Here is a 57671-nt window from a genome sequence, read left to right as displayed (position 1 = left end):
GTTATCAAGATGTATTTCCATAACGTGAATGATTTAGTAGGTGCTTACAATCTGCAAGGAATTTCACGGATTCAGCGCCGACAAGTTAGCGATTATCCAAATCCCAGCCAATTATCATTCCATGTTTAGAAGCATAAAAAAGCCCCCGTCTCTCTCATCCTCCCTAAGGGAAAGAAAGACGGGGGCATAATTATAATTGTTCAGTAGTAGAAGTTTTTCCTGATCCATTAGGACCAGCAACAATACAAAGTGTAGGGCGTTTCTCTTTCATTACAAATCACTATTTAGATTCGTTCGATCTATATATCTTCAGTTTTTCTCTCACTTCCTGCATTCTTCGTTTCAGTTCCATCTCCGCTCTAAGTGAACTTTCTCGAGCGGCAATAGCTACTTGCTCCATTATATCTTTCCTATCATGAAGTAACTTTAATTAAATGAATAGATTATCAATTAAATCTTCGCTCTATCAATCCAATTCTCTATTTTAAGATGAGGAATACGTTCTAGGTGCTTTACATTTTCTGTAACTAAAATCAAATCATTTGCTACGGCAGAAGCTCCAATCAACAAATCAAAATCATCTATTAAAAGTCCTTGAGATCGCAATGTGCTTTTTAGTTCAGCGAACATAAGCAAAGAACCGTAAATTGGTAAAACTGTAAACTGCGAGATAAAAGACTCTACCTCTTTCAACATTTTATCCTTTCGATTTGAGCAAGTAGCTCCATATAGAAGTTCGGCAATAGTAATTTCAGAAATAAAGCAATATCGCTTCATTTTATCATCAATCTTCTCATTTAAATGAAATTTCCCTTTCATATAGAAGATACATATGTTGGTATCTAAAAGATAACGCCTCATTCGTCAAAAGATTCAATAGATCGCGTTCCCAAAACACGTGCTTTATTAATTTCAGCAATAATCTCTTCTGCACTTTTGTCATCATCCCAAGCGCCAAACGAATCTTGTATGGATGTCTCTTTCTTTTTACCCCTCAAAAGGCTCTCTGAAAGCTTACGAATGACACGCAACTTTATCTCATCGCTAAACGATGACAATAAATTTATATAACTATCCGCTATTTTCACCGTTGTATCCATAATCTTTTTCTTTTACAGAAACAAATATAATCATTATTGATTATAATACAGTATTTAGTCTACTTTTTTTGCAAGCGTGAACCACCAATACAGCGTACCCAGTATTTATCAACAGGTTAACCATACCAGTTTTTCTGAACAAAATTCAGATTTCTTATTCTTTAACAATTAAGCGGCTGTTTGAGACGGCTTTGTTATCTCAGCATCCTTGCCGTCTCCATAACGACGAACATAGTCACATGGCAAGAACAAAGCGTCCACATTGTTCAACTTGCAACTTTCTACCAAACACAAAAAAAGGTGCATCAAAATGACACACCCTCCTCGTAACAAAAATAAAATCTTTATGATTAGCCTCTACTTAGGCCTACACAGTAAAACGAATTTAACTCATGGAATAGCTGTTAAAATCAACGCTCAATCAAGCCCCTTATACCTCCAACGATATACTCAATATCCCGATCCGTTACATACGGGCCGGAAGGCAGGCACAACCCAACCTTAAACAAAGATTCGCTCACCCCATTCACATAAGCCGGGCAATCTTTATAGACAGGTTGCTTATGCATCGGTTTCCACAAAGGACGGGATTCTATACCCATCGCGTCAAGTCCCACACGCATCGCCTCAACATTGGCATTCGGCTCGCAATCCGTATGTGCGTTAACCGCTACGTGAGTCACACCGCCCGCACCACCAACAGCACCTTGTACCGTTGCTTGATAAGCATCCTCCTGCCCTTTCACCCTCAATAAAGGATCCAAGACAATCGTATTCAACCAATAGTTACTATCAAAACGACCGGAAGGATTCTCATGCAAGGTGATCCCTCTCATATCCTTCAACAGTTCCCGGTATAAATCACACGTATGCTTATGATGAGCTACATGAGCATCAGCCACCGTCATCTGACCACGCCCGATACCCGCACAAATATTCGACATCCGGTAATTATACCCGATCCGCTCATGCTGGTAATACGGATAAGCCTCCCGAGCCTGCGTAGCGTAGAACATGATCTCCCGCTTAGCCTCCCCGTCCGGACAAATCAACGCACCACCACCACTGGTCGTAATCATCTTATTCCCATTGAACGACAGCACCCCATATTTTCCAAACGTACCCAACATACGTCCATCATAACGAGAGCCAAAACCCTCCGCCGCATCCTCTATGACCGGAATCCCATACCGATCAGCGACAGCCATAATCTCATCCACCTTATAAGGCATCCCATATAAGGCCACCGGGACAATCGCTTTCGGTGTTTTTCCCGTCTTCTCGATACGATCTTTAATAGCCTCTTCCAACAACACAGGATCCATATTCCAAGTATCCACCTCCGAATCCACGAATACAGGCGTAGCCCCCAAATAAGTGATCGGATGCGAGGAAGCACAGAAGGTAAAGCTCTGTACCAGCACCTCATCCCCCGGCTTCACGCCACAGGCAAGCAACGCCAAATGCACCGCGGCAGTACCGGCAGACAGAGCCACCACATGTTTACCTTCACCCACGAATTCCTCCAAATCTTTCTCAAATCCATTCACGTTCGGACCTAGAGGCACGACCCAGTTCGTATCAAAGGCTTCTTTGATATACATTTGTTCTTTGCCGCTCATGTGAGCAAGGCAAAGATAAATTCGTTTATTCATTATTATTGTGATTTTAGAAAATACTTCGGATCAGCATAAAAGCCTCAGCTCTTTCTACGCTAATTGTAGCACCTCTATATTTCGCCAAAGCTTCCAAAGCCTCTAAAGAACGAGAACTAGGGAACCGCCTTAGTTGAGATTGATAACACTCCATCGCTCTCAATTTCATTTTTATTCCATCTTGACTACAAGGAATGAATACCGTGGGAATAAAAGCATCATCCGCATAAGGAGCAGCCCATTCCGTTTCAGATAACGTTTCATAGGTATAAACTCGCTTAACCGTATAATCTCCAACAGGACGACAAGCGACTAATACACTGTCAAAGACCATCCGATGATCTTTATGAATATCTCCTCTATGGGGAATAAACACAGTATCTATTTGATTTTCGGATATACATTTTGAAACTTCACGAGACATGATATAACCTGGATATTGATCTAATGCAGGAGCCGGAAAATCAAAGAAAAAGGTCTGTTTTACACCTAGTAAACGATGAGCCTCCAGTGCCTCTGTTCTAACACGCTGAATACCTTTTTCGGAAAAAATATTTGGATCAGATTTACTGGCATTTGTCATAATCAGCACATACACATTATGACCTTCTTGTACCATTTTATAAATAGTTGCCCCACAGCCCAATATTTCATCATCCGCATGAGGTGCTACAACCAATATATTCTTAAACACGACTACTTAGTTAAATATTTGTTAATAATATTATAAACATATTCAATCTCATTCTTCCCATAACGTTGATCAATCGGTATAGGGATCATATAAGAGGATAGATAATACTCAAAAGATGTAGAATCAGTTTCCTTAAGCAAATAATTCCACCAACGTCCGGTATAAATCTTCTCTTTACTTAAAAGATCCACCATATCAGATTTCTCTACAACTAATGGATAAACAAATGGAACACAATTATCATCAAAATATATATGAGGATTGATTTTATTCATAGAAGAATATAAATCAGATGCTAAATTAAAATTCTCAAATCTTTTATTTTTAATATAATCATAAGGAGCATTTTTAAGTATAGCACGAGAAAGAATAGACATTCTAGAAATATTAGACATATCTATACGCTTCTCATTTAATTGTCTATATTGATAAGCAGAATTGCAACCCACTTCTATTCTTTGTAATAAGAAGCCTGCTGTCTCAGAAGATAAATCTTGATCATATTCATCACTAAACCTTACAGCATCTGGGCCTACCACATAACAGCCATCAGGAACGCCTACAAACTTTCTGGGAGAATAGACATTATAGACTCCATTTATAGGTTTTGCGAATAGAGATTGGGCATTGTCTATGATAACATTTTTATACCCCTCAATCAATGATAACATGTGCTCTATAGACATAAGGCCAAAATAATTCACAAACACTATTGCGGTATCATCATCTTGAGAAATATCAAGAGGCATAAAATCCTTATCTATATGATAATAATCAACTTTAAAACCTTTTCCAAGAAGAAAATCACGAACCGTAAAGCACTCATAATAAGGCAAAAGGACTTTATTTACATTTAGAAGTCTACAACAATGATAAATACCAGCTCTATTAAGATTTAACCTACAAACTTCAGAGCCATCAAACAACTCACCAGTATCACGTAAGTCTAATTCCAAAAAACTACCTATTTCCATTTATAGCATCAACCTTATCAACTACATACTCAAAATCAAATCCACAATTAAAAATATAATCAAGAACAGACATATTCTCTATAAAATCGCCCCATAACTGAGGATACTCAATAGGAGAATAATCCATATACTCTAATTTTAATCCTCTTTCATTAAAATGGGATTCATCTTGATACACTCTAGCACCATTGCCCGAAATATATGCAGTAGCTCCAACTTCCAATGACAAATCAATTACACGTTCCTCTTTTTTAGCATGAGAAAGTAATTCAGAGGATCTAAATATTTTAGGTTTAATACCAAATTGATTGGAGATAAATGTATTTAATGCTATATTCAAATCTGCCACATTGGAATAATCATTTAGATATACCTCTTTTAAAGATGGATAAATATCAGAAAAGAAAGGAGCTTTCTTATAATTCATCTCTATTGTCTTAAGATGCCTTTCCTTCCATTTCAATTCATCTTTCGGTCTCACATGATTAATAGGATCACCAAATTTCATTTCTACGGGAAACTTTACACGCAAGACACCTTGAGGAGTCTTGATCTTATTAAAATTGTGAGCCGCCTCATTCGAGAACTGAGCATCATCCAAGTATATAAACAAATCAGATTTATACATCTTGTAAAAGAATCCCAAATATGGAATATAATCAGGTTGATGTATTGCTACTTTCATAAGCATTATTTTTTTCTGTTCTTTCTTCAGATAAAGACTTTCTTACATATTCGCCATAATTATCATTTTTCCTATGGATTAAAAGTCTAAACGTTCTAAACAATATTTTTAAATCAATAAAGAAGGAGCAATCTTCACCATACTCCGCTTCCCACTGTAGTTGTTCATTCCAAGTTGGAGTAGGATTATCCTTTAAAACTTCAGGAGGTAACAAACCTCCTCTCACTTTAAATCTTTTTTTCTCATAATCAGAAAAATATATATTGTATTTAGAAGGCATTGGTCTTGGCCCTATGATAGCCATGTCTCCTTTCAAAATGTTTAATAACTCTGGTAACTCATCTAAACTGGTATTTCGTAACCAACTGCCAAATGAAGTTTTTCTCAGTTCATCCGGCAATAGATTCCCATCTGAATCAGTTTTATTAGTCATTGTCCTAAATTTCAATAAACTAAAAGAACGCCCATTCAAAGTTGAACGCTCTTGTATAAAGAAAATTGGAGATCCTAATTTAAACCGAATCACTACTATTAGAACTAAATATATGGGAATCAAAGATACAATGCCAAACAATGATAAAACAAAATCTATTATCCTTTTTATATATCTATACATCATACCACTATATATAAAAACATACTCAGATTATTTTTTTTCACTTTCCTTATTTTTCACCAAAGTTCCAAAATTAACAATCTGGCTTTTCTCACTTATCTCTATTCCTGTCCTAATAATTCGAGCTGGATTTCCCGCAATAAGACAATGACTAGGAAAACTTTTCGTAACTACACTACCAGCTCCCACAAACACATGATCCCCTAATGTTACGCCTGGAGTAATTATTGCTCTTCCACCAATGACACATCTCTTTCCTATATATGTATCAACTTTATTTTTACCCCTAAAATAATCATGAGCCAATAACATAACCCCAACCGACACCCTTGTCTCATCTCCAATATGAATACCCCTAGGATTTACTTTGTCCATATCTATCCTCTGAGAAATAGAGACGCCTTTTCCTATATCAACTTTTTTGACATATTTCAAATAATTGGTATATATACCACGAACTACCTTACTAACTCTTTGCCGAAATGTTTTCTTTTCCATATAACTTCAATATTAAATCTTAGAATATTAATTATTATCACTTATCAACTTAATCTTAAAATGCTTACTAGCGTTGGCACAACCATCGGTTTCGTCTTCACCCACATCGTCCCCCAACTCAATCCCAGTCCAAATGAAGATAGTAACAGTGTCGTTTCTTTAGTCCTAAGTTGGTTTGCGATCCTTATTACCATCAATGACGGAATCGAAGCACCTCCTAAGTTTCCAAACTCTCCCAAATTATAAGGTTCTCTTCAGGCAACTCCAGTTTTTCACAATACGATCCACGATCATCTTGTTCGCTTGATGAATCAAGAAATAATCTATATCTGTTTCACGATTGATATTATAATCTACTAAGAACATTTCGATAACTTGAGAGGATGGGATATAGCAAATGAGAAGACATTTATATGTTTATAAATAAAAATTCAGAACAAGATTATAATAAAGTATATCCACCATCTATCGCTAAACTAGAACCAGTTGTAAAAGTACTCGCATTAGAAAGCAGATAAATCGCATAGTAAGCGATTTCTTCTGGCTTCGCATAGCGCTTCAAAGGATAAGACAATTGATTTTTACTTACCTGTTCTTCAGAAATATTATCTCTATGAATAAAGGGAGTTTCTACCCTTGCAGGAAGTATACAATTCACACGAATTCGTTGAGCAGCTAATTCTACCGCTTGAACTTTCGCTATTCCCTGTATCGCAGACTTTGACGCTGCATAAATAGAGTTCCCGATATGTCCTGTAATCGGTCCATCGATAGAAGATAGATACACAATAGAAGCTCCTTTATTTATTCGTTTATATTTCAACAGTTTCTGAGTTAATAATACGGGAGCCTCAAAATTCAAACTCATCATCTTCCTCAAAATCTCATACGTTGTAAACTTAAACGGCAATGTCAATCCCATACCTGCGGAATGCACTAAGCCATCAATCACACCGACATGACTACACAAGTCCTCTATGGACTGAGAATCCGCTATATCACAGCTAAAATAGGAATGATCTCCATCCTCTAACTCTGCAAAAGCCCGAATTAAGCGTTCTTCATTTCTTGCGACTAATATCAAGTCCGCTCCCATCCGACTGCATTCTAAGGCTATACTTTTTCCAATACCGGAAGAAGCTCCGGTTACCAAAATTCTTTTTCCTTTAAGAGAAAAAGGATTATAGTTTTCCCTCATACTCTATCAAAGATAAATAACGTAAATCTGTTGAAAAATAAATGCTACCCCATGATAATCCTACTCCAAAAGCTGTCGCAATTACTTTTTGTTTTTTCTTAAGCATATCATTACACGAAGTGGTTAATGTCAATGGAATTGTAGCACAACTTGTATTTCCATAATCTCGTAACGAATAAGGAACCCTTTCCTCCGGAATTTTCAATTTCTTACGAATCTTCTCATTCATAAATAAATTGGCCTGATGAAATATAAAATAGTCTATCTCATTCACCTCTAAAGAAGCAAAGCTAAGAATATCCAAAACCGACTCCGGTGCTCTTTTTAACCCAAATGCAAAAACAGACATTCCATCCATTTCACTATCTAATGGTCGCCGAGCAATGCCTTCCCCATAAACCACTTCTTTCAATGAATTTTCAGTTACAGGATTCCGTGCTCCACCATCTTTAACAATAATTGAACGGTAAGATTTCCCTTCTGTCGCAAACGTAAAAAACATATCATCCGATTCTTCCGAATACTCTAAGGCCGTTGCTGTTCCCGCATCTCCAAATAAAGGCCAAGCGGTCTTATCATTCCTTGATTTGAATTTCGTAGGCGTATCACCAACCAGCAACAAAGCCTTCTTCATATACCCAGATGATAAAAGAGAAGCAACAACACTCATTCCATAAACCCAACCCGGACAACCATAAGATATATCTAATGTATAACATTCCGTTTTTAGGCCTAAACGTCCTTGCATAATACAAGCATTTGAGGGTAATATATAATCCGGAGTTTGGGTCACGAATATCAGGCAATCAATCTCATCCCGTCTCCAGTTCAGCCCCATGAGCAAATCTTCAGCTGCGTCATAACATAAATCCGCAGAAGTCGTATCCACATCCGCAATACGTCTACGCTCAATGCCTGTAGAAGCTATCACTTTTTCAGCCTCACCCTTTTTAAAAAAAGACAATTCCTTATTTTCCTCAATCATTTTAGGAACACATGACGTAATTCCCGCAATCTTTACATTTGAGATTTTTAAATGACTCATTTTCCCTATTAGATAATTGATAAATCAGAATAGATAATCTTACCCGAATCAGTCCTTGGTATCTTGCCAATAAATCGAACCTCATAAGCTGAAGGATTTATTAATACTCGGTTTGACAAAACCGATTTTATAGAATCAATTTTATCCAAATCTGTAACATAAACAATTAGTTTATCATCGCTACCAACACAAGCACATTCTTGGCAATGATCTTTCACGATAGATTCGACAAAATCTAAACTTATTCGGTTTCCATATAATTTCAAGAAACGTTTCTTTCTCCCTGATATATAATAAAATCCCTCCGAGTCAACATAAGCTAAATCGCCAGTATAAAGTATCCCTTTATTCTCATCACCTTTAAACAGATCATCTAATGATTCGGCATATCCCCAAAAAACATTAGAGCCTTCATATACTAATTCGCCTTCCACATTAGGAGACACTATCCGCATACCATCCTCGTCAATCAAAGAAAAATGCCCACCCGGTATTGCGACCCCTACACTCCCTACTTTATTCAAAGTATACTCAGCAGGTAAGTAGCTCATTCTTGCGGTGGCCTCTGTCTGCCCATACATTACATAAAAACGTATATCGTGCAAACGTGCATATTCCGAAAAATACTTAATTAAAGAAGAATTCAATTTACCACCAGCTTGCGTCATAACCTTAACAGATGAAGGCAAGAATTTCTCAAAACGCATTTTCTTAAGAATTTCATACGTGAAGGGAACACCTGCAAAAGATGTCGCCTTCTCTTCTAAAGCGAATTTCCAAAACTCTCGCTGCACATACGATTTATCAGTCAGCAACAAGGTAGCACCTGCCAATAAATGGCTATTCAGTACTGATAAACCATAAGAATAATACATCGGTAAAGATGTGATCGCTTTCTCGGAAGAGGTTATTTTCAAATATTCAATGATAGAACATGCGTTACTTTTTAAATTGTCATGTGATAAGCGAACAAGTTTAGGAGATCCTGTACTACCCGATGTAGTCAATAGCAAAGCTAACCCCTCAGGTAAAACCAAAGAATCTCCTTCATATTGAATCAAAGAATATCCTCCCAACGAATATTTTTCCTTCCCCTTAACAAGCAGATCTCTTCTACTAGGGAACCAACAATATCGAGGGTGATAAATAGCCTCTAAATGATACAAGGTCTCATCCGGAACATCCCGACTCAACAGCAAAGGAACCACCCCCGATCGCAAACATGAGACATAAGCCACAATTGATTCCAATGAGTTCTCGCAGCCAATAAAAATCAATGAGCGTGGCACTAAATACTCAGAAAATCGTTCAGACAATCCCAGCAAATCAGCATACGTATACACATGATGATCCTCTGTAATAAAAGCCTTATTCGATAGAAAAGAGGAGAAATCAAACATTAGAATCGTTGATTATATTTACTTTCTAAGACCTTAATGGCCGAGTCAAACGTATCGATCTCAAACATATCATCCGCTTCCAAATTTAAGTCAAAAGCATCCTCTATTTCTGAAATAAGCGTAATATGTCCAACAGAATCCCAATTCGGAGATTCTTTTAACTTAAGAGCAGGAAGTTGGTCTATAGAAGACAGATTTAAACCCTTGAAGAAAGCGGTTTGTAATTTTTCAAAATTAGTCGCCATCTGTCACTTTTTTATACATTCAAACAATTCTTGTATAGTATCTGACTTTAGCAAGTCATCCCCTTTTAAAGAAATATCATATTCCTCATCAATCATAGCAATTACTGATAAAGCAACTAACGATGACCAGTCTTCCAACTCCTTAAAATGAGTATCAGGCTTAAATACAGATGACTCTGTATCATCAAATTGTTCAGAAAACTTGTTGATAAAATCTTGTAATTCCATATATTATTATATTTAAATAAAATCAAACTTTTTTGCGGGATTACCCACGTAAACACTATTATCCTTTGTTTTTCGCATTATAACACTATTCGCACCAATAGTCGTACCTGTTCCTATCTTGACACCTTGTAAAACTACAGAAGATACACCAAAAAAATTCAATGTTCCAATTTGAGTATCTCCACTAATTCTAGCAGCTGTCATAAAAGAATTGAAATCTCCAACTTTAACATCATGTCCTAAAGAAACCCTGTTATTGAAAACATTAAAGTTTCCTAATCTAACATTACAACTCATTGAAGCGAAACTACAGATAATATTACCCTTTCCCATCGAAAAATTATCCCAATCTAAAACATAAGCTTCGGGCGCAACAATGTTAGGAAAATCAATTAAAGGATTATTTATATTCAAATAAGCCCTATACGATATTTTAGGATTTCCAAAAGCAAGAATCAAGGATAAATTTGACGGATAAGTATTCAAATCATCAATACCACCCAATAAAGATCCATATTCATTTGAACTTCCTTTTGGTTTATTCCTAAAATCGTCATCAAAAAAACCAACAAAATTCCATTGATTTTCTATACGATTTATTCGTTTTATCAATGAGGCTACTTCACGACCAAAACCACCAGCCCCATAAATAGCAATATTCTTCATTATTTACACATTACTTTTTGAAATACGTTGGTTAGTTGAGAAGCTATTACATTTGGAGAAAATCGGGCACGACTATCAGATGCGATTTTCTCTCGATCATATCTATTATGACATTCATATATCTCTTTAATTACCTCTACTAAGGAATCAATATCATCAACAGGAAAAAGCATACCATTAGAAACATTTATACATTCTCTAATTCCTCCACATATAGAAGCAACTACAGGCAAACCTTCGCACAAAGCCTCTAAAACTGCCACTGAAAAATTCTCAGATCGCGATGGCAAAACAAAAACATCACTATTACATAGTACAGAACTAATCTCTGTCTTTCCTTTCCTTCCTAATAAATGAATATTATTCTTCAATCTAGCCTGATCAATCTGCCGCTCCAAATTTACACGCTCCTCTCCCTCACCTATAATAGTTAATTCCCATTTGTCTAAAGGTAATTTAATCCGGTCAAAAGCAGCAATTAACAAGTCATATCCTTTACCATAAAGTAAGCTCCCCGTTGAGACAAAACGAACCTTACCATCCGAACTACTTTTAGAGTAGCGTCCACAAAATTCCGCCCCTACCATATTATGAATCACAATACTATTTGTCTGAAAATGTTGAAGTAAACGTTGCTTCAAAGATTCTGAGACAGAAATAATCGCATCACATTTAGAATACGTTGATTGCCCCAACCAGACAACATAATTAGACAAAACATCCTTATTAAGCTGGCTCCAATGCTCAATTGCTACCAAAGGAAGATTATATTTCTTCTTCAAGTCAAGTGCAGCATAAGAGTTTGTCAAATAATGAGAATAAAGGATATCCGGTCGACCATACTTTTGAATTACTCGATTAAACACTCCCTTTAGCTGCATCCTTTTGAGAAAAAACTCTACTCTTTTTCCAAATAATCTACAGGCGATCGCCCCTAGAATTAAAAAAGAATCATAATAATCAATACCATTCAAGCGATAATGAGAAATACCAGATTTCCGCCAATAGAGTCGAAAACGACTATCCACACTAATCACGACAACCTTATGCCCGACTGCCACAAGAGCTTCCGCTTGGTCTTTTTCGAAACACCCCCATTGAGGATCACGTTTAGAAGGAACACCACGAGATATTAATACAATAAACATGAACTTATTTATATCCTATAAAACATTTTTTAGACATTCAATTTAAGACATTTTTTTGCACAGAGGTAGTTTCTCTATACCCTATTCGAATTATTATAATAAAATCAACTTTATTAACATCCTATAATCGTAAACCTTATATTTATAACTATACGTTTTTCCTACGCAATAATAATGCATAAAACTCCATCACAAGATATAAAAATATAGAACTAGTTAAACCTGATACAATTGAACCTCTTGGAGCAAAAAATATTGTTGAAAAATAACTAAAAGACAAAACGACTAGAAACAAATTAAATCTTTTGTGCCTATCCTGAAAGATTGTATCTAATTTACGAAACAAAAGGCCAAATAAGAAAAACAACAATAACGTAGCAAGGAAACCAACATCACACAACAATTCACCAACACATGAAGATCCCAAGCCAAAATCCGCATTATCATATTCCGTTACAATTTTTGCCAAGTAATAAAAATTCAAATCAACACCAATTATCTGAGATATCAAAGGTGTTAAAAATGGAATAGACCCAAGTAAAGAAAGTAATAAAAATAATCCACCATAAATATGCCCTATAGTCCACCAATAATAATAGACATTATAAGTATATATACTAAAAGCTAATTCACGTGTCGGAGAAAACAAAGTTACATTTTCACTATAAGACTGATACAAAGTATACCCATGCGAAATGGCATCAAATACATCCACTCCTTCATAATGACTGAGAGACAGTCCTCCTAAAATTTTAAAGAGACTAAAAAAGACTCCTCCTATAATAATCAATACAAAAGCATATAACAATGAAAGATCTTTTTTAGATAATAGTATATAGCCACAATACAAGAACAAGAACAAAGTTACAGAAACAGCTCTTCCACCGGCAGTAAACCATAACAGTATAATTGACAAATATAACAACATAAAAGGGGAAGGAAATAACTTTAAATAGTTTAGCACACCATTCACATTCTCCTTGCTGTTATATACATTCCATACAACCATCACCACTACAGCTTTTAGAAAAAGCTGCATATAATTAAAAAAACGTGCAGCTCCCCCATCTCCAATAATGGAACCATCTCCTTCAGCCCCATATCCACCGATAAAAAATGAAAAGCCCATTCTTTGCACAAAAAGTAAAAAGCAAAGCCACGCCAAAATAACAAATGGCCATACGTAGGGGAAACGTATATGACTACTTGATTCTGATACCTTTTTAGGAACTTGTAACACTGAATAACCTAACAAAAACAAAGAAAGACACAAAGCCGAAAAATTCAACGCCCCGCAAAATATGCTATCCTTATAAAACCAATTCATCCTCACATCATACCCCAAAACATAGTCCAGTGGCAACTGAAAATATACAATCACAAAAAACAGCACAAACATATTGCGAATAGAAACAACACGTCTATCATAACGAGTGATATAGCATGTATAATAATGTATAATTAACATTGCAAATACGCCTATTAAAACACTTATTATATACCCTTTATCTAATGTGTTAGGTGCAAGCCAATGAAGCAATAAAAAATAAAGGGGAAAACAAACTTGTATATATAAAGAAAAACAACGGATCATACTAACTATCAATTTGAGAAATTATCTAAAACACTTTTATATAATTCTTTTTATCCATTTTCCACTTTCAGTTTGCATATAGTAGCAAACAAAAAACGCAAACAAGATTGTGATTAACCATACCACTCCCCAAACTTCGTAGACATTCCACATAATCCAGCCTTTCTTCAAACATAACCCCATAAAAGCAATCACATACATGTGAAAAAAGTACATTAAAATACTCATGGAACGTAATGTTTGACAGAAAGTTATATTATTCTCTAAAAATGCCACTGCAATATTACTTCCCAAAATGAAAAGTCCCATACTTAACAATAATAAAGAAAAGGGATAATCGTGAATAAACATCACTCCTCCAAGAACAACGAAGAAGAAAGCAAATAGTTTATTTCTTAATTTCCATGTTGATATAACCATTCCTGCCGCAATATAAGCTAGCCCTTGACAAAATCCATTACGTGTATTTACAAAGACTAAATCATATGCCTTATATACAAAGGCGGAAAAACCATTCAACATACTTGGATTCGTATGTTCATATTTCCAACCTAAAAACATAAGTAGCAAACCAATCAGAAACCACCCTCTCGTTTTCAAACGAATTTTAACAAATAAATATATTAAACAAGCAGCAATTAGAGAAGCAAGCAAATACCACAACGGCCAAGAATAATTATGTTCACCTAAAAATAAAAAACCACGTACAAACAACAAACAATCCGCACGCCAAGATAAATGATTCTGATAATACCCGCAAATAGTCAAAGGCAAATATAAGATAGTCCAACACACATACAAAAATAAAATTTTCTTCATCCACCTATATAACCCTTGCAAAACTGATTGCTTGGTAGCATTTGACAATACAACATGTTCCGCAAACAAAAAACCAGAAGTTACAAAGAAAAACGGTACTGCTGTTTGCATCAAGCAAGATAAAAACATTGGGTATGATTCACCCGTTATGGATTTACTATGGATTCCTATAATCAATGAAGCCATTATGAACTTCAAAACATCAATCAAGACATATTGCTTTCTTTGAATAGTTTTTTCCTCCATACCATCCAGCTATTCATGTTTACACAATTTCTCAAAAAGGGCTTCCCACTGTTTTGCGATATTTTCCGCTTCAAAGCGCTTTATAGATTTTAAAGCATTGCATCCTAATTGAATACGAATCTCTTCATTGACTAACACCCTCTCCAATGAAAGTGATAACATTTCAATATCTCCATCGGGAACAACTAGTCCGTCTTTTCCATGAGAAATAATCTCATTAACGACTCCTTGAATGGCAAATGCTACACAAGTACACCCTTGCGACATAGCTTCTAACAATGACATCGGGAATCCTTCAATTCTTGAAGACAGTACAAATACTGCTGATTCTTGTAATAAATCCTGCACATTATTTACAAATCCCAAGAAACGTACAGAATCAAGAATTCCTTTATCCTCAATTTGCTTTTTCAATATATCCACAGATTCGTCAGAACCGGTTCCTGCAATCTGCAATATCCAATCCGGATGTTTTGACGCAATCATAGCCCAGACCTCAATCAGCAGATCAAATCCTTTGACATACCAAGCATCAAGTCGTCCCATGGCTGTTACAACTTTTTTACGCTCACCAATCTGATGCAAGACATCAAATGTTAAAGGATTATACATTATAATTTTCTTGGGATATTTATTACCTAATAACTGAAAATCCTTTTTTGTCAAAATAGTTAAAACATCTGCAAAACCATAGAGATGATGCCTTATAAAATTAAAACGCATCAATTTATTAGGTAAAAATGAAGTATGATCGGAAGCAATCAAAGGAATGTCTGTTCCCCAAGTAACAAGTCGTGCCAAAAGATAAAAGGGAGGCATAACACCAATTACAACATTTGGTTTTTCAACCTTAATAATTCTTCTTGCATTCCGAATAACTGATAATTGACGCATTCCTCCGGGCAAGTGTTTGTATTTTTCACTATAAAGAGAGAATAGTCTTACACGCTCATCTATAGGATAGCTTCCCTTGCTCGGATTTGTAGCAACAGCCACATCATGCCCACACTTAACAAATTCATTACACAAAAGTACAGTGACTCGTTCCGCACCTCCTCCTATCAATACTGGAATATAAAACAATATTTTCATTCTATATTTTCAACAAACAATCAAAATAATTCTATCTCTACCACAACCAAATATACTAATAAAAAATCAGTTATTTTATCGATATTTTAACAAAAAAACAAGTCGATAAATACAATCCCATGTAAATAATCGTCACTTATTATTAGTAATAAAAAATACAAATACAATATACAACAACTTTCCAAAAAAAAGAAAAATAGAATTCAAAATCTATATATTAAAAAATCGATAAAAAAAAGATCTAACGCTCCGTATAACGCAAAAAGAAACACCAAATAAAATAAGCAAAAACATACCATTATACATCACTAATAAAAGTATAAAATGCAAAAAAGAATCACTCGCTTCAAGTTTGAAAAAATTCAACATAAAGGATACTACAACAAGACTTATCAACAGTACAGATAAATGTTTCACATACATCACAATATAATGATTAAATTCTTTTTTTATGCCCTTAATGTATAACAGATAAGGTTTCCAACAAAAAACAATCAAAAACAGACTAAGTATATTCCCAACAAGAACCCCATTCAATCCATAAAAATATCCTAATAAAATAGACATCCCAATATTAATTACAGCCTCCGCTATAGGAGCCCAAATATCTTCAAATAGACCATAAGCATTGATATAAGCAATAATCACCTGTCGGGTTAAACAAAAGTACGTATAAATTACTAATAACACAAGTGTCATATCATCTAATAAATACTCTGGTCCTATCCAAAGTTTAATAAAAGGAGGAAGCAATTTGTAGACTCCAAAACAAATAACATTACTCAATAAGAAATTCACTGAGAACAATTCTTCAAATACATCTACAACACGCTGTTTATCACCCTGTGCTATCAGATTTCCAATACCTGCCGTTATTCCATTAAACATTACCGTAGAAAATGTTATTACACCAAGAATTACTAACATATAATTCCCGTAAAGTGCGACAATCGTTAAAGTTGTATATACATAAATTATGATAGGACTAGTCTGCGTTAACGCAAAACCTGCTATCTTATGAAAAAACAATTGTTTAATCTTTACCAATATACCCGGATATTTCTTTGCCAACTCTTTCCCCATATCCATATCTGTTTTCAAATATGGATAAGAGCAAGCTATCACATGGTTCAAGGCTACCGAAGCCACTACTGCAAACACAACTTCTAATATTAGCCACCAAACATAACCATTGTTCAAGTAACGAATTGCTAAAAGTTGACAAAGCAGTTTGACCAACATAGAGACCTTGTAACTATACAGGATCTTATATTCCTTCTGATCGGCAGATAAAATGATTTGCTTGTAATTCACGAAATAACTTAACAAAGCACTCACTAACAATACCCCAAAAGAAGCGTAGGCATACCACAGAGGTAACGGCATCTTGGCAAAAATCCAAGGGAAAAAAGCCATCAACACAATACTTCCTGCTATCACAATCCATGCAATACGCTGATAGAGCCATCCTTGCAAAGAGACAATTTCATTAATCGTAGCTTGATCTTTCTCATAAAGAGGCTTATATAATGTACAAGCAATGGCTGAACCAATTCCTAACTCTGCCAAATTTAAGAATTGCAGTAGATTTGTAGCTGTAGTATTCAACCCCAGCACCTCTGCACCCAAATAATCCAAGAAGATTTTGCGGGAAAAGAATTGAAGGATAAGATTGATGAAATAAAACACCAACGCAAACAAACTATTTTTGATGCTCTTGGATGTTCGTGAATTCGCAGACATATGATCAAAGCCTAAATAAGATTTTTGGTAAATACTCAAATTAGGGTATCCTCCTTTAAAAAGGTACTTTACAACCCCTAAAACAAGTTATATTTAATTAATTCTGATTTTAATATTAGCTGGTTACTAATACGATTCGATGAAATCCCAGACTGAGTTGCTTTATAATTTAACCGTTCGTTCCTATAAATCGTTTTTTTGATCCGCTACATACCTTACTATAATTTATAGGATTCCTCTAGAAGATTTCCCTACTCAGCAGTTCCCTCTTCATTGGTAAACATACGGATAGATTCTGTCCTACGTAGATAATCCACTGATAAGATGGGAAGCAGATCAAATCCACCATGACATGAGGGGATGGTACTCCAGCAGATATGAAATTAGAGTATCCCTACAATATTGTCATTTGCCAAAGGAATCAAATTACTCTCCATAAAATCCTTGATCACCCATTTGTGACTATTTCAAATACATTTTTTTGTAATTTTCTCTTATATACTCACGGATAATGCGCAATTCTTCATCTTTCAAATCGCCTTATTCCTTTATTACAGTATCACCATTTTCCTTTACAAAGAACTTGCGGAACCAACCTCTGTTAAACGACAATCACTCGCATGAACATGCACATTGATTTCTAATATCTCACCAGTATCCTTGTATTTCGCCATTACCACGATATATCCATTATCTCATTCTTTCACAGATATATAACGTTCTAATTCAAACAAAGTAAAAAAACGTATGTTTTGAAAGCCATAACGAAACGAAGACATGTCTCCATCGCTAGACAACAACGCCAAAGTAGATTTTTTCTTACCTGTATCGAATGCTTGCATATCAAATTAATTGTATGTAAATATAATCAAGTCCTTTTTACCGCAAACATTTCTCCCTAAAATATCCCCCCTCAATCCAACTCCTCAAACCGGGAGTTCTGACTCTTGAACTCAGGCACGAAGGCTTTCATCTCCCTCACCATTGAGAGAATCTGAACACGGAGGGACAATTCAGTTAATACATTAATATGTTCTACTACGTCCTTATAGTCATACTCACGAACCGCCGCTACCCGAATTTTCTCGTGAGGAGTCTCTTTCGTATTCTCCTTGTTGTTCAGTAGTTCCTCATACAGTTTCTCGCCGGGGCGAAGACCAGTATACTTGATCTCGATATCCTTGTCTACCTGCAATCCGGACAGTTCGATCATGCGCTTCGCCAAATCCGCTATCTTCACCGGTTCTCCCATGTCGAAGATGAAGATCTCACCACCCTTGCCCATCGTACCGGCCTCTAATACCAGACGGCAAGCCTCAGGAATGGTCATGAAGTAACGGATGATATCGGGATGGGTAACCGTCACGGGGCCTCCTTGAGCGATTTGTTCACGGAAACGGGGGATAACCGACCCATTGCTACCTAGAACATTGCCAAAGCGGGTCGTAATGAAACGCGTCTCGCCTTTCACCTCTCCTCGCTCGATCGCAAGGCTCAGACTCTGTACATAGATCTCAGCCAAGCGCTTGCTACAGCCCATGATGTTCGTGGGGTTCACCGCCTTATCCGTACTGATCATCACAAATTTCTCCACACCATAGCTTACAGCGGCATCCGCCATCACACGAGTACCGAACACGTTTGTTCGGATCGCCTCGCAGGGGTTCTCCTCCATTAAAGGGACATGCTTGTAGGCCGCCGCATGGAACACCACTTGGGGGTGCCAGTTGCGGAACACATAATCCACACGGTCCGGGCTGCGAACATCGCCGATCACCGGAACAAAGTTCAGTTCCTTGTATTTCTCTTCCAATTCCAGACGGAGATTATGCATCGGAGTCTCGGCGGAGTCGAAACAAACCAACTTCTTAATCGGGAAATGAGCCAGCTGGCGACAGATCTCGCTACCAATACTACCGGCGGCTCCCGTGACAAGCACAGCCTTCCCTTCCAACAGATTGCCGATCTCATCCAGATTAATATGGATCTCCTCACGACCCAACAAATCCTCGATACGGATCTCACGGACCGAACGCTTCGCCTCACCTCCACGTAGCTCCTCCATCTCCGGGACTACCAATGTCTTCAAGGAGGCCTGCTCGCAATAACGGATCAAACGGTCACGCTCCTGATGGGCAACCTTTATATTGGGGAAGAGAACGCCATCCAAGCTGTTGCGAGGGATCAAGCGATACAGATCCTCCACGTTCTCGATCTGGTAGACCGGCAACTCCGCAATCCGGATGCTTTTCTTGGAATTACCAAAGGAAAGGAAGCCCATGATGCTATAATTCTGCATGAATACCTGACGGTTCGCCGATGTGGCGATCATCACGCTCTCCTCCTCCGTGCCAAAGACCAGTACCCGCTTGCGTTTCTTGCCGAGTTGCAGGAGGACGCTGTTATAGACATTGATCACGAAGACACGCAACGTGACCAACATCACGATCGTCAACGTACTGTCCATGATTCCACCCAACCAATAGATAGAAGGACTGAAACGGGCTTTCAACAGCCAAAGCAGCAGGAACATCAAGAGCGACTTGCCGATCGCAGCACCACCGATCCGCCACAAGCCACGCAGCGTGGAATGGCGAATAACCCCATGATATGCTTTGAACAGCAAGAACGAAACGATACTGCCCACAAATGAGGAGAGGCCTACTTTCAGCACATCAGACTCTCCTATACGTATATGCAGAATGGAGAACATTCCTAGTACGCCCAGCAACGATACGGAGAGCGAGACGAAAAGGTCCGCACTAAAAATGATCCAACGGTTGATATACCGCAAATTCACCAGACGGCCTAAGGCCAATCGCCATCTGCCCTTATGAAAATCCATCATTTGTATTTTGTTTGTTTTATATTCAATGCCCTAACTTTTCCCAACGGCGGTGCCTGTGACTCGTGGCGTCCCGAAGCGGCGGGCGTAATACAGCTTTCCGTCCGCAAGATCGTACCATCACCCTGGTGGATGATTTGGATCGCATGGGTTGCATTGGGCAGGATCTGCACATTGCAACCGTAGATATGGAAGACGAAACGTGCTTGTTCCGCCCGCTCATAGTTTTCTGTCATATCGTAATTTTTTCAGTAAGGTTATCACTTTTCGTTTCCCTTGGAAAACGAGGTATATATGAATTGCCCTGTGAAGTATATATCAATTGCCTAACGCAGTATATATCCTCGGGCATATGCAGTATATCTTCTCAAAAACGGCCAGTTGAGCGGTGTCTGAGACGACTGCTCCACGCATCGTTGATACGGGCACGGATGTTGCTGACGCTTTTACCCTTCGTGATTCGGGGGGTGATGGGTAGAAAGAGGCGGATGAAACGCTCTTTGACCATCTCCTCGGGGGTTATTTTCAGCTCGTTCTCTTGCATGATCAGAATGACTTGGGCCAACTCGGTAACCGTCCGGCACTCGACGATCTGCGCAAGATAGCGTTCCAGATCCTCTTCTTTATTTATATAGGCACGAAAACGGATCGTTTCAGGCATGAGACCGGATCTACCGTCCCCCTCTTCTAAGGAGGTCTCCCCGCAATATTCCCCCACATAGAAGTTCTGGATGGCTTCCGTAGCGTTGGGGAGTATCTGGTTATTGCCGCCGTGTATGGTAATTGTTATATCAGACATAAGGTATATATGAATCGTTTGTCAATGAAAAGTAAACAGTTTGTCAACGGTTATCAACGGATTTGATTTCGCTATCCGGGGGTTGTACTTTCGCATTGTCAACAATAAGTTTAATCTTTAAAAAAAAGAAGTATGATTAATTATTCAACTTACATGTGGAAAAGTCCACTGGATGAGACCGCAAAGGAACAGGCGTACGCCAAGAACCAAGTGACGAAAGTGATGAGTTTCGATGATTTCGTGAAGCACATCTCAGATCACAACGGTGTTTTCACACGCGGCACGGTAAAAGGCGTGGTAAGCGACACCTGCTCATGTCTAGTGGAACAATTGCTGAACGGCTACAAGGTACAATTCGGCGAACTAGGAATCTTTAGTATCTCCATCACCTGCGAGCCGGCTGCTACACTCAAGGACTTCTCCAGCGATAATATCAAGGCGGTGAACATTCTATTCAATCCGGGTATAGACTTCGAGAACCTACGTTCTAAGGCAGAATTCAACCTAGTAACCAGCCGTGCGATCCAAGCCGCCTCGCTGAAGGCGGTAAAGGAGAATAAAGACACGGTAGACTTGGCAGCATTGAAAAAAGGAGACTCAGAATCTCCCGATGAGATCTAAATCCTACCATTGAGAAATACGGCTCTTAACCATGAAGCTTATTTTATTCATTTATTTAAAGACTACAAGTATGAAAAAAACAAATTGGAAGAGCGTCTTGCTCTACATCATCCGTATTGTCGAACTGGTCATCACCGGTGCTGCCGGTGGAGCCGCTAGCGGTTGGATCGAATGAGAACCATCACATTGATTATCGTGCATTGCTCTGCCAATAGGCAGGGCAGCACTTTACGGATGATGGACATCGACCGTCTGCATCGCTCTCTCGGCTGGAAAGGCTGCGGATATCACTTCGTTATCCCGACCGATGGTACGATCGAGACCGGTAGGCCCCTTGAACAAGTGGGCGCTCACTGTAAGAACCACAATCGGTACAGTATCGGGGTTTGCTATATCGGAGGACTCGCCAACGATGGAAAGACTCCTATGGATACCCGAACGGAAGCCCAACGAGAAGCCCTACAGGGTTTGCTTCGTGAATTGCATCAGCGATTCCCCAAAGCCTTGATCGTGGGACATCAAGACTTGGACCCGTCGAAATCCTGTCCCTGTTTTAATGTAGTGAGCGAGTTTTCCGATTAGTTTAACGCAGGGAGTCCCTTCACCTCCCTCGTATGCCACGCTTGGTAGGCGGGAGCGGAGAGTTCAGGTACAGTCAATAACTTGTAATCCGCCCCGTTCTGCTTAGCTATATGTTTTCGTTCATACAAACGAAGGGAACGATCCGTTACGGAAACCATGACAACCGGAAAAGGATAAGCGTACAGGCGCATCGGCGTGATCTCACTATCCGGAAAGGCACGACGCAATTGATAAGCGGAACGTTCGAACGCGACCCAATAAGATCCCGTACAATATAAATGGATCGAGGTCTGATTCGCACACTCACGATTCAAGATCTCTCTCAAATGCCCTTTCAGCAATAGCATCAAACGGATACCGGAGGGAGTTTCGCTTTCCTTTCTCATGACAGTCTACTATTTAATGTTTTATCCAAATATCGTAATCGTGTAAACGCTGTATCAACAAGGCCTTGCTTCTCTTAGGCGAAGGGGCATCCCGCCAGGGATCTACCAGCTCATGCGCCATACGGTAATACAGGTTGTTATTCGTGCAGCCGTAAAGCGTGACGAGCAGTAAGGCACGAGAATTCACTGCCTTAACCAATGGAAGCATATTGCGTAGGGTGGAATGCAAGCGTTCAAACTCCTCTTCCTGAGCCAACAGCTTATAGGTCGGAAGGAGTAATGAGTAAACCTTGCAACGCATCACGTCGGTCTCCACACGAAGAGAAGCATAGCCCTTCAGCACCTCACGAACCAAAAGTTTGTCTTCCTTTCCCAATTTGCCCGAGAGATAATAACGCCCCAACGCCTTGTGCATACCTTCCGATAAACGATCGTTATCCAAATGGGTATAAACATGCTTGCCTTTCGTATTCAACTCGATCAGCTCATACTCGCCTTGCCTTACCTCAAATAGAGGAACCCACATACAGTCAAGGATACGTACCATGACATCCTTATGACCTCCACCCGGTTGCACCACCACCTCAGCCTCCATCCCCATGAAAGAACCCGAGGTGATACGTACACGGTCACCTTTCAGCAAGCGACCGCTATCCGGTACGTACACCGGAAGCTCATTGGAATAAGATTCTGCCATCCAGCGTAAGGTCTCCATCTCATGATCTGACAGGTAAGGGAAATAAGAGTGTTCGCCCACGGATACCCGAGGAAGAAGATTATATAAGGGCATGATACGTTTCAAACGGAAAATCTCATTCTCCGAAGCATGGATAAACACATAGTTGTATAAAAGAGGCTTCCTCGTATTGACCATCTTGCCTCCCACCTTGCGAGCCTCGACATACGAGGGGGCAAAGTACTCGAACAAGGGTTCCCCACAACGTTTACGACGAGAAAGCTCAGCATCTAATCCTTTTGACGAATAGATATTATCACGTCCCCCTATGGCGGTAGGAAGCGTCAGTACGTACCAGCGTACAGCCTCCTGACTACGGCGATTGCGTATATGCACCATAGCTCTATCAGAGCTATTACTTGTCATGATATTCATTGAGGAAGATAATTCAGAGCCTTATCAAGATATTCTTGTAATACCCTGATAAATAAACACTTATGTGAAAATAAAAAGGAATTACTGAAAATTTGCATCCCTTCAATACTCATGCTACTTGGCGAGTAGCGTTAACAAGAGGAGTAAAAGGATATCCCTTAGTTGTAGAGACGGAGCGTGTTCCGTTTCATCCCCTTAAAATGGTATTTTAGTTACTATCAGGCGGTGGGAGACGGAGCACGCTCCGTCTCTACATGATGTATGTAGAATTTACTTCGGATAACGTGATGATTTCGGGAATACGAGGCCATTTCGTTTCTATTGCCATGTCTATACATCAGAAATAAGAACGAAGATTTAAAGAGAATCAAGGTTGAAACACAAACAAAGCCTAATGTTTGCTTGTGTTATGTTATTTTTTACTACATTTGCGGCATGAAATGAACGCTACTCGCCAAGTAGCAGTCAGTTTGGCTACTCGCCAAGTAGCGTACTTTTCTTCACCCTACTTTCGGCGCATAATTATACACACTCTCGAAACAAAGTTTGTTTACGGTTGAGAGCTTTTCTAAAGAGAAACTCTTCAAGTATATTTGCGTAGTCTTGATAGATTTATGCCCTAACAGTTCACTGATCATCTCGATCGGTACGTTTTGCTCCTTCAAGGTCGTGGCGAAAGAGTGACGAATCGTGTATGAGGTAACCCGAGTACGAATACCGATGGATTCCGACAGTGTTTTCAATCTGCGGTTAAAACCTCCTAATACGGTATTATATTCCTTGTAGGCATCCTCACCGGTCTTCATTCCCTCTAAAAACGGAAACAGATAGGGCGAATCCTCGGTTGTATCGGCTGCCAACTCATTCAGCAGCCCTTGTGCCTCCGCTGGGATCTCCACCTGTATAAGGGATCCGCTTTTCTGCCGATAATAAGACAAGATCCCTTCCTTGATATCCTCCTTTCGCAAATGCGCCAAATCTACGAAAGCCATCCCGCAAAACAAAAACATCAGGCAAAAGGCTGATTGAGTCCTCTTCTGTTGCGGATCTGTCACTGGGCTTGTCATCAGCAAGCGCAGGCTTTCCGAAGGCAACGCCTTTTTACGTTTACTCTCAACCCCCGTAAACACATTCTTAAACAAATGAGGGATATAGGCAGCCTCACCCACCTCTACCGCTAAATTATAGATGTGACGAATCCGGCGCATATAAGTAGATACCGTGTTACGAGAACATCCCTTGGCCAACAGCCAAGATTGATAACGCAAAAGTGTATCCCGATTAATATACGCATAAGGAATCTCTTCCCGGCCACAAAAACATTTAAACGATCTCAACGCATCTTGATAACTCTTCGCCGTGGAATAACGCTTTTTCTCACGCAGGCAGGTGATATACGTAAGTACACCCACCACAAAATCATTCTCATTCATACTTTATCTCCTTAAGAATTAATACATAAAAAAATCCTCTATCTCTCCGTTGACACGGGAAAGATAGAGGATCTTCATAAAATCCTTAAAGGAAGATATTATTTTCCGGCTTTCTCAGCAGCAGCTTTCTTATTGATCTTCTTCTTCTGCAACTCGTAAGCGATCGGAGTAGCGACGAACAAAGTAGAGTATGTACCGATAATGATACCTAATAAGATAGCGAACGTAAAGCTTCGGATCGTGCTACCGCCCAAGATGAAGATACACAATACAACCACCAACGTAGTCAATGATGTATTAAATGTACGACACAAGGTAGAGTTCAACGCATCATTGATCACTTGATAACGATCACGCTTCGGATACAAAGCGATTGTCTCACGGATACGGTCGAATACAACCACGGTATCATTGATAGAGTAACCGATAATCGTCAAGATAGCGGCGATAAACGTCTGGTCTACCTCCATTGAGAACGGAAGAACCTTCCATAACAAGGTATAGAAAGAGATGATACAGAACGTTGTCGTTGCCACGGAAGCGAACGCACCTACAGAGAACGATATATCACGGAAACGAAGCAGGATATAAGCGGCCATACAGATCATGGCGAAGATTACTGCTAAGATAGCGCTATTCTTGATATCGTCAGCCATACTAGGACCTACCTTCTGTGAACTTTGTATGAAAGTAGTCGTGAACTCATCTAATGTAGTTCCTTCCGGAAGTAAGGACTTCACGCCCTCAAACAATTTATTCTCGATCTCTTGATCTACCGTAGGATCATTGTCTTCGATCTTATAGTTGGTAGATACACGCACTTGATCCGCTGTACCGATCTGGATAACACTAACAGAACCGTCTAACTGGGCATCCAGCATATTACGAACATCGTCTGTCTTCACCTCTTGATTAAAACGAATCACGTAGTTACGTCCACCCGTGAAATCGATACCGTTATTCAAACCGATCGTCATCATAGAAATAGCACCCAATACGATAATAGCGGCCGGAATCAAATAACCGACTTTGCGAGCACCCAAGAAATTGATCTTCGGGTTTGTCAGCAAGTCTTTCGTCAGAGAAGTCGTGAATGTCACGTTCTTCAATTTATCTTTTGCTAACAATGCCTCATAAACGATACGAGTCAAGAACACGGCTGTAAGGAAGGAAGCGAACAAACCGATGATCATCGTCGTAGCGAAACCACGGATAGGACCCGTACCGAAATAGAACAATACGATACCGGTAATGATAGATGTCAAGTTTGAGTCGAAGATAGCGGAGAACGCATTGCTGTAACCGTCGGCGATCGCCTTTCCTAAAGACTTACCGGCGCGAAGTTCCTCTTTCGTACGCTCATAGATCAATACGTTCGCATCGACTGCCATACCTAGCGTCAACACCATACCGGCAATACCCGGCAAGGTAAGAACCGCTTGGAAAGAAGCAAGGATACCCATCGTGAAGAAAATGTTCAATACCAAAGCACCATCGGCGATCAATCCCGGTACCAATCCATAGAATGCGCACATATAGATCATCAACAGCACCAATGCCAACACGAAAGAGATCACACCGGCATTGATAGCCTCTTGTCCTAATGACGGACCAACGACGTCTTCTTGAACGATATGTACGGAAGCAGCCATCTTACCCGATTTCAATACGTTCGCTAAGTCCTTCGCCTCTTCCGGTGTAAAGTGACCGGTGATTTGTGAACGACCTCCCGTGATCTCATCGTTTACGTTCGGAGCGGAATAAACCATCTCATCCAAAACGATAGCGATCTGACGACCGATATTCTCTTTCGTCAAACGAGCCCAAGCCTTAGAGCCTTCGGCATTCATAACCATGTTAACCATTTGCTCTGAACGACCGGCTTGTTGCATAAAGTCAGCGTTAGCATCTGTTACTACGTCACCACCTAAAGCGGGACTTCCGTCACGGTTCGTTACCTTCAAGGCATATAACTCAAAGAACTGCTCTTTATCATCGATCGCCTTTACACCCCATTTTAAAGCCAAGTTACGAGGCAATACCTCTTTCACTTGTTTCATGTTCAGGTATTCGCTGATCTTCTCCATATCTTTTGCTTGAGCGATACCTACCGTCGAACCCGGAGACAACTGACCGTTGTACTGGCTAATCTGCAATAAAGCAAATAATGGATGTTGCTTAGCGAACTCTTCCATGCTTTGATTAGCTTCCGTATCTTTTTTATCTTGACCAAGCTCAGCCAACAAAGAATCGGCCTCACTTACATTCGCATCAGCGGCATCAGCGATTTTCTCAACATTATCGGTAGCTACAGAATCAGCGGAAGTCTCCTTACTTAGGATAGTAGCCAATACATTATCAGCGGCAACCAATTGTTGATAGATTTCCGGCAACTTATAAGTTTCCCAGAATTCCAAGTTAGCGCTACCTTGAAGCAACTTACGAACACGTTCCGGTTCTTTCACACCCGGCAACTCAACCAAGATACGACCCGCGGTCTCCAAACGTTGGATGTTCGGAGAAACCACACCGAAACGGTCGATACGAGTACGCAATACGTTGAATGAGTTATCAATCGCACTTTGCAACTCTTGTTTCAAAACAGAAACAACCTGAGCGTCTGAGCTCTGGGGCGTGATTTTATCTTTTAACTCGAATGTACTGAAAATAGCGGAAAGACGTGCGCCGCTATCCAACTTCTTATACTCCTCAGCGAAAAGGTCGATGAAATCTTTTTGGCTAGTCGCTTGATGCGCATAAGCTAAATCCAACGCCTTGTTGAAATTCTCGTCTTGGTTGTTGTTAGACAACGAACGGATTACATCCGCCACGTTCAACTCAAGGACAACATTCATACCGCCCTTTAAGTCAAGACCTAAACTAATTTCCATTTCACGGCATTGCTTAAGCGTATAGCCTAACCATACCTTCTGAGTAGATAGTGAGTCTAAATAAGCACTCTCTTTCGCAGGATCTCCACCCGCATACTCAGCGGCTTTACTGTTGTAATGTTGCGTCACGAACGAGAACGACAAATAGAACAAACAGACAAGCGTAAGTAACACCGCGAAGACCTTTACAAATCCTTTGTTTTGCATCTGAATCTTAGGTTTATGTTATTACATTATTTATATTCGTTTTTTCACAGGGTGCAAATATAGACTTTTTTTCTTTGATAAAGAGCAATTAGTATAATTATTTGTCACGCTCATAGTTTATTTCAAACGCAAATGTATATCTTTGGGGCTAAAATAATAAGGAAAATATACCATGAAACAGTTATTATTCGCTCTGTTATTTATCCCCGCCCTGCTATTCGCGCAAGAGGATCAACACTATCTGGCAGGGGCCGTTCCGGTTGCAGACGGTAAAGTCGTTTTTACCCGAGAGATTAATGCCCCCTCTTTAAGCAAGGCACAAATCTACCAACAACTATTAAAATGGGGACAAGAAAATTTTAACACAAAGGACAGTAGAGTAGCTTATCAAAATGAGGCAAAAGGCGAGATCGCCATTATCGGGGAAGAATATATAGTATTCTCCAGCACAGCCTTATCCCTCGATCGGGCGATGATGAAATACCGTATTATCATTGAATGTAAGGAACATGCTTGTACCCTGCAACTTGCGGGCATCCGATATGAATATAACGTGTCTTACCAGAACGAGCCGGAGAAATACCTAGCCGAGGAATGGATCACGGACGAGTATGCCTTGAATAAGAGCAAGACGAAATTGAACCGTATCAGCGGTAAGTTCCGTAAGGCCACGATTGACTTCGCGGATAAGACGTTCGATAGCGCAGCCAACGTATTAGGCGCACAGTTGCTGACAGCCGCACCGGTAGAACCAGTATCCGCTCCGCAACGGGAAACACGACCTGTGGCACCGATGGAAGGTTTCGTAGCGTTCCAAGCGGACAAAATACCTAGCACGATCCTCCAAATGTTACCGGACAACGCTTTACAGATCAAAGCAGTAAAAGGAAATACGACCGACGCAAACGTTGAATGGAAAGGCATAGGCAATATGTTCGGTAAAACGATCAGTACAATCTCCATATCCAAAGATAGTCCTGCTTATAAAGCGATTGGCAATAACGACGTATATCGATTATCCTTCTCCAAGCCCGGCACATCTGCCGATGCGCCATGGATTATTATCGAGTGCCGTAAACAAGGCGAGACCTCCGAAGGACAGCAAACGATGTTAATCGGCGAGATTACGAATGTATGGATCAAATAACGAAAAAGAGAGTTGCATTTATGAAAAAGATTCTATTATTAATATATATGATGTTCCCTGTGCTAGTCATGGCGCAGGGGCATAAAGGCGAGGTAGACGAATGCGCCCCCATGAAAAACGGGAAGGTATGCTATAGCGATGATGTAGAGATCGAGAATACCTCTAAACTAGAAATATTCAACGCTATTAACGCATGGGCTAAGAAATCTTATGGAAAAGATGTCTTCTTATCCAACGTAAACTCGAACAAGAACAAAGGGACCATCTTCGTAAGCTCTAAGGTTGAATTATTGTTGAATGATACAGACAAGACTATCATTAAATATAAAATGCGTATCACCTGCTTCGACAACCGGTACACGATCGAGGCGAGCGATATCGTATATCAATATGATCCGCTAAACGATAAAAAGTACAAGACCTATAAAGCGGAAGATGTGATCGCCAATAATGGAGATAGCAATACGATAGCGCTGATCAAAGATCCTAAGCTATTCTGTAACGCTACCTTCTTCTTTGTCGAGAACTTGTTCGCCGACGTATTTGACGCTGCGCAGAACGCAGAATCCGAGTGATGAAACCCTTTTATTCAAGTTTCAGATAACACCATAACGGGTAGTGGTCTGAATAAGCGACCTTATCCACGGAACAATTCATAGAGGTCATGTTCGGGGAATGCAGGATATTATCGATACGGAACCAGAAGAAATTTTGATTATAGGTAATACCCATTCCCCGGCCAGACTCGGCAAAGGCATCCGTCAAATCCCCTTGGATCGTACGGTGCGCATAAGAAATAGGCGTATCATTAAAGTCACCGCATACCAAGACATAATCTCCTTTAGCGTTCTTAATCTCTTCTGATACCGCTTCCGCTTGCTTAGCCCGAATCCGGAAAGCAGGTCCTAGCTTTTGCTCGAACGCTCCTTTCAAATCGTCCAACCCATCCGAGCTAAAGCTCTTTATAAGGGATGAATAACGGGTCCGATCCTCCATCGTCAGTTTAAACGATTCCAAATGGTTATTAATCAAGGTCAACTTCTTTCCCTTGATGTTCACTTCATGTACGGAAGAGCCGTTATAATCCGAATCGTATTTCACCATCCGGGAATTCGACAGCGGATATTTGGAGAACACAGCGATGCCGAAACTCTGGAATTTCGTGGAGCTTTGATAAAATACGGAACGATAAGGATACATGCTCAACGCATCATAGATCTTAGAGGCAGTAAGGCTCTTCTCTGATTTAGCCGTGGCATATTCCTGCAAACAAACAATATCTGCGTCCGAGTTAGCGATATATTGGATAATCTTGTTCGGAGCTATCTTCGTATGATTCTTGTACCCAAAAGCCATCACATTATAAGTCAGCACCTTCAGTACCTCTTCCCGAGGAACATCCTTATGCGAGTGAAACGGAAAATAGCGTTTCACGGGACCCCAACATAACAAGAAGGAGAATATGCCGATCAATAAGAACTTCCATTCCCATAAGAACAGCCAATAGATAATAAAGCAAAGATTGACTACACATAAGACAGGAAAGGCTAATCCCAGATAAGATAACGTCATACTCGTCTCAGGAGACACCCGATCCGAATAAGCCGAGACTATCAACAATACGACAGCCACCACATTCGCTACGACGAATAAGAATTGAAGAAAAATCCGTAGAGTTTTCATAAGTATCTGTTATTTCTTACTGGCGTCGAAAAGTCGCTTTTTCTCTTCAGCGGAAAGGCTCTCATAACCGGAACGTTTCAATTTATCCAGTATAGTATCTAGATCCACCGACTCCTGATGTTTGCGTGCGTTATACTCATAATCCGTCTCGTTACGTTTATAAGTCACACGCATCTTCGGTTTCCGTTTGCCCAAATTCACGAACCAGTCGATCAACCGATTCATTGGAGCGGTCAAGTCCTTTCCATTACGAATACGGGAAGCGAACCACATACCAAACAAAGCCCCGCCGATATGGGCGATATGTCCTCCCGCATTATCAGAAGTCATCGCCAACAAATCGATCACCAGCGTAAAGATAGCCAAATAAATTAATTTGATCCTTCCGATCAAGAATAAATTAATCTCCAAATCCTTCCGGTAAAACGACACAGCGAAAACGATCGCCATAACAGATGCCGAAGCCCCCATCAAATAGCTAAAAGAGGCCACGTTCTGGAAATAAGGGAAAATATTATAAGCAAGGACAAACAACACCGCACCGGCAAGACCTCCCAATATATACAAGCCTCCCAACTGCCGCTCACTGAAGAAATTCAAGAACAATCCCCCGAACCAATACAACCAAAGCATATTGAACAAGATATGCAAGAAGTCAAAATGAGTGAACATATAAGTAAACAACGTCCACGGACGGAAGAGCAAAAGTTCCGGAGAAGCCGGCAACTGCAAATACTGCAAGAAAGGCACCCCTTGCACATTAAAGAGCATAAACAATACGCTGGCCAAACGTATCAAGATAAACAAGCCTACATTTATATATATCAGTTTCGACAGGATATTACCCGACTGAAACGTACGCTTCAAATTAGTAAAAATACCGTCCATTGTCTGCATCTTTCTTTTTCCAATAACGAATTAAGAAATAACCGAATAACATACCCCCCAAATGAGCGAAATGCGCTACCGTATCGCCACCAAAACTAGCCACACCCATAAATAGTTCGGCAAGACCATAAAATATTACGAAATATTTGGCTTTAATCGGGATCGGTATGAACATCAAGTACAAAGGAACATTCGGGAAGATCATCGCGAATGCCAACAAGATTCCGAATACGGCACCCGAAGCGCCAATGGTCACGAAATAATTCAAGAACTCGCTTTTGCTGATAATCTGGGCTCCATTCAAGTTTATCATGTCTTGGCTAGCGAAGATCACATCCCGCAAATTAAAGAACCATACCACCTCTTGTACCAAACCGGCGCCTATACCCGTCACGAAGTAAAAAATCAAGAAACGTTTGGGGCCCCATACGTTCTCCAATACCCGGCCGAACATATAAACGGCGAACATATTAAAAAACACATGCGCAAACGAATGGGTATCGTGCATGAACATATAAGAAACGATCTGATAAGCCTTGAAGTCGGTAGCACCCGGGACGTGAAGCCCTAATAAATCCACTAAATCGACGCCGACTTTCGGCAGTGCAAGGCTGGCTACCCAAAATAGCAAGTTTATAATGATAAGATTTTTCGTTACCGGCGGGATACTATTCAAGAACCCCGAATTTGTCTGATTCATCATATACTACGTTAATTTAGCGGCAAAGGTAAATATATTTTAGCCGTTTTTGCCCATAATAATACTAAAACATATGTAAATCGGTAAAAAAAGTAGGTTTTTCTTTTGTGATATTTCAAAATAAAACTACATTTGGAGCCGTCTATCGGTTATCATAGTTTTGTTTAATATATTAACAGTCAAACCATCATGAACAAATCAGAATTTATTAGTGCAGTCGCTGAAAAATCAGGTCTCAGCAAAGTGGATGCCAAAAAGGCAGTAGAAGCTTTTGTTGACACAGTTTCTAACGAATTAAAAGAAGGCGGTAAAGTCGCTCTACTTGGCTTCGGTTCATTCTCTGTGTCAGAGAAGGCCGCTCGTAAAGGTGTTAACCCGAAAACTAAAGAAACCATTGAAATCGCAGCTCGCAAGGCCGTGAAGTTCAAGGCTGGTGCTGAATTGAACGAGCTAATCAAATAAGAAACACCATTATTCTCTATAGAAGAAGGATACGATGCAAATTGTATCCTTTTTTTGTGTACCTTCGCGTACAAATAAAATCCGAATTATAGTTAGACGAATATGGTTATCGAACAACAGATTACCGGAGCTATCATAGCCGGCATCAAAGAGCTGTACGGAGCGGATGTCACCGCTAGCCAAGTGCAGTTACAAAAAACGAAAAAAGAATTCAAGGGGCACTTGACCCTAGTCGTATTCCCATTCCTTCGCATGTCGAAGAAATCTCCGGAGCAGACCGCTCAGGAAATCGGTGAGTACTTGTTGAGAAACGAGCCAGCGGTAGCTGAATTCAATGTAATCAAAGGATTCCTTAACCTGACGGTCGCTTGCTCTTGCTGGATCGATTTACTAAACTCGATCAATGAGCAGCCCGCTTACGGTATCATTCCGGTTACCGAGCAGTCGCCTTTGGTTATGATCGAATATTCCTCTCCCAATACAAATAAACCGCTTCACTTGGGCCATGTCCGCAATAACTTATTAGGATACAGCTTATCGAAGATCATGAAAGCGAACGGTAACCAGATCGTAAAGACGAATATCGTAAACGATCGTGGTATCCATATCTGTAAATCCATGTTGGCTTGGCAGAAATGGGGAAATGGAGCTACCCCAGAGTCTACCGGAAAGAAGGGTGACCATCTGATCGGTGACTTTTACGTATTATTCAGCAACAAATTAAAAGAGGAGACCCATGCGTTAGAAGCGAAAGGCCTTACCAAGGAAGAAGCCGAGGCTCAATCCACCTTGATGGCGGAAGCCCGTGAGATGCTTCGTAAATGGGAAGCCGGAGACAAAGAGGTGCGTGAGCTTTGGGAAATGATGAATAATTGGGTATACGCCGGGTTCAACGAGACCTATAAGATGATGGGCGTAGATTTCGATAAGATTTATTACGAGTCTCAAACCTATCTGGAAGGAAAAGGCAAGGTGATGGAAGGCCTAGAGAAAGGGATTTTCTATCGCCGTGAAGACGGCTCCGTATGGGCTGATTTGACGAAAGACGGGCTGGATGAGAAATTATTGCTTCGTGCGGATGGAACTTCCGTCTATATGACGCAGGATATCGGTACCGCCAAGCTGCGCTTCGATGATTACCCGATCAATAAGATGATCTATGTGGTAGGGAACGAGCAGAATTATCACTTCCAAGTATTATCGATCTTATTGGATAAGTTAGGCTTCGAGTTCGGCAAGGGATTGGTCCACTTCTCCTACGGAATGGTAGAGCTACCGGAAGGTAAGATGAAGAGCCGTGAGGGAACGGTCGTAGACGCCGATGATTTGATGGCCGAGATGATCAGTACCGCATGCGAGATTTCCCAAGAATTAGGGAAATTGGACGAGATGACTCCGGAAGAGGCTGAGAATATCGCCCGAATCGTAGGTCTTGGCTCCTTGAAATATTTCATATTAAAGGTAGACCCTCGCAAGAATATGACGTTCAACCCGAAAGAGTCTATCGACTTCAATGGGAATACGGGACCGTTCATCCAATATACCTACGCCCGTATCCGTTCCGTATTGCGCAAAGCGGCGGAACAGGGCATCGCATTACCGGAGCAGTTACCGCTTACTTTCGCCATTTCCGAGAAAGAAGAGAACCTGATCCAAATGATCGCCGATTATGCGGAGATCGTGAAAGAGGCAGGTAAGCTATACAGCCCGGCCTGTGTCGCCAACTATATTTATGATCTGGTAAAGGAATACAATCAATTCTATCACGATTTCTCCATCCTTCGCGAAGAGAATCCGGAATTGAAGAACTTCCGTTTAGTCTTATCCGCCAATGTAGCTAAGATCGTGAAATCCGGTATGGATTTATTAGGCATCGAGGTTCCGGAAAGAATGTAACGATAGAAGATGAACATAAACGAGAAAACAAGAAAGGCTCTCCTTCGATTTCAACAAAATGAAATCACGGAGAGCCTTCTCTATACGCAACTCGCCGCTATCGAGAAAGATCCAAGCAACAAGGAAGTATTACTACAGATAGCGAATGACGAGAAAGGACATTATACGATCCTGAAAAAGTATACGGGGCAAGAGATCTCCCCGAATAAATTACGCGTCACCAAATACTACTGGTTGGCACGTATCTTGGGGATTACTTTCGCCATTAAGCTAATGGAAGGTAGCGAGGAAAGCGCCAAGAATGATTACGCCTCTTATGATGAGTATCCGGATTTGCAACAAATCGCACGTGACGAAGATGAGCATGAGCAGAGGTTGATCGCCTTGATCAATGAGGAACGGTTGGAATATATGGGTTCTGTCGTACTGGGGCTAAATGACGCTTTGGTAGAATTTACAGGTGCTTTAGCTGGCTTTACCCTTGCCTTGAGCGACTCTAAATTAATAGCGTTGACCGGAAGCATCACTGGAATAGCCGCCGCATTATCCATGGCTTCCTCCGAATATCTATCTACCAAGTCCGAGAATGGAAATGAAAACGGGAAACATCCTGTTAAGGCATCGATCTATACGGGAATAGCTTATATCTTTACGGTAGTCGCCTTGGTCGCTCCATTTATCTTTATATCGAACGTATTAATGGCTTTAGGGCTTATGCTCATCATAGCGTTGAGTATCATCGCCCTTTTCAACTATTATTATTCCATAGCGAGAAGCGAGAGTTTCCGGAAGCGTTTTACCGAGATGGCAGTACTTAGTTTTAGCGTGGCCGCATTAAGCTTCTTGATCGGATATGCGTTAAAAGAATTTACGGGCATCGATGTCTAAAAAATCATAGTTATGTTTTGAAAAATTCATAGTTATGAGTTTAGTAAATCATAACTATGAATTTTTAGAGCTATAATCAAGCCTTTTTCCGTGTCGTACGTTTCTTCGTCGCGGCAGGTTTTTCTCCCGCCTCGGCGATTATCTTCTGGCATTCCTCCAAGGTCAAGTTCTCCGGTTTCTCTATCGTCTTAGGGATTCTGTAATTCTTTTTCTTATAAGAGATATAAGGGCCGAAGCGACCATTCAAGATCTCCATTTCCGGGTCCTCATCGAACTTCTTGATAAATCGTTGCTCATCCTTTTGTTTTTTTGCCTCGATCAACTCGATAGCTTCCTCGGCTGTTATCGACAAAGGATTCAAGCCCTTCGGTATGGATACGAACTTTCCGTCATGACGGATAAACGGGCCAAAACGTCCGACAGCGGCAACCATGACCTTACCTTCATATTCACCGATCGTACGGGGTAGATCAAACAATTTCAAGGCTTCTTCCAAAGTAATCGTCTCGATAGACTGCCCTTTCATCAAGGTAGCGAACTGAGGTTTAGGAGCCTCTTTATCCTCCGGGTGCGCCTGCCCGATCTGTACGACTGGGCCATAACGACCTATCTTCACGAAAACAGGTTTGCCGCTCTTCGGATCGATACCCAATTCACGCTCACCCACTTTATGCTCCGTACGGACAGAGGCTGCCTCTTCCACGATCGGATGGAATAGTTTATAGAATTTATCGATCGCATCCGTCCATACCATCTCGCCTTCCGCTACGGCATCGAATTCCTTCTCCACGCTCGCCGTGAAGTTATAATCCATAACGCCCGGGAAATACTCCATCAAGAAATCATTCACGACCGTACCGATATCGGTTGGCATCAACTTATTCCGGTCCGCCCCTACGATCTCCGTCTTTTGGACTTCCTTGATCGTATGCTGAGCCAAGGTTATGATATTATAAGTACGCTCCGTTCCTTCCTTATCCCCTTTCACGACATACTCTCGATTCTGAATCGTCTGGATCGTAGGCGCATAGGTAGAAGGACGACCGATTCCCAATTCCTCCAAACGGCGAACCAGACTTGCTTCCGTATAGCGGGGAGGACGTTGCGTGAAACGTTCGGTAGCGACTATATCCTTCATACTCAATACCTCGTTCAAGGTAACCGGAGGAAGAAGGCCGTTTTCCTGTTCCTTCTCATTCTCGTCATCAAAACTCTCGCGGTACACCTGAAGGAAACCGTCGAAAGTAATGACCTCACCGGTAGCCACGAACTTCTCTTTCTTGCCGCCGATGCCTACGGAGATCGTCGTACGCTCCAACTCGGCGTCCGCCATCTGGCAAGCGATCGTACGTTTGCGGATCAATTCGTATAATCTCTTTTCCTGAGCGGTCCCACTTATCTCATCATTGCTGATATAGGTCGGACGAATCGCCTCGTGCGCTTCTTGCGCTCCCTTGCTCTTGGTATGATATTGACGGAATTTATAATATTTCTCACCGTAGGTATCCAAGATAGCTTCTTTTGCCGTCCCCAAAGCCAAATCACTTAAGTTCACGGAGTCAGTACGCATATACGTGATCAATCCAGACTCATACAGGCGTTGGGCGATCATCATGGTCTGCGAGACCGAATAACCCAACTTACGGGCGGCCTCCTGCTGCAAGGTAGATGTCGTAAAAGGAGGGGCTGGTGTCTTGCGCACCGGCTTTTTCGAGATATCATCGATCGTGAAAGAAGCGTCCTTGCAAGATTCAAGGAATGCCTCCACCTCTTCCTTATCTTTCAAACGACGGTTCAGCTCTGCCTTGAGGATTGTCGTACCATCCGGCAAGATAAAGCTGGCGATCACACGGTAAGCGGCCTCCGAGACAAACTCGTTGATCTCTCGCTCCCGCTCTACGATCAGACGTACGGCAACCGATTGCACGCGCCCCGCGGATAAAGCCGGCTTCACCTTACGCCAAAGAATGGGGGATAGCTCGAAACCCACGATACGGTCTAAGATACGACGGGCTTGCTGCGCGTTCACCAAATCGATATTGATATCTCTCGGCGTCTCGATCGCATGTAATATAGCGTTCTTGGTAATCTCATGAAAAACGATACGTTTCGTATTCTCAGGTTTCAATCCTAATACCTCATATAAATGCCAAGAGATGGCCTCTCCCTCCCGGTCCTCATCGGAAGCCAACCAAACCTGCTCGGCTTTCTTGGCTTCGTTCTTCAATTCGGTCACGAGTTTCTTCTTATCAGAGGGAATCACGTATTCCGGGGCATAATTGTGTTCGAGGTCTATACTGAAATCTTTCGTTTTCAAGTCGCGGATATGACCATAGCTAGACATAACCTTATAGTCCTTTCCGAGGAACTTCTCGATGGTTTTTGCCTTGGCGGGTGACTCCACTATTACCAAATTCTTTTGCATATCTATTTTTTGCTGGTTAGAAATCGGGTGCAAACTTACACAAATAATTAACGTACGCAGTATATCGATCACTAAAAAAGCGTTTTTTCCTATACATTATATATATAGTCATGCGTTTCTATTTACCTTCGCGGGACAAAATCAAAAAGCTATTCAAAAATATGGAAGAGATAAAGCGACTTATTTCAGAGAATAAACTAGAAGAAGCGATCCGGCTCTTGGACGCTTACCTCACGGAGCAACCGAGATCCGACGAGGCTTGGTTTCTCCTCGGAAAAGCTCATTATAAACTAGGCAACGTACGCCTAGCCCTCAACAGCTACCTACAAGCGATAGAGATCAATCCGGAAAGCCCGGCACAAGCGGCCTACGATATGGCGATCAAGGTGCTGGATTTTTATAATAAGGATATGTACAACCATTAAGAAGACAGAGCACCCGCACCCAAATAAATTCTAGAAGTACAAGTAACTCGACTTTATGCATTTATGAAGTTAGTTGTTATTGATATAGCGTTTATTTGTATAATGCTCATTTACAACCTATAACGTAAGCTCGTCATAATAGGCATCGTTAAAGGCTTACAATGGGCATTATAAAGTGCTTATAATGGGCATTCTTAGCACCTAACATTGCCCATCGTAATTTGTAGAGACGGGGCGTGCCCCGTCTCTACAAGTTATACAATGAATTTATGTTTCTTTAGATTTCAATCTTCCATGAGAGTAATCGTATAGTCATGCAGACAGAAGAAATGATAAAAATACAGAAAATGCTTTTTTCATATAAGTAAACTTTAAGAAATTACCTTTATCCAGATGATTATCCTTTATAAGTCAGCGCCAACATCGTAATATCATCGCTCTGCGTAGCGCCGTTCACGAATGATTGGACGGATTCGGATATACCTTCGATCATGGATTTGGGGGATTGGTTCTTTACGGAGCTACAAGCCTCTACCAAACGGATATCTCCATATTGCTCATTCCGCAGGTTCATCGCCTCACTGATTCCATCCGTATAGAGGAACAAGCTGTCTCCCGCTTCCAGTTTCAAGGATTGTTCTTTATAAGCTAATCCCGGCACGACTCCCAAGGCCATCCCACCAGTCATCGGCAAAAGAGATACCTTATCGTTCTTACGAATCCAAACCGGACGATTATGCCCCCCATTGCAATAAACCACGTCGCCCGTATGGATATTCAAGATCGCATAAAAAGTAGTGACAAACATCCCATTGACACTCTCACGGCACAATAGATCATTCGATTCCTTCATGCAGACCGCCGGGGAAAGCTGCCTAAGCGCCGTAGCACGGATCACCGTACGGCTGATCGCCATGAAAATAGCGGCGGGAATCCCCTTATCCGACACGTCAGCGATCGTAAAACCCAGATGATTATCGTCCACCAAGAAGAAATCATAGAAATCACCCCCCACGGCCTTCGCCGCGCTCATGGTCGCATAGAGATCGAATTGCTTATATTGCGGGAACGGAGGGAACTGCTTCGGCAAGATCGATTGCTGTATCTCACGTGCCACGTTCAAGTCGTATTGTATCTCCTCTAGCTGATGATGTTCCTTTTGGGCCTCCTTGATAAAAGAAATCTGCTCGACCGCCTTCTCGATCGTACGTTCCAGATCCTCCATATCGATCGGCTTGGTAGCGAAGTCGAAAGCACCATGGTTCATGGCGGTACGAATATTCTCCATATCCCCATAAGCCGATACGATGATACATTTCAAGGCCGGGTTACGCATCTCGTTAATCTTCGTCAGCAATGTCAAGCCATCCATCTCCGGCATATTGATATCGCTCAATATGATATCAAAGTCCGGATGGTCCAACATCATCCTCAACGCCTCCAAGCCATTATGGGCAAAGGAGAACTCATACTCTCCCTTACGGATCTTCCGACGGAAATATTGGGTTAGCAACGCTTCCAGATCCTGTTCGTCGTCTACGCTTAATATCTTGATCGCCATAATTCTTCTGTTTATTTCGTTAATGGAATAAGGAATATGAAACGGGTAAACTCACCTTCTTTCGATTCCACCTCTATCTTCCCGTCATGCTTCTCCTCTATAATGGATCGAGTGATAGATAGCCCCAAGCCAGTTCCCTCTCCCACCGGTTTCGTGGTGAAAAACGCGGAGAATATCTGCTCCCGGATATCCTCCGGCATACCGATACCATTATCCTCGATACTTAATCTTAAAGAATCTCCCTCCTTCCGTAGATCCACGGATATAACCGGCTCATACCCGATCGGCGAGAGCTTGGATTTACTATAGACCGCATAGCAAGCGTTATTCATGACATTCAATACCGCACGGCTCAAATCCTGCGGGATCACTTTCAGCATCGGAAGCCCCTCCTCGTAATGCTCCCGGATCGCAATATTGAAACCTTTATAGTTCGCTCGCATCGAATGATAAGCCAGCCAAACATATTCCTTCACCAGATTCTTGATATCCGTAGGGATGTACTCGTCATCCTTCCCTCTGGAATAAAGCAAGATACCCCGGATGATACTTGTCGCCCGGTTTCCATGTTCCTCGATCTTCTTCAAGTTACCATGCAAATCGTTAACGATCTCGCTAAACTCCTCATGCAAGGCGGTCAGCTTCTCCCAAGATTCCGGAGGCAAGACATCTTTCTCTTCTTCTAAAATATCTTCCAAGTCATCCACTAACTTAGAGGACAGCTTACTGAAATTGATGACAAAGTTGAGCGGATTCTGGATCTCATGCGCGATCCCGGCACTCAACATACCTAAAGAAGATAATTTCTCTAAGTTCTTCACTTGCAAACGTAGCCGTTCTATTTCCTTACTCTGGTCTTCCATATCTATTCCTCCTCTTTAGGCGGTGTAATTGTTTTCGGTTGATATACAGGGATCGTAATTAGAAACTGGGTATATTCTCCTTTCTTACTCTCCACCTCGATGGTTCCCCGATGGTTTTGCACGATCTCACGGCATAGGTAAAGCCCTACGCCGGCCGCTTCCCCCGTTGTCTTTGTCGTGAAGAAAGGAGCGAATATCTTATCTTTTATATTCTCGTCGATACCGGACCCGTTATCCCGGATCGTTATTTCCAGCATATCCTTATTGACTTTCAATCCAAGGAATATCTCCGGACTAAAAGTCACGGTCTCCGATTTCTTCAACAGGGCATACATGGAATTTTTCAATATCCCGGCCAGAACCTTACTGAACTGCTCCACGTTTACCTCCATCATCAAAGACAGCGTCAAATTATCGAAAACAATCCGGATATTCTTCTCTTGAATATCCTGCTCATACGTTTTCTTCAATTTATCCAAGGCGATCCGGCATAATCCGTTTATGTTGGTAAGCGTAAGATTACCTCTTCGGTCTTTCAGCAATTCCTCCATCGCCTTAACGATACGGACCGTATTGAAACCATGCTCAGAGATCTTCTCCAAATTACTGGTCATCATATTCAGCAAATCTACCGAGTCGTCATACACATCCGGTTTCAGATGCTCTTTCTGACTATCCAGATTTTCCCGGAGATCCTTGGCCAACCCCGATGTCAGATTTGCGAAGTTATTGATATAATTCAGTGGGTTCAAGATACGGTCCACCAAACCTTGGGTCAATTGCCCTACGGTAGCCATCCGTTCCTTACGGACCAGCTCGTCCTGCGCCTCACCCAAGGCTTTCAAAGCCGCCGCCAATTTCTCGGATTCCTCTTGGATCGCGTCTTTCTCCGAACGGATCTCCTGCGTACGCTCCTCTACCTCTTTTACCAAATACTCTTTTTGTTTGAGTTTCCGCTTGAAAACCAACTTAGAGGTCTGGCAAAACAGAATCAAGAAAAGCAATCCGATCCATTCTTGATGACCGAACTTCACAGATACACAAATACCGACCAAGCTACCCAGCGTAACCCGCTCGCAAAGTTTAATCCGCCTTTTTAACCGATCAATCTCGGTATGTAAATCCTGTATCATGATGAACCTCCTTTCCTAACTATAAATAGGCAACGTAATCGTAACTTCCGTATATTTATCTTTCTCCGACTCGATAGCGATCGTACCCTTATGGTTCAAAACGACCTCCCGACTCAAGTAAAGACCTGTTCCTGCCGCTTCCGCGGTCGGTTTGGTGGTAAAGAACGGAGAAAAGACTTTCGTCTTTATCGTTTCTTCTATACCGACGCCATTATCACGGATAACCACTTGCAGCTTATCCGCTTGAATACGCAATACCAACGAGACAGAAGGCTGATATCCCGGCTCTCCGGCCTTTTTCAAGACCGCATATATACTATTATCCAATATCTGCGACAAGGCTTTTCCCATCTGATCGATATTCACCTCGATTGTCAACGGTACGGAAAGCCCGGAGAATGATAGATCTACTTGATTCTTCTCGATCTCCTTCGCGTAATTCTTTCGCAAGATATCCAGATTGACCTTACATAAATCATTAATATCCACGCAAGTTCGATTCGCCGAATGATCTTTCAGCAATTCTTCCATCGCTTTTACGATCCGCACCGTGTTATCACCATGCTTGGCTATCTTATCCAGATTGCTGGTCAAAAGAACCAGCAGTTCTTGCGTATCATTATAATTATCGTGTTTACCGGTCTCTTCGTCCTCATCGATATTCTGCTTGATATCTTTCGCTAATACAGCAGACAAATGAGCGAAGTTATTGATATAATTCAAGGGATTCAAGATACGGTCTACCAGACCTTTCGTTAATTGGCCGATCGATGCCAGACGTTCCTTACGAACCAACTCGTCCTGGGCATCCGCCAAGGCAGAAAGGGCACGGGATAGTTTTTCCGACTCCGCTTGCATCGCATCCCGCTGGAAACGCAATTCCATCGTTCGCTGCTCCACGAGATTAGAGACGAACTGTCTTTTTCGCAGACGGAATTGCGTATAATACTTTAACAGGAATAGAAGGACTACGGCTCCCACCAAATAATAAACCAGTTCTTCCTTCTTCTGGTAAACCGCCAAGGCGATCCACGCTGTCCCGATCACGGTCAGCGTCTCGATCACCCGCATCCTCCAGCGAAGGCTTTCCAGTTGTTTGATATTTATGTCACCCATCCTTCCTATTTCAAGTGTTAGAAATTGATATTAACGCCAATCATCGCACTAAAGCTTTGCAAAGGATATCCGTAATATACCTCATACTTCTGGCAAAGGATATTATTCAACTTAGCGTAAACACCAAAGGTATCGTTGAAGGTATAGGTACCTGTTAGGTTTAGCTCGTTGATGTTGTTCATCTTGTATTCGCCAGCTCCCGCAGACACGCTACTGTGATTTTCAGCTTCCCAGTAATTCTTTACAAAAGCATAACGTCCGGTGGCCAAATAATAATCCAAGGCAACAGATAACTTATCGATCGGACGCACGGTTACATTTGCGTTAACCTCCATTTCTGGCTTTCCATAAGCATGGCTTAGTTCAACACTCTCATCCCCTTGATTTGCCTTCCAATTATTATACACCCCTTTTAAAGAGATATCCAGCAATTGCTGATAGCTATATTTCAAGTTAGCCCCTACAAAAAGCTGCTTAGTATCGACATCCGGTATCGCTTCACTGAAATTGGAAAAAAAGTCAGGTTTAGATGTGGCCACTTGACTGAAAAGCACATCGCTACTAGTTATCTTATAACCAGCGAACACGTCGAACCAAAATCCCGGTGCCACGCCACTCCGGATACCCAAGATAGCATTCAACCAGTTACGAGAAGGAGCCAACTCTTTCATTGGATACAGATAACGGTTGATCTGTGACATATCGTACATGCTGTTGGAGTAAAGCTTTCCGTCAGCCTTTACATATAGCTCCGTTTTATCAGCAACCTCCACATCAGCGGCAATATTTGGCGAGGCCATGAACTCCGCATCATCACCTGTAGCCAACATCACATTCGCACCTAATTTGATTTTCCAATTATCACCCTCAACTTTATAATATGGTGATAACATCACCTCGGCATGATTCTTAAACTCATAAACATACGAATTAGAAGCTGCCTCCGGAAAGTTGTAGTTGAAATACTCCACCAATCCACCCAAGCCAATCCGCATATTCCCATTAAAACCTGCGTTCAAATCAAACTTCGCCTCTAAAGTATGCTCCGTCGGTCCATCTATATTCTTGTTCAACCCATATTTATGGGAGAAATTTATATAACCTAAATCCAGCAAATATCCGAACGGCGCATCTTCCTTCGACTCAAATCCGATATTAGCAGCTATCGTCTGGTTTACTTGGTTTGTTTCCCGATCCACTCTATCCAAACTACCCTCTGCCATCATAGACCAAGCATCCGCAATAGGCAGTCCATAATAATTAAACGCCGAATATCCGTACTTCGCACCAATACTAAATATCGTCTTATCAAAAACATGCTTGAAATTGATGCCTCCCAGATTATCGTTGATCTTCGCCTTCACCTTCTCATCGTCCATCTGAATATATTTCACCTTTCCATTCGTAGAACGATGTGAATACCAAATATTCAACTTATCCTTCTCGGTACTCAAGATATGATATCCCAAATCACCGTTTATATTCAGATATGTGCCTACACCGAAGTTAAAATATCCCCGGCGCTTGTTGTTATCCATCTGCGTCATGATATTTCCGGAAGGCAACAAACTAATCTCTTTCTGCGGATCGGCGGCGATCGTATAATTCGAGTAATCGATCGGGATCTTACGAACCTCCGGCTCTTTCACCACGGGAAGCGTATTTACCTTGCTGGCGTCCTGCACGGAAGGATCATACTCCCGTTCAAGCGTCATCTCTCGGTTCAGGTTCTTTTCTTTCGTAACATCCTCTTGCGCACTCGCAGCAGCAGCCGAACCCAGCAAAGCTACCACACACAACGCCTTTACATTATATATAGTCTTCATCGCTTTCTTTTATTTCTTTAGTTTACCCAATCTGTCTTCGATCATCGCGGCGATCTCATCATCGCCCTTGTAGTTGTTTTGCAAACTGGTCAGATATTGACGAGCTTGAAAATCATCACCTTGGCGGATATAAATATCAGCCAACAAGATAAAGCCCCGTGCCAACCAATATTGGTGAGGCGTACCGTTCTCGATGAAGTTCATCAAGACAGTCTCGGCATTCTTATCATCCTTATTATCATAATACAATTGAGCCAATAGATATTTAGCCTCCGCCCCGTGTATCGTACGGGTATCCTTGCTGATCTCTTTCAAGTCGGCCAACGCCTTGTTCTCCTGCTTCAAGCTGATATAAGCCTTCGCACGGACATAACGGGCCTCGGACATAATCTCGGGAGATAGCTTCGGTTCCTTCAGTAAATCGTTGGCGGCAAGCAAAGCCTCTTGCGGCTGACCGGTCAACTCGGCGCAACGCATCAAGCCCAATTTAGCGGCCTCCTTATTCTCCGGATTCTCCGCTACCGCCTGTAGGTGTTTGAAACTTTCCATAGCGGCGGCGTAATCCTTATCCAGATACTCGATCTCAGCTTTACGAGCCCAAGACTCTTCCCTGAATTTCGTATCACCGCTCTCCAATACCAACGAGAACAGACGTTTCGCCTCCTCCAGATCTTTCTTGGCAAAAGCGATACTTGCCAAATAGAAATTAGCGTTCGAGCTAAACGCTCCCTGCGGGAAGGTTTGCAAATAATTCGTCAAGCTACGACGAGCGCCCTCATTATCGCCTCGCATAAATAACTTCTCGGCTGCCAAATAGGTCAAGGAGTCTTGCTCACTCACCTCGAAACGAACATTTCCACCTAATGAATTCGCATAGGCGGCAAACGAATTGATATCGTTCAACTCGATATATACGGACTTCAAGTCTTGCAAGGCCACTTTCGCCTCCTCGCTACCCGGATAATTGCTAATCACGCTCTTATAAGCCTCGGCCGCTTTCTCCGGCTGATTGTCGTTGAAGTAAATCAAACCAAGCTGTACGCCGGCCTTACGAGCCAGACTGCTTTGCGGGAAATCACGCATCAATTGCTCAAAGCTTGCCGCAGCCGCTTGATTATTATCCAATAACACGTAAGAACGTCCTTTCTCGAACAAGGCATCATCCACATATTGTGATTCCGGGAAATCACGGATCAAACGATCCATTACGCTGATCTTTCCCTTATAATCTTTCTGTAACCCAAGCAAGAAACCCTTCTGATACACCGAATAATCTCCGGCGGACGGTTGCAATTGCGCCGCACGGGTATAATTCTCTTCCGCCATAGCGAACTGACGGTTGTGGAATAAACAATCGCCGATACGATTATAAGCGTCCGCATAAGCCGGAGTCTGCTGATTGCTTTCCAGATTCACGTATTGACGGAAGCGGTTCAACGCCTCTCCATACTCTTTCAATTTGAAGTAGCTGTAACCTAAGTTATAATGTGCCAAGGCATACATATCCGTATTACGTTGGCGGGTATTATTCAAATAGGTACGATAATCGGAAATCGCCTTATTATACTCACCTTGACGATAATAAGATTCCCCACGCCAGAAATAAGCGTCGTTACGAGATTCCAGATTATAAGCGCCCAGTGAGATCGCACGGCTGAAAAGATCGACCGCCTTATCCAATTCCATATTCGTGAACGCCTGCGTTCCCAACTGGAATAAGATATCTTGTTTCGCCTCCAAGATCTTCGTACTCGGATGCTTGATCTTATCGATAGAGTTCAGAGCCGCTTGATAGTTCTTGGTAGTCAAATAAACCTCCACCAGATAATCGTTTACCTTATCGGCATATTTGGAATTCGGGAAATCATTCAAGAAATCCTCGAAGATTGTCACCGACTCGCCAAAGCCCGTGAAAGCGGTCTCGTGGATCAATAAAGCGTAATTATACATAGCCGCCTCTTTCACTTGCTTATCGAAAGAAGAAGTCGCGGCAGCCTCGAAGGCCATACGGGCGTTATTCTTATCTTTTAATTTCAGATAACTTTGCCCCAGATACAGATAAGCGTTCTGCGAAAGGGCGTCGTTCTCACGAACGGTCCGTCCCAAAGCGTTCACGGCGCTACTGTAATTACCCTTATTGTAATAACATACGCCCAAGATATATAAATCGCCCCTCAACGGGCTATCCGTCGAGGATACATATTTACTCAGCATATTAATCGCTTGATCCTCATTTCCCAGATGATAGTAGGCGTTACCCATGATACGGTAAACCTCGCTATTGTTCTCGCTATCCGGATAAGAGGCTAACAATTCCTTGCCTTCGCTGATCACTTTCTCGTATTTATTCTGTATAAAATAAATTTGCGTGATATAGTACAAAGATCGCTCCTTATAATCAGGCAAGTCCTTCAAGCGGGTAAATTCCACCAAGGCATTGTTGTATTTACCGGTTGCGTAATCGATATAAGCGACATAATAGGTAGATGCTTCCCGGTACTTCGTTCCGATCTGCTCGATCCGTGCGAAATAACCACGGGCCTTCTCCATATCCCCAATTTGCAACAAGGAATAAGCCAAACGGAAACAATAAACCTCCTGTTGTTCCGGACTTAGCATATCAATGTTCGATTCGTTAAACCAAAAGATAGCTTTCTGATATTCTCCCTGTCCGAAATGGGCGGAACCGATCAAGAAGTTCACCTCGTCCGCATGACGGGAAGCCGGGTACACATCCAGATAATCTTTCAATAACTCAACGGCATTGGGACGGCCTTGCTCATAAGCGGAGTAGACCAACATATAATCGGCTTCTTGAATCAAGTCGGCATCCGTGGAATGCTGTTTATACGCCTCCAGCTTATCGATGCAACCTGAATAATTCTTCAAACTAAACAACTCCTTGCCTTCGACAAACAAACGGTTCGGCGCATCAAATTGATACGATCTCTGCCCGCTTGCCATGTGGCTGCCTACTACCAGACACAGCGGAATAAGTATTCTTTTCATCACTCATTTGCTTTTTAATACAAGCACTTACTTCAGTGCCTATTCGTTCTAATTCGCAAATATAAGTAATATGCGCCAAACAGAAGGCAAGTTCTATCAATATTTACCAAGATAGATCGGTACCGCCTTTCGGATAGAGTCTAAACCGAAGTCTTCCGGATTCACATCCTCCGGGCGAAGGATCACGATCTCGGCGGCATCATCTTCCGCATGCACGTTATTGAAATCATCTACCAAACACTCATAAAACATATCCAGCGTATGCACCTCAAAGCCGGAATACATATATAAATTAGGCAAGGAAAACAAATAACGGCAATTCTGGATATGCAACCCCGTCTCCTCCCTTACTTCCCGGCGAGCGGCCTCCTCCCCCGACTCAAACATATCGACGAAGCCACCGGGCAAATCCAATGTACCTTTAGCCGGCTCTTTTCCTCGGCGAACCAGTAACAACTCCCCCTTAGCGTTCTTTATGAAACAAGCGACAGCCGATGACGGGTTGAAATAATAAACAAAACCGCACGCCATACATTTTTTCGCTTTCTCGTTATGTTCCACGAAAGCTTTTGCCCCGCAAACCGGGCAAAACTGAAATTGATACAACGGATGTCTCATACTTTATGATTTATAATTCAATTAAAAACAACAAGCCGCACCTAAATATAGATGCGGCTTGCCTTATTTCGCAAATGTCTTTTCGTTATACGCAAAACCGGATTTAGACTTCCAAACCAGCGCTTTGGTCTCTTACTTCCCAACCCAAAGCACTTGCTCCTAATACGGCAGCGTCGCTCTCTTTCAATTGAGAGAATAATAATTTAGTCTTACCTGCGTAAACTTTCAACATATTTTTCTCCATTGAACGTTTAATCGGGTTCATGATCAAATCGCCAGCTTTCGTAAGACCGCCAAACAAAATGATAGCCTCCGGGCTAGAGAATGCTACGAAATCAGCGAAAGCCTCTCCCAACATAGAGCCGGTAGCCTCGAAAATCTCAAGAGCGATCTTATCATTCTTCATAGCTGCGTCGTATACGTCTTTTGAAGTGATTTCATCCGGATCCAAGTCGCGAAGAACACTCTCGTCCTTACGGATTTCCAGATATTCACGAGCCGTACGAGCCACACCGGTAGCTGAAGCATAAGCCTCCAGACATCCTTGGCGACCGCAACCGCACTGACGACCATTGTTACGACGCATGATAACGTGGCCCAACTCGCCGGCAAAACCGTCATGTCCGTATACCAAGTTACCACCGATTACGATACCGCTACCCACGCCAGTACCCAAAGTGATCACGATAAAATCTTTCATACCGCGAGCGGCTCCATAAGTCATCTCACCGATAGCGGCAGCGTTGGCGTCGTTTGTTAAAGCAACAGGAATACCATCGATCTGTTCGCTGATCAATTGAGCCAAAGGAATCTTACCTTTCCAAGGCAAGTTCGGAGCGAATTCGATACATCCGTTGAAAAAGTTTCCGTTCGGAGCACCTACACCCACACCTTTAATCTTATCCGGACCACCAGCCTGATCAATAACAGACTTCAGACCTTTAGCTAATTCCGCTACATAGTCATTAACGTCTGCATATTTACCAGTCTTAATTGATCCACTATACAAGATTGTTCCTCTTGCGTCAACTACACCAAAAACAGTGTTGGTACCACCTATATCGATACCTACTACATAAGGCTTCTCCATGATTTTATATTTAGGATTAATAATGATTTTCCTCTTTCTGGGTAGCAAATATAAGAGGTTTAACACAAGTTGCAATACGATTTGAAGAAAATTTTACAGATTCCTGTCATTTTATCTTCTTTTTTCGAAAACTTATGTTAAGCAACATTGTTATATAATAATGGAGAATTATCGCAACGGTAATATCTCGATCCAATAGTCATCCGGATCATTAATAAAATACAATCCCATCTTGGTATTCTCGAAGCAAACCGCTCCCATTTCCTTGTGGTATTTACGTACCTCCTCATAATCGCCGGCTACCCGGAAACAAAGATGGCTCTCATTATCGCCTAGCTCATAAGGTTCTTTCCGGTCACGCAGCCAAGTCAGCTCCATCAAGAAACCGGTTTGCTCATCCGTTAAATAAACCAATATAAAAGAACCGTCTTCCGCGACCTTTCGATGATGCTCTTTCAACCCCAACGCTTTGTTATAAAAAGCGATACTTTTCTCCAAATCCAATACGTTAATATTGAAATGGTCAAATCTGCCTTTAACTTCCATACCTAAATAAATTTATATGTTTTCTAAAACCTATACATTAATAATATATTATATATCGGTACCCTCACCCGGTACAGAAAGGACAACATACCGGCAACCTTTCGATTCGGCATACGGGGCAAAGGCCATGACCTCCGCCGGACGTTCCCAGAAATGCATCGGCACAAAGATACCGGTCCTTATCCGGTCGATGAATTGTTGGGCACCTCGCATAAAATCGGTCCCTAAGCGGGGATCTACCGGAAACATGACAACATCCATCGCCTGCGTATATTTCGCTATTATATCCAGTTCTTTCAGGTAATTCCCTTCCGCCTCCGCAACTTCCTGTGGAGTAGACTCATCTTTCCAATGCCAATTATTCAAGTCTCCGGCATGAAAAATCAGTTTACCTTGCGCCTCGATCAAAAAAGAGATACCGACATCGGTCGATCCGAACGCCCTAATCGTTAAATGCTCATCTTGGTACACATCTCCCTTCTTCATATAAAAAGCGTCCTCGGCTTTTGCCCGGCGGCGTTTCAAGATATCCTTGGAGAAAATATATTTGATATCGTCTTTCTCCTCTTTCCATTTCAACACGTCCGGATTAAAATGATCCGGATGGAAATGTGATGCCAATACGTACAACGTCCCCGGACGTTTTAATAGCTCCCCACGCACAAACCCCTTCGCCGGGTCCGGATTCGTATCTTTGAAATAATCGATCAAGATGGAGAAGCCTTCCGCCTCTACAACAAACCCGCTATGATAAATATACACCAGTCTCATCCTATTCTCTTTATTTGTTTATTAAAAAACACCGAAACCCTCCGGGTTGTTGACTTCATGCCGCAAATATACAAAACGGTCAGACATATCACATGCCTGACCGATACAGATTATTAACCTACGATTTATTTCCAATTCTCATTCTGGACTAAAACGCCTTCCATGGTCACGATTTGATCATTCGGGATCGGAAGAGTTACCCATTTAGCGTTATAAACGCAGTTGGCAAACTTTCCGAGATGCTTCTTCTCGTAAGTGATATAATTACTTATCTCATCGTACGCTATTCCCCAACGAGCTAAGTCGTACCAGCGATGACCTTCCATCGCCAACTCTAATTTACGCTCGAAACGTAAAGCGGCTAAAGCACCACCCTTGCTGTTGAATTGCGAATCCGGATACAAACCTACACGATAATTAGCCGCAGCGTTCGAATCCAACTTCCCATTCACTTTATCATCCAAGACATAAGATGTAGAAGTGGGCAACATCGTGGCAGCATCAACGCCCTTCACATACGAGTTTGCCGCACGGGCACGTACCTCATTTATATACTTCCCGGCCTCCTTATAATTTCCGTCGTGAATCAAGACTTCGGCATACCAAAGTAAAACATCCGCATAACGGATCAAATGGTAATTCTTGGCTGTAGAACTCGTCTCCGTAGATACGCTCGTACCGCCTTTATCCGCTTTTTTCGGTTGCCGCTTCTTATTCATATAAGGACCACCATTCGCGATATCACGTACCCACCCATCCAAGATAGAAGGAACCGTCCAATCCCAATAAGGGACATCAAAACGACCGGTACTGATATCCAGACGAGGATCGGTAAAAACCTCTAAATCCGTATGTGGAATATTATCTGTCAAGGTAGTCAACGCCGGTTTATCTTGATATGATTTATCCAGATACGGCAAACCATTCTCGTCTACGATATGTGAGTTTACCAACTCATAGGAAGGTTGATAGAAACCCCATCCGGATGTGCCCATACCTCCCGGAGGAGCCGTATGCCATGAACCTTCGATAGAGTTCGTGATTACCTGAGAACCAGAGATAGTCCGCTGTATATCGAACACGGACTCACCGCTCCAATCGGCACTACCTGCCGTAAACAAATCCTCATAAGTATCCGCTAGTTTGAATTTCGTGCCATTATTATCCTGCCCATTCGCGATAATAGCCTCCAATAAAGCCTTGGCATCCGCCCAATGATCGGAAGAACCATTCGTACCGTTATAGGGTGAAGACTGATACAGCCTCAATTTTGCCAAGAAAGCGGCGGCGGCCCATTTATTGACACGTCCTTTATCGCTCGCCCAAATATCCGGCAGGTTATCATAAGCGAACTGTAAATCCTCGGCCACCTTATCCCATATGTAAATATAATTGCCAGACTCATCCACATTGGAAACTTTTGGGTTTACATCGCTAGCGAACTCCTCGCTTCCCACGTAAGGAATAGCGGCACCAAATAATTTCATTCCCTCAAAATGCCAGAATCCGCGGAAGAATCGGGCTTGGGCGATCGCTTCGGTATAAAAATCCTTTGATACGCCTTTTACGGAAGAAAGCTCGTCCTTGATCTTATCGATCATATTAATCACGTTGTTCGCACGATAGACACCTTCATAAACCACTTTCCATTTGGTATTCAAATATCCGTTGTCCGTAGTGATCGCATACGTTTCCAAGTTCGTAAAGTCAGACTGGTCCGTAAACGTAGACCCTTTATTCGCACTTCCACCCAGTACATCGCCATAGGCATAATTTGTCAAAGGAGCCGCAAAATACTCCTGTGTAAGCATCGATGAATACATTCCTGTAATCGCATAATTTATGCCTTCCTGATTCAGTAACTCTTCTTCACTGACCGCACCCACCGGCTTCACATCCAAGAAGTCAGAGCAAGAGGTCATCGCTCCTAATGAAGACGCCACTAACATTGAATATATAAATAGTCTTTTCATACTGTTTTTTTTAATCGTTATCAATATCCTTATCGAAATTCCTTTTAGAAAGAAATATTCACGCCTAAAATGAACTGGCGTGGCATACCATAAGAACCGTAGTCGATACCTTTCATCATATCGTTACTGCTATCTTCATTATTGCTACGAACCTCCGGATCCAAACCAGAATAGCCTGTTAATGTAAACACATTGGAAACCTGACCGTAAACACGAATCTTCTCAAATTTGATCTTACTCAAGATACTCTTTGGCAACGTATAACCGAGCGTCAATGTCTGCATACGCAAGTATGAACCGTCTTCTATATAAGTAGAATTGGATTCATTAGCCGCCTCCGTACCTTCATTAGATGTACCAGCCCATAATGGATAGATACCATCCGGGTTTGTAACGGGATCCCAAGAGTTTTCCAAGCGATCTTTAGAGAAGTTACTTTGTAATGCCCCGAAATGCGTATAATACTGATAATGTTTATACAAGTCGTTACCTACAGAGAAATAAAGGAATGTACTCAAATCAAAACCTTTCCAACCAACACTAAGGTTCACACCTCCCGTGAAGTCCGGATGCGGATTACCGATAATCGTACGGTCTTCCGCTCCAATCTTTCCATCTCCGTTCACGTCACGAATCTTATAACGACCTACCCATGATTGAGGATTCAAGCTGGCCTCGTCCGCCACGGCATACGGTAAAATCGTTTTTCCATCCGCGGTCTTATAGTTCAGCACATCTTGTTCACTCGTATAGATTCCATCCACTTGATAACCGTAGAACATCGCTACCGGTTGCCCTACCGTGGTGATGTTTACCTTACTCAAACGCGTATTCGTAAATAGATCCGAAGAACCTAATTGGGTAACCTTATTCTTATAGGTTGAGATATTGGCGTTTACCGAGTAACTAAAATCACCGACTTTATCTCTCCAGCCCACACTGAAATCAAGACCTTTATTCTGCATATCGCCAATATTGATCTTTGGCTTAGTAGCGTTACCGGCCAAAGCGGACCAGTTAGCGTTCACCAACAAATCTGAAGTCTTCTTAATATAATAATCGATACTTCCGGTCAAACGATTATTCAACGCCGTTACGTCTAAACCGACGTTAAACATCTTGGTTGTTTCCCACTTAGCATTCACATCCCCCAGATTTGAGATCGCATAGCCCGGAGACGCCCCTGAATCCGCACCTGTGATTCCATATAAATAATCATTTCCGGTCGCATATTGAAACGCATAATTATAGGCTCCGATATTAGAGTTACCGGTCGTTCCATAACCCGCACGCACCTTTAAATCATCCAACCACGTACGTGTCTTTTCCATAAAGACCTCATCCGACATACGCCAGCCTAAAGAAAGAGAAGGGAATGTACCCCAGCGGTTATCCTCGCCAAACCGGGAAGAAGCATCCCGGCGAACCGTTACAGTTGCCAAGTATTTACCTTTATAGGAATAATCGCCACGGAAAAACAAGCCGAACATCGTACTTTTATCAAACATTTTTCCTTCATTCTTCATATTGTCGGAAGAACCATTGTTTAATATCCATGTATTGGGATTATTCTCGAAGATATAATCATAGCGAATGGCTTTCATGCTTCGTCCCACACCAAATTTCATAGCTTCCGTACCGATCATAAATGTCACGTCATGATCTTCATTGAATTTCGTCTTATAAGTCGCCGTATTGGTCCACTGATAATCCAACCTCCAATTCGCGTTTTCCTCCAGATAATTTTGAGATTGCCCCTCTTTATTGGTAGCGATCGTCTTCTCACTCAACGCTTGGCTCCACATACCCATCAAACGAACACTGAACTGCGTACGAAGACTCAGGCCTTTGATCGGTTTCAACTCGGCGAAAGCCGCACTTTGCAATCGCATGAAACGAGTCCAATCATCCTGTTGATTCATGGCCGTCTGATAAGCCGTATTCGCACGTCCACCTTCCGAGGCCTGTGATCCCGCATAATCGCCACCGACATTATAAACAGGTACCCATGGCTGGATCGTATATGTTTGGGCGAATACGCTCGCATCGCCTTGACGCCCCCGCTCACCGCCCATCTCCATTACGGCGATATTGGAATTCTGGCCTATCGTGAAATATTTATTCGCGTTATAAGTAGAGTTGGCACGCAGTGAATAACGTTTAAAGAAAGAAGAGATAATCGTTCCTTCCCGATTAGTATAGCCTAAAGAGGCCGAGTAAGTTCCTTTCTCTCCACCTCCCAATAAAGAGATCTGATGATCCTGTACTTTACCCGTACGAGTCACCATATCATACCAATTCGTTCCTTTCCGGGCCTCCGCTTCCGAATATCCATCTTCCAACATCTGATAATAAGCGGAACGTGACCACGAACTACTACCATCCGGTTTATAGGAAGCCACCCACGCATCGATACTACCAAACTGCGAGATTACTTGATCTTTTGATAAACCGGCCGGTTTAATCGCATAAGGCATCGTCAATTCATCTTTATCGTTCAACGATCCGAATTGAGGATGAGCGGTAGGTGTTTGTCCACGATAATCCCGCACGTTTCTCATACCTTGTGCTTGCCATTCCATCGCCTCCCATCCATTCAACAAATCATAACCACTATTCGCCATCTTCGCCACACCAAAGTAACCATCATAAGATACTCGTACCCGGCCGCTTTTAGTTCCTTGCTTTGTCGTGATAATGATTACACCATTCGCTCCTTGCGCACCGTAAATCGCAGTAGCAGAAGCATCTTTCAAGACTTGCAAAGACTCGATATCATTCGGATTGACCGCGTCGATATCCACATTCGAGACACCGTCCACAACAATCAATGGGTCCGAACCATTCAACGAGCCGACACCACGGATACGGATAGTCGTCTCACCACTAGGTCCACCCGAGTTCGAGATATACACACCGGAAGCCTTTCCCTGCAAGGCTTCTGAGAATGTCGCTACCGGAGTCTCCTTCAACTCTTCCGTAGATACGACAGCGACAGACCCCGTAATATCTTTCTTCGCTTGGGTACCATAACCGACAACAACGACCTCATCCAAGGCTTGTGTGTCTTCCGCTAATTTTACTTTGATATTGTTCTGGCTATTCTTCAGAGAGATCTCTTGAGTTACATAGCCAATGTAAGATACCACCAATATGGCATTATCCGGCACACCATCAAGTATGACACGTCCGTCCATATCGGAAATATTTCCGATAGTAGTCCCTTTTACGACTACGTTAGCTCCAACAATTGGTCCTGCTTTGTCTGAAATAACGCAAGTGACTCTACGTCCATCTTGTTGCAGGGCATTGCCCCTTACGTCTGGTGTTAAATCGCCTACTTCAGTGGCCATGACTGGACTTGCGCCACATAAGAATAAAGAGGCTCCTAGAAACACCTGTTTCCATAATACTACATTATTCATACAACATTAGATTTTAAGGTATAAATCAATAAAAAACACAATCTAACAGCAAAATGATCTTTCCATATACAACAACATTCTAGATTTCAGTAAATTTCTGAATACTTATGGTCTAAATGTTTTTTCATAAACGACTAGCCTAAACGATCGTTTCTATTAGTCGTTTGTAAAGGTCTGTTTTTTTTTCGACACGTGCAACTTTTTGTTGATTTTTTTTTATTTTATCTTATTGCTAATGGGAGAGATAACCCTTCATCGATCTAAAAAAAGCTTTTCTTTTTCAAATCATCATTTCCTCTTTTCAAAAACGCAAGATTTAAACGATCGTTTAGACTAGTCGTTTTTTTAGTATTATGAAAGAAAGCAAGAAGCGGCTTTTATCATTAAAGACATGATAATGAAAAAGCTACACAAATGAAGTTGAGAAGAAGAGAGTGATGTTTGCCTATTTTGAGATGTAAACAGATGTAACATACCCTAGAGGTATGGCAGAGTAGTGAATTCATTTTGTTAAAAGTTTGTGTTTTTTATTTTATTATACCTTAAATTCTAATTTTGTATGAGAAATGTTGTATCATGGAAGCCATTAGTCTTAGGAGCTTCTTTTCTTCTGTACGGAGCCGGAACGGCCTTCGCAACAGAAACGGATCATCTGTATCCTACACCTAGTACGGGATTTATGAGTGTCCAGCAAGATGGACGACA

General features: G+C 41.7%; 53 protein-coding genes (2 of these 53 cut by a window edge). 9 read left to right on the top strand and 44 right to left on the bottom strand.

Features of this window, described 5'->3' with window-relative positions; translation table 11 throughout:
* The 24 genes from ACYIA1_RS19400 to ACYIA1_RS19285 form a co-directional block, all read right to left on the bottom strand.
* Nucleotides 1-21, bottom strand: the start of a protein-coding gene (locus tag ACYIA1_RS19400; protein WP_480336268.1) for a urocanate hydratase. The gene continues 1983 nt to the left of window position 1, outside the view; only the first 21 of its 2004 coding nucleotides appear in the window; it begins with the start codon at nucleotides 19-21; its stop codon lies beyond the left edge, outside the window.
* Between the two features lie 429 nt (nucleotides 22-450).
* The gene (locus ACYIA1_RS19395; protein WP_005859157.1) at nucleotides 451-861 is read right to left on the bottom strand and encodes a type II toxin-antitoxin system VapC family toxin; all 411 of its coding nucleotides are present in this window, start codon (nucleotides 859-861) and stop codon (nucleotides 451-453) included.
* Nucleotides 858-1100: a hypothetical protein gene (locus ACYIA1_RS19390; RefSeq protein WP_005859159.1), complete on the bottom strand. Its 243-nt coding sequence runs from the start codon at nucleotides 1098-1100 to the stop codon at nucleotides 858-860. Before ACYIA1_RS19390 ends, ACYIA1_RS19395 begins: the two co-directional genes overlap by 4 nt.
* 410 nt (nucleotides 1101-1510) lie before the next feature.
* On the bottom strand, nucleotides 1511-2755 hold the full coding sequence (locus tag ACYIA1_RS19385) for a DegT/DnrJ/EryC1/StrS family aminotransferase (RefSeq protein ID WP_195300645.1): 1245 nt from the start codon (nucleotides 2753-2755) through the stop codon (nucleotides 1511-1513).
* Between the two features lie 13 nt (nucleotides 2756-2768).
* Nucleotides 2769-3449 carry a PIG-L deacetylase family protein gene (locus ACYIA1_RS19380; RefSeq protein ID WP_195300644.1) on the bottom strand — a complete coding sequence of 227 codons (681 nt, stop codon included), beginning with the start codon at nucleotides 3447-3449 and terminating at the stop codon, nucleotides 2769-2771.
* A 2-nt stretch (nucleotides 3450-3451) separates the two neighbouring features.
* A complete protein-coding gene (locus ACYIA1_RS19375; protein WP_229047268.1) occupies nucleotides 3452-4405 on the bottom strand; it encodes a hypothetical protein in 954 nt (317 codons plus the stop codon).
* Between the two features lie 4 nt (nucleotides 4406-4409).
* A complete protein-coding gene (locus ACYIA1_RS19370) occupies nucleotides 4410-5108 on the bottom strand; it encodes a WbqC family protein (protein ID WP_195300642.1) in 699 nt (232 codons plus the stop codon).
* A complete protein-coding gene (locus tag ACYIA1_RS19365) occupies nucleotides 5083-5727 on the bottom strand; it encodes a sugar transferase (RefSeq protein WP_195300641.1) in 645 nt (214 codons plus the stop codon). Before ACYIA1_RS19365 ends, ACYIA1_RS19370 begins: the two co-directional genes overlap by 26 nt.
* A 27-nt stretch (nucleotides 5728-5754) precedes the next feature.
* Entirely contained in the window at nucleotides 5755-6222 is a 468-nt protein-coding gene (locus tag ACYIA1_RS19360) for an acyltransferase (RefSeq protein ID WP_008779285.1), read from the bottom strand.
* Nucleotides 6223-6266: 44 nt separating this feature from the next.
* Nucleotides 6267-6416 carry a hypothetical protein gene (locus tag ACYIA1_RS19355; protein ID WP_458251819.1) on the bottom strand — a complete coding sequence of 50 codons (150 nt, stop codon included), beginning with the start codon at nucleotides 6414-6416 and terminating at the stop codon, nucleotides 6267-6269.
* A 248-nt stretch (nucleotides 6417-6664) separates the two neighbouring features.
* A complete protein-coding gene (locus ACYIA1_RS19350; RefSeq protein WP_195300640.1) occupies nucleotides 6665-7420 on the bottom strand; it encodes an SDR family NAD(P)-dependent oxidoreductase in 756 nt (251 codons plus the stop codon).
* Nucleotides 7404-8465: a 3-oxoacyl-ACP synthase III family protein gene (locus tag ACYIA1_RS19345; protein ID WP_195300639.1), complete on the bottom strand. Its 1062-nt coding sequence runs from the start codon at nucleotides 8463-8465 to the stop codon at nucleotides 7404-7406. Before ACYIA1_RS19345 ends, ACYIA1_RS19350 begins: the two co-directional genes overlap by 17 nt.
* Before the next feature lie 8 nt (nucleotides 8466-8473).
* Nucleotides 8474-9865 carry an AMP-binding protein gene (locus ACYIA1_RS19340; protein WP_195300638.1) on the bottom strand — a complete coding sequence of 464 codons (1392 nt, stop codon included), beginning with the start codon at nucleotides 9863-9865 and terminating at the stop codon, nucleotides 8474-8476.
* Nucleotides 9865-10110, bottom strand: coding sequence for an acyl carrier protein (locus tag ACYIA1_RS19335; RefSeq protein WP_195300637.1), 246 nt, complete (start codon nucleotides 10108-10110; stop codon nucleotides 9865-9867). The genes ACYIA1_RS19340 and ACYIA1_RS19335 overlap by 1 nt, the downstream gene beginning before the upstream one ends.
* Before the next feature lie 3 nt (nucleotides 10111-10113).
* The gene (locus ACYIA1_RS19330) at nucleotides 10114-10338 is read right to left on the bottom strand and encodes an acyl carrier protein (RefSeq protein ID WP_195300636.1); all 225 of its coding nucleotides are present in this window, start codon (nucleotides 10336-10338) and stop codon (nucleotides 10114-10116) included.
* A 12-nt stretch (nucleotides 10339-10350) separates the two neighbouring features.
* Complete coding sequence (locus tag ACYIA1_RS19325) at nucleotides 10351-11004, bottom strand: acetyltransferase (protein WP_195300635.1); 654 nt, start codon at nucleotides 11002-11004, stop codon at nucleotides 10351-10353.
* Nucleotides 11004-12152, bottom strand: coding sequence for a glycosyltransferase family 4 protein (locus tag ACYIA1_RS19320; protein WP_195300634.1), 1149 nt, complete (start codon nucleotides 12150-12152; stop codon nucleotides 11004-11006). The genes ACYIA1_RS19325 and ACYIA1_RS19320 overlap by 1 nt, the downstream gene beginning before the upstream one ends.
* Nucleotides 12153-12300: 148 nt before the next feature.
* A complete protein-coding gene (locus tag ACYIA1_RS19315) occupies nucleotides 12301-13746 on the bottom strand; it encodes an O-antigen polysaccharide polymerase Wzy (protein ID WP_195300633.1) in 1446 nt (481 codons plus the stop codon).
* 36 nt (nucleotides 13747-13782) lie between these two features.
* Nucleotides 13783-14811: an acyltransferase family protein gene (locus tag ACYIA1_RS19310; protein ID WP_195300632.1), complete on the bottom strand. Its 1029-nt coding sequence runs from the start codon at nucleotides 14809-14811 to the stop codon at nucleotides 13783-13785.
* 9 nt (nucleotides 14812-14820) lie between these two features.
* Nucleotides 14821-15903 (bottom strand): glycosyltransferase family 4 protein, encoded by a 1083-nt coding sequence (locus ACYIA1_RS19305; RefSeq protein ID WP_195300630.1) that lies wholly within the window; start codon nucleotides 15901-15903, stop codon nucleotides 14821-14823.
* A 210-nt stretch (nucleotides 15904-16113) separates the two neighbouring features.
* Entirely contained in the window at nucleotides 16114-17646 is a 1533-nt protein-coding gene (locus ACYIA1_RS19300) for a lipopolysaccharide biosynthesis protein (protein ID WP_195300629.1), read from the bottom strand.
* A gap of 913 nt (nucleotides 17647-18559) precedes the next feature.
* On the bottom strand, nucleotides 18560-20494 hold the full coding sequence (locus ACYIA1_RS19295; RefSeq protein ID WP_195300627.1) for a polysaccharide biosynthesis protein: 1935 nt from the start codon (nucleotides 20492-20494) through the stop codon (nucleotides 18560-18562).
* Entirely contained in the window at nucleotides 20491-20727 is a 237-nt protein-coding gene (locus tag ACYIA1_RS19290) for a hypothetical protein (protein ID WP_087342284.1), read from the bottom strand. Before ACYIA1_RS19290 ends, ACYIA1_RS19295 begins: the two co-directional genes overlap by 4 nt.
* 131 nt (nucleotides 20728-20858) lie before the next feature.
* The gene (locus tag ACYIA1_RS19285; protein WP_122145014.1) at nucleotides 20859-21290 is read right to left on the bottom strand and encodes a hypothetical protein; all 432 of its coding nucleotides are present in this window, start codon (nucleotides 21288-21290) and stop codon (nucleotides 20859-20861) included.
* A 132-nt stretch (nucleotides 21291-21422) separates the two neighbouring features.
* On the opposite strand from ACYIA1_RS19285, the gene ACYIA1_RS19280 reads away from it, so the two are divergent.
* A complete protein-coding gene (locus tag ACYIA1_RS19280; protein ID WP_005859232.1) occupies nucleotides 21423-21911 on the top strand; it encodes an HU family DNA-binding protein in 489 nt (162 codons plus the stop codon).
* Between the two features lie 171 nt (nucleotides 21912-22082).
* Nucleotides 22083-22493: an N-acetylmuramoyl-L-alanine amidase gene (locus ACYIA1_RS19275; protein WP_121961494.1), complete on the top strand. Its 411-nt coding sequence runs from the start codon at nucleotides 22083-22085 to the stop codon at nucleotides 22491-22493.
* Here the strand turns inward: ACYIA1_RS19275 and ACYIA1_RS19270 are convergent.
* The 4 genes from ACYIA1_RS19270 to secDF all read right to left on the bottom strand — a co-directional run bounded on the left by ACYIA1_RS19270 (nucleotide 22490) and on the right by secDF (nucleotide 28521).
* On the bottom strand, nucleotides 22490-22879 hold the full coding sequence (locus ACYIA1_RS19270) for a hypothetical protein (RefSeq protein WP_122145015.1): 390 nt from the start codon (nucleotides 22877-22879) through the stop codon (nucleotides 22490-22492). The genes ACYIA1_RS19275 and ACYIA1_RS19270 overlap by 4 nt on opposite strands.
* Nucleotides 22880-22892: 13 nt before the next feature.
* The gene (locus ACYIA1_RS19265) at nucleotides 22893-23990 is read right to left on the bottom strand and encodes a transcriptional regulator (RefSeq protein ID WP_480336267.1); all 1098 of its coding nucleotides are present in this window, start codon (nucleotides 23988-23990) and stop codon (nucleotides 22893-22895) included.
* 500 nt (nucleotides 23991-24490) lie between these two features.
* A complete protein-coding gene (locus ACYIA1_RS19260; RefSeq protein ID WP_195300625.1) occupies nucleotides 24491-25423 on the bottom strand; it encodes a tyrosine-type recombinase/integrase in 933 nt (310 codons plus the stop codon).
* 98 nt (nucleotides 25424-25521) lie between these two features.
* Complete coding sequence (secDF, locus tag ACYIA1_RS19255; RefSeq protein WP_195300623.1) at nucleotides 25522-28521, bottom strand: protein translocase subunit SecDF; 3000 nt, start codon at nucleotides 28519-28521, stop codon at nucleotides 25522-25524.
* A 172-nt stretch (nucleotides 28522-28693) separates the two neighbouring features.
* On the opposite strand from secDF, the gene ACYIA1_RS19250 reads away from it, so the two are divergent.
* Together ACYIA1_RS19250 and ACYIA1_RS19245 are read left to right on the top strand one after the other, a co-directional pair.
* On the top strand, nucleotides 28694-29668 hold the full coding sequence (locus ACYIA1_RS19250; protein WP_048927189.1) for a DUF4468 domain-containing protein: 975 nt from the start codon (nucleotides 28694-28696) through the stop codon (nucleotides 29666-29668).
* A 20-nt stretch (nucleotides 29669-29688) separates the two neighbouring features.
* Nucleotides 29689-30243, top strand: coding sequence for a DUF4468 domain-containing protein (locus ACYIA1_RS19245; protein WP_005859247.1), 555 nt, complete (start codon nucleotides 29689-29691; stop codon nucleotides 30241-30243).
* A 10-nt stretch (nucleotides 30244-30253) separates the two neighbouring features.
* Here ACYIA1_RS19245 and ACYIA1_RS19240 read toward each other — a convergent pair whose 3' ends face one another.
* The 3 genes from ACYIA1_RS19240 to ACYIA1_RS19230 are packed head-to-tail and all read right to left on the bottom strand — an operon-like array spanning nucleotide 30254 to nucleotide 32942.
* On the bottom strand, nucleotides 30254-31351 hold the full coding sequence (locus ACYIA1_RS19240; protein WP_008779258.1) for an endonuclease/exonuclease/phosphatase family protein: 1098 nt from the start codon (nucleotides 31349-31351) through the stop codon (nucleotides 30254-30256).
* Nucleotides 31352-31360: 9 nt separating this feature from the next.
* Nucleotides 31361-32239 (bottom strand): rhomboid family intramembrane serine protease, encoded by an 879-nt coding sequence (locus tag ACYIA1_RS19235; protein WP_122297728.1) that lies wholly within the window; start codon nucleotides 32237-32239, stop codon nucleotides 31361-31363.
* Entirely contained in the window at nucleotides 32220-32942 is a 723-nt protein-coding gene (locus tag ACYIA1_RS19230; protein ID WP_005867662.1) for a rhomboid family intramembrane serine protease, read from the bottom strand. Before ACYIA1_RS19230 ends, ACYIA1_RS19235 begins: the two co-directional genes overlap by 20 nt.
* Nucleotides 32943-33128: 186 nt before the next feature.
* Here ACYIA1_RS19230 and ACYIA1_RS19225 point away from each other — a divergent pair, with 186 nt between their 5' ends.
* The 3 genes from ACYIA1_RS19225 to ACYIA1_RS19215 all read left to right on the top strand — a co-directional run bounded on the left by ACYIA1_RS19225 (nucleotide 33129) and on the right by ACYIA1_RS19215 (nucleotide 36185).
* Complete coding sequence (locus ACYIA1_RS19225; protein WP_005859256.1) at nucleotides 33129-33401, top strand: HU family DNA-binding protein; 273 nt, start codon at nucleotides 33129-33131, stop codon at nucleotides 33399-33401.
* A 102-nt stretch (nucleotides 33402-33503) separates the two neighbouring features.
* The gene (gene argS / locus ACYIA1_RS19220) at nucleotides 33504-35297 is read left to right on the top strand and encodes an arginine--tRNA ligase (RefSeq protein WP_480336266.1); all 1794 of its coding nucleotides are present in this window, start codon (nucleotides 33504-33506) and stop codon (nucleotides 35295-35297) included.
* Nucleotides 35298-35306: 9 nt separating this feature from the next.
* On the top strand, nucleotides 35307-36185 hold the full coding sequence (locus ACYIA1_RS19215; RefSeq protein WP_005859260.1) for a VIT1/CCC1 transporter family protein: 879 nt from the start codon (nucleotides 35307-35309) through the stop codon (nucleotides 36183-36185).
* Between the two features lie 76 nt (nucleotides 36186-36261).
* On the opposite strand, the gene topA is transcribed toward ACYIA1_RS19215, so the two are convergent.
* Nucleotides 36262-38610, bottom strand: a complete 2349-nt coding sequence (topA, locus tag ACYIA1_RS19210; RefSeq protein WP_008772731.1) for a type I DNA topoisomerase — start codon at nucleotides 38608-38610, stop codon at nucleotides 36262-36264.
* Between the two features lie 161 nt (nucleotides 38611-38771).
* Here topA and ACYIA1_RS19205 point away from each other — a divergent pair, with 161 nt between their 5' ends.
* Nucleotides 38772-39035 carry a tetratricopeptide repeat protein gene (locus tag ACYIA1_RS19205; RefSeq protein ID WP_005859264.1) on the top strand — a complete coding sequence of 88 codons (264 nt, stop codon included), beginning with the start codon at nucleotides 38772-38774 and terminating at the stop codon, nucleotides 39033-39035.
* A 397-nt stretch (nucleotides 39036-39432) separates the two neighbouring features.
* On the opposite strand, the gene ACYIA1_RS19200 is transcribed toward ACYIA1_RS19205, so the two are convergent.
* The 12 genes from ACYIA1_RS19200 to ACYIA1_RS19145 form a co-directional block, all read right to left on the bottom strand.
* On the bottom strand, nucleotides 39433-40596 hold the full coding sequence (locus ACYIA1_RS19200) for a PP2C family protein-serine/threonine phosphatase (RefSeq protein ID WP_005859268.1): 1164 nt from the start codon (nucleotides 40594-40596) through the stop codon (nucleotides 39433-39435).
* Nucleotides 40597-40607: 11 nt separating this feature from the next.
* Entirely contained in the window at nucleotides 40608-41459 is an 852-nt protein-coding gene (locus ACYIA1_RS19195; protein WP_005867658.1) for a sensor histidine kinase, read from the bottom strand.
* A 2-nt stretch (nucleotides 41460-41461) separates the two neighbouring features.
* Nucleotides 41462-42592 (bottom strand): sensor histidine kinase, encoded by a 1131-nt coding sequence (locus ACYIA1_RS19190; RefSeq protein WP_048927188.1) that lies wholly within the window; start codon nucleotides 42590-42592, stop codon nucleotides 41462-41464.
* A 15-nt stretch (nucleotides 42593-42607) separates the two neighbouring features.
* Complete coding sequence (locus ACYIA1_RS19185; RefSeq protein ID WP_057326177.1) at nucleotides 42608-43708, bottom strand: sensor histidine kinase; 1101 nt, start codon at nucleotides 43706-43708, stop codon at nucleotides 42608-42610.
* A gap of 17 nt (nucleotides 43709-43725) precedes the next feature.
* Nucleotides 43726-45534, bottom strand: a complete 1809-nt coding sequence (locus tag ACYIA1_RS19180) for a TonB-dependent receptor (protein WP_480336265.1) — start codon at nucleotides 45532-45534, stop codon at nucleotides 43726-43728.
* A 9-nt stretch (nucleotides 45535-45543) separates the two neighbouring features.
* Entirely contained in the window at nucleotides 45544-48543 is a 3000-nt protein-coding gene (locus tag ACYIA1_RS19175) for a tetratricopeptide repeat protein (RefSeq protein ID WP_480336264.1), read from the bottom strand.
* Nucleotides 48544-48639: 96 nt separating this feature from the next.
* Nucleotides 48640-49161, bottom strand: coding sequence for an NUDIX domain-containing protein (locus ACYIA1_RS19170; protein WP_005867651.1), 522 nt, complete (start codon nucleotides 49159-49161; stop codon nucleotides 48640-48642).
* Between the two features lie 103 nt (nucleotides 49162-49264).
* A complete protein-coding gene (locus ACYIA1_RS19165) occupies nucleotides 49265-50251 on the bottom strand; it encodes an ROK family protein (RefSeq protein WP_005867650.1) in 987 nt (328 codons plus the stop codon).
* Nucleotides 50252-50419: 168 nt separating this feature from the next.
* Nucleotides 50420-50797 carry a VOC family protein gene (locus ACYIA1_RS19160; protein WP_005867648.1) on the bottom strand — a complete coding sequence of 126 codons (378 nt, stop codon included), beginning with the start codon at nucleotides 50795-50797 and terminating at the stop codon, nucleotides 50420-50422.
* A gap of 48 nt (nucleotides 50798-50845) precedes the next feature.
* Nucleotides 50846-51568 (bottom strand): MBL fold metallo-hydrolase, encoded by a 723-nt coding sequence (locus ACYIA1_RS19155; RefSeq protein WP_196009397.1) that lies wholly within the window; start codon nucleotides 51566-51568, stop codon nucleotides 50846-50848.
* A 125-nt stretch (nucleotides 51569-51693) separates the two neighbouring features.
* A complete protein-coding gene (locus ACYIA1_RS19150; RefSeq protein WP_196009398.1) occupies nucleotides 51694-53541 on the bottom strand; it encodes a RagB/SusD family nutrient uptake outer membrane protein in 1848 nt (615 codons plus the stop codon).
* A gap of 44 nt (nucleotides 53542-53585) precedes the next feature.
* Nucleotides 53586-56966: a SusC/RagA family TonB-linked outer membrane protein gene (locus tag ACYIA1_RS19145; RefSeq protein ID WP_480336263.1), complete on the bottom strand. Its 3381-nt coding sequence runs from the start codon at nucleotides 56964-56966 to the stop codon at nucleotides 53586-53588.
* A gap of 559 nt (nucleotides 56967-57525) precedes the next feature.
* Here ACYIA1_RS19145 and ACYIA1_RS19140 point away from each other — a divergent pair.
* A protein-coding gene (locus ACYIA1_RS19140; RefSeq protein WP_480336262.1) for a SusC/RagA family TonB-linked outer membrane protein crosses the window boundary here: on the top strand, nucleotides 57526-57671 show its 5' end (the start). The gene runs 3262 nt beyond the window's last position; 146 of the gene's 3408 nt are visible here — the first part of the coding sequence; the start codon lies at nucleotides 57526-57528; the stop codon falls past the right edge of the window.

The sequence above is a fragment of the Parabacteroides sp. KHUB-02 genome (assembly GCF_056640955.1).
The sequence above is the reverse complement of the archived record's forward strand: the minus strand, read 5'-3'. Positions and strand labels throughout refer to the sequence as shown.

Bases quoted from the DNA above. Each gene is read 5' to 3' on its own strand.
- ACYIA1_RS19395 (WP_005859157.1), bottom strand. From the start codon at position 861: ATGAGGCGTTATCTTTTAGATACCAACATATGTATCTTCTATATGAAA.
- ACYIA1_RS19390 (WP_005859159.1), bottom strand. From the start codon at position 1,100: ATGGATACAACGGTGAAAATAGCGGATAGTTATATAAATTTATTGTCA.
- ACYIA1_RS19385 (WP_195300645.1), bottom strand. From the start codon at position 2,755: ATGAATAAACGAATTTATCTTTGCCTTGCTCACATGAGCGGCAAAGAA.
- ACYIA1_RS19370 (WP_195300642.1), bottom strand. From the start codon at position 5,108: ATGAAAGTAGCAATACATCAACCTGATTATATTCCATATTTGGGATTC.
- ACYIA1_RS19365 (WP_195300641.1), bottom strand. From the start codon at position 5,727: ATGATGTATAGATATATAAAAAGGATAATAGATTTTGTTTTATCATTG.
- ACYIA1_RS19360 (WP_008779285.1), bottom strand. From the start codon at position 6,222: ATGGAAAAGAAAACATTTCGGCAAAGAGTTAGTAAGGTAGTTCGTGGT.
- ACYIA1_RS19355 (WP_458251819.1), bottom strand. From the start codon at position 6,416: ATGGTAATAAGGATCGCAAACCAACTTAGGACTAAAGAAACGACACTG.
- ACYIA1_RS19350 (WP_195300640.1), bottom strand. From the start codon at position 7,420: ATGAGGGAAAACTATAATCCTTTTTCTCTTAAAGGAAAAAGAATTTTG.
- ACYIA1_RS19345 (WP_195300639.1), bottom strand. From the start codon at position 8,465: ATGAGTCATTTAAAAATCTCAAATGTAAAGATTGCGGGAATTACGTCA.
- ACYIA1_RS19340 (WP_195300638.1), bottom strand. From the start codon at position 9,865: ATGTTTGATTTCTCCTCTTTTCTATCGAATAAGGCTTTTATTACAGAG.
- ACYIA1_RS19335 (WP_195300637.1), bottom strand. From the start codon at position 10,110: ATGGCGACTAATTTTGAAAAATTACAAACCGCTTTCTTCAAGGGTTTA.
- ACYIA1_RS19330 (WP_195300636.1), bottom strand. From the start codon at position 10,338: ATGGAATTACAAGATTTTATCAACAAGTTTTCTGAACAATTTGATGAT.
- ACYIA1_RS19325 (WP_195300635.1), bottom strand. From the start codon at position 11,004: ATGAAGAATATTGCTATTTATGGGGCTGGTGGTTTTGGTCGTGAAGTA.
- ACYIA1_RS19320 (WP_195300634.1), bottom strand. From the start codon at position 12,152: ATGTTTATTGTATTAATATCTCGTGGTGTTCCTTCTAAACGTGATCCT.
- ACYIA1_RS19315 (WP_195300633.1), bottom strand. From the start codon at position 13,746: ATGATCCGTTGTTTTTCTTTATATATACAAGTTTGTTTTCCCCTTTAT.
- ACYIA1_RS19310 (WP_195300632.1), bottom strand. From the start codon at position 14,811: ATGGAGGAAAAAACTATTCAAAGAAAGCAATATGTCTTGATTGATGTT.
- ACYIA1_RS19305 (WP_195300630.1), bottom strand. From the start codon at position 15,903: ATGAAAATATTGTTTTATATTCCAGTATTGATAGGAGGAGGTGCGGAA.
- ACYIA1_RS19300 (WP_195300629.1), bottom strand. From the start codon at position 17,646: ATGTCTGCGAATTCACGAACATCCAAGAGCATCAAAAATAGTTTGTTT.
- ACYIA1_RS19295 (WP_195300627.1), bottom strand. From the start codon at position 20,494: ATGATGGATTTTCATAAGGGCAGATGGCGATTGGCCTTAGGCCGTCTG.
- ACYIA1_RS19290 (WP_087342284.1), bottom strand. From the start codon at position 20,727: ATGACAGAAAACTATGAGCGGGCGGAACAAGCACGTTTCGTCTTCCAT.
- ACYIA1_RS19285 (WP_122145014.1), bottom strand. From the start codon at position 21,290: ATGTCTGATATAACAATTACCATACACGGCGGCAATAACCAGATACTC.
- ACYIA1_RS19280 (WP_005859232.1), top strand. From the start codon at position 21,423: ATGATTAATTATTCAACTTACATGTGGAAAAGTCCACTGGATGAGACC.
- ACYIA1_RS19275 (WP_121961494.1), top strand. From the start codon at position 22,083: ATGAGAACCATCACATTGATTATCGTGCATTGCTCTGCCAATAGGCAG.
- ACYIA1_RS19270 (WP_122145015.1), bottom strand. From the start codon at position 22,879: ATGAGAAAGGAAAGCGAAACTCCCTCCGGTATCCGTTTGATGCTATTG.
- ACYIA1_RS19265 (WP_480336267.1), bottom strand. From the start codon at position 23,990: ATGAATATCATGACAAGTAATAGCTCTGATAGAGCTATGGTGCATATA.
- ACYIA1_RS19260 (WP_195300625.1), bottom strand. From the start codon at position 25,423: ATGAATGAGAATGATTTTGTGGTGGGTGTACTTACGTATATCACCTGC.
- secDF (WP_195300623.1), bottom strand. From the start codon at position 28,521: ATGCAAAACAAAGGATTTGTAAAGGTCTTCGCGGTGTTACTTACGCTT.
- ACYIA1_RS19250 (WP_048927189.1), top strand. From the start codon at position 28,694: ATGAAACAGTTATTATTCGCTCTGTTATTTATCCCCGCCCTGCTATTC.
- ACYIA1_RS19245 (WP_005859247.1), top strand. From the start codon at position 29,689: ATGAAAAAGATTCTATTATTAATATATATGATGTTCCCTGTGCTAGTC.
- ACYIA1_RS19240 (WP_008779258.1), bottom strand. From the start codon at position 31,351: ATGAAAACTCTACGGATTTTTCTTCAATTCTTATTCGTCGTAGCGAAT.
- ACYIA1_RS19235 (WP_122297728.1), bottom strand. From the start codon at position 32,239: ATGGACGGTATTTTTACTAATTTGAAGCGTACGTTTCAGTCGGGTAAT.
- ACYIA1_RS19230 (WP_005867662.1), bottom strand. From the start codon at position 32,942: ATGATGAATCAGACAAATTCGGGGTTCTTGAATAGTATCCCGCCGGTA.
- ACYIA1_RS19225 (WP_005859256.1), top strand. From the start codon at position 33,129: ATGAACAAATCAGAATTTATTAGTGCAGTCGCTGAAAAATCAGGTCTC.
- argS (WP_480336266.1), top strand. From the start codon at position 33,504: ATGGTTATCGAACAACAGATTACCGGAGCTATCATAGCCGGCATCAAA.
- ACYIA1_RS19215 (WP_005859260.1), top strand. From the start codon at position 35,307: ATGAACATAAACGAGAAAACAAGAAAGGCTCTCCTTCGATTTCAACAA.
- topA (WP_008772731.1), bottom strand. From the start codon at position 38,610: ATGCAAAAGAATTTGGTAATAGTGGAGTCACCCGCCAAGGCAAAAACC.
- ACYIA1_RS19205 (WP_005859264.1), top strand. From the start codon at position 38,772: ATGGAAGAGATAAAGCGACTTATTTCAGAGAATAAACTAGAAGAAGCG.
- ACYIA1_RS19200 (WP_005859268.1), bottom strand. From the start codon at position 40,596: ATGGCGATCAAGATATTAAGCGTAGACGACGAACAGGATCTGGAAGCG.
- ACYIA1_RS19195 (WP_005867658.1), bottom strand. From the start codon at position 41,459: ATGGAAGACCAGAGTAAGGAAATAGAACGGCTACGTTTGCAAGTGAAG.
- ACYIA1_RS19190 (WP_048927188.1), bottom strand. From the start codon at position 42,592: ATGATACAGGATTTACATACCGAGATTGATCGGTTAAAAAGGCGGATT.
- ACYIA1_RS19185 (WP_057326177.1), bottom strand. From the start codon at position 43,708: ATGGGTGACATAAATATCAAACAACTGGAAAGCCTTCGCTGGAGGATG.
- ACYIA1_RS19180 (WP_480336265.1), bottom strand. From the start codon at position 45,534: ATGAAGACTATATATAATGTAAAGGCGTTGTGTGTGGTAGCTTTGCTG.
- ACYIA1_RS19175 (WP_480336264.1), bottom strand. From the start codon at position 48,543: ATGAAAAGAATACTTATTCCGCTGTGTCTGGTAGTAGGCAGCCACATG.
- ACYIA1_RS19170 (WP_005867651.1), bottom strand. From the start codon at position 49,161: ATGAGACATCCGTTGTATCAATTTCAGTTTTGCCCGGTTTGCGGGGCA.
- ACYIA1_RS19165 (WP_005867650.1), bottom strand. From the start codon at position 50,251: ATGGAGAAGCCTTATGTAGTAGGTATCGATATAGGTGGTACCAACACT.
- ACYIA1_RS19160 (WP_005867648.1), bottom strand. From the start codon at position 50,797: ATGGAAGTTAAAGGCAGATTTGACCATTTCAATATTAACGTATTGGAT.
- ACYIA1_RS19155 (WP_196009397.1), bottom strand. From the start codon at position 51,568: ATGAGACTGGTGTATATTTATCATAGCGGGTTTGTTGTAGAGGCGGAA.
- ACYIA1_RS19150 (WP_196009398.1), bottom strand. From the start codon at position 53,541: ATGAAAAGACTATTTATATATTCAATGTTAGTGGCGTCTTCATTAGGA.
- ACYIA1_RS19145 (WP_480336263.1), bottom strand. From the start codon at position 56,966: ATGAATAATGTAGTATTATGGAAACAGGTGTTTCTAGGAGCCTCTTTA.